Origin of the sequence: Hydrogenovibrio sp. 3SP14C1 (assembly GCF_029625905.1) — a bacterium.
Lineage (GTDB): Bacteria > Pseudomonadota > Gammaproteobacteria > Thiomicrospirales > Thiomicrospiraceae > Hydrogenovibrio.
The window spans coordinates 173015-215712 of sequence record NZ_JARTLM010000004.1 but is presented as its reverse complement, the minus strand read 5'-3'; the positions used below and the strand labels follow the sequence as shown (position 1 = coordinate 215712).

Annotated in this window: 41 protein-coding genes (1 of these 41 cut by a window edge); 21 read left to right on the top strand and 20 right to left on the bottom strand. The window is 42.0% G+C overall.

The genetic code is table 11. From position 1 onward, the window contains the following. Window positions 1-246: 246 nt before the first annotated feature. Window positions 247-1104 carry an HDOD domain-containing protein gene (locus P8629_RS04985; protein WP_278165017.1) on the bottom strand — a complete coding sequence of 286 codons (858 nt, stop codon included), beginning with the start codon at window positions 1102-1104 and terminating at the stop codon, window positions 247-249. Window positions 1105-1265: 161 nt separating this feature from the next. On the opposite strand from P8629_RS04985, the gene P8629_RS04980 reads away from it, so the two are divergent. Continuing rightward, window positions 1266-2024 (top strand): putative metalloprotease CJM1_0395 family protein, encoded by a 759-nt coding sequence (locus P8629_RS04980; RefSeq protein WP_278165016.1) that lies wholly within the window; start codon window positions 1266-1268, stop codon window positions 2022-2024. Between the two features lie 45 nt (window positions 2025-2069). On the opposite strand, the gene P8629_RS04975 is transcribed toward P8629_RS04980, so the two are convergent. Further along, window positions 2070-2378 carry an ArsR/SmtB family transcription factor gene (locus P8629_RS04975; RefSeq protein WP_278165015.1) on the bottom strand — a complete coding sequence of 103 codons (309 nt, stop codon included), beginning with the start codon at window positions 2376-2378 and terminating at the stop codon, window positions 2070-2072. Window positions 2379-2567: 189 nt separating this feature from the next. Here P8629_RS04975 and P8629_RS04970 point away from each other — a divergent pair, with 189 nt between their 5' ends. Together P8629_RS04970 and P8629_RS04965 are read left to right on the top strand one after the other, a co-directional pair. Beyond that, on the top strand, window positions 2568-3887 hold the full coding sequence (locus tag P8629_RS04970) for a S41 family peptidase (protein ID WP_278165021.1): 1320 nt from the start codon (window positions 2568-2570) through the stop codon (window positions 3885-3887). After that, window positions 3884-4441 (top strand): DJ-1 family glyoxalase III, encoded by a 558-nt coding sequence (locus P8629_RS04965; RefSeq protein ID WP_278165014.1) that lies wholly within the window; start codon window positions 3884-3886, stop codon window positions 4439-4441. Before P8629_RS04970 ends, P8629_RS04965 begins: the two co-directional genes overlap by 4 nt. Here P8629_RS04965 and P8629_RS04960 read toward each other — a convergent pair. Continuing rightward, window positions 4438-4617, bottom strand: coding sequence for a hypothetical protein (locus P8629_RS04960; protein WP_278165013.1), 180 nt, complete (start codon window positions 4615-4617; stop codon window positions 4438-4440). The two genes, P8629_RS04965 and P8629_RS04960, sit on opposite strands and share 4 nt — an antisense overlap. 138 nt (window positions 4618-4755) lie before the next feature. Between P8629_RS04960 and P8629_RS04955 the strand changes: the two genes are divergently transcribed. From P8629_RS04955 to P8629_RS04925, 7 genes are all read left to right on the top strand, one after another. Further along, window positions 4756-5139 carry a hypothetical protein gene (locus P8629_RS04955; protein ID WP_278165012.1) on the top strand — a complete coding sequence of 128 codons (384 nt, stop codon included), beginning with the start codon at window positions 4756-4758 and terminating at the stop codon, window positions 5137-5139. Between the two features lie 118 nt (window positions 5140-5257). After that, complete coding sequence (locus P8629_RS04950; RefSeq protein WP_278165011.1) at window positions 5258-6538, top strand: efflux RND transporter periplasmic adaptor subunit; 1281 nt, start codon at window positions 5258-5260, stop codon at window positions 6536-6538. A gap of 8 nt (window positions 6539-6546) precedes the next feature. Continuing rightward, window positions 6547-9711, top strand: a complete 3165-nt coding sequence (locus P8629_RS04945; RefSeq protein ID WP_278165010.1) for an efflux RND transporter permease subunit — start codon at window positions 6547-6549, stop codon at window positions 9709-9711. A gap of 1 nt (window position 9712) precedes the next feature. Then, window positions 9713-11044 carry a TolC family protein gene (locus P8629_RS04940; RefSeq protein WP_278165009.1) on the top strand — a complete coding sequence of 444 codons (1332 nt, stop codon included), beginning with the start codon at window positions 9713-9715 and terminating at the stop codon, window positions 11042-11044. Between the two features lie 107 nt (window positions 11045-11151). Next, the gene (locus P8629_RS04935) at window positions 11152-11514 is read left to right on the top strand and encodes an HvfA family oxazolone/thioamide-modified RiPP metallophore (RefSeq protein ID WP_011371197.1); all 363 of its coding nucleotides are present in this window, start codon (window positions 11152-11154) and stop codon (window positions 11512-11514) included. 113 nt (window positions 11515-11627) lie between these two features. Further along, window positions 11628-12473, top strand: coding sequence for an HvfB family MNIO-type RiPP peptide maturase (locus P8629_RS04930; RefSeq protein WP_278165008.1), 846 nt, complete (start codon window positions 11628-11630; stop codon window positions 12471-12473). Then, on the top strand, window positions 12463-13269 hold the full coding sequence (locus P8629_RS04925) for an HvfC family RiPP maturation protein (RefSeq protein WP_278165007.1): 807 nt from the start codon (window positions 12463-12465) through the stop codon (window positions 13267-13269). Before P8629_RS04930 ends, P8629_RS04925 begins: the two co-directional genes overlap by 11 nt. A 13-nt stretch (window positions 13270-13282) precedes the next feature. Here P8629_RS04925 and P8629_RS04920 read toward each other — a convergent pair whose 3' ends face one another. Next, window positions 13283-15649 (bottom strand): EAL domain-containing protein, encoded by a 2367-nt coding sequence (locus P8629_RS04920; RefSeq protein WP_278165006.1) that lies wholly within the window; start codon window positions 15647-15649, stop codon window positions 13283-13285. A 124-nt stretch (window positions 15650-15773) separates the two neighbouring features. On the opposite strand from P8629_RS04920, the gene P8629_RS04915 reads away from it, so the two are divergent. The 3 genes from P8629_RS04915 to P8629_RS04905 all read left to right on the top strand — a co-directional run bounded on the left by P8629_RS04915 (window position 15774) and on the right by P8629_RS04905 (window position 17966). Next, a complete protein-coding gene (locus P8629_RS04915) occupies window positions 15774-16616 on the top strand; it encodes a YihY family inner membrane protein (protein WP_278165005.1) in 843 nt (280 codons plus the stop codon). Window positions 16617-16690: 74 nt separating this feature from the next. Then, window positions 16691-17203, top strand: coding sequence for a sigma-70 family RNA polymerase sigma factor (locus P8629_RS04910; RefSeq protein ID WP_278165004.1), 513 nt, complete (start codon window positions 16691-16693; stop codon window positions 17201-17203). 7 nt (window positions 17204-17210) lie between these two features. After that, window positions 17211-17966 carry a DUF3379 family protein gene (locus P8629_RS04905; protein WP_278165003.1) on the top strand — a complete coding sequence of 252 codons (756 nt, stop codon included), beginning with the start codon at window positions 17211-17213 and terminating at the stop codon, window positions 17964-17966. Between the two features lie 3 nt (window positions 17967-17969). Here the strand turns inward: P8629_RS04905 and P8629_RS04900 are convergent, their stop codons facing one another. From P8629_RS04900 to nrdB, 7 genes are all read right to left on the bottom strand, one after another. Further along, a complete protein-coding gene (locus P8629_RS04900; RefSeq protein WP_278165002.1) occupies window positions 17970-19094 on the bottom strand; it encodes an HprK-related kinase B in 1125 nt (374 codons plus the stop codon). A 23-nt stretch (window positions 19095-19117) separates the two neighbouring features. After that, window positions 19118-20026, bottom strand: a complete 909-nt coding sequence (locus P8629_RS04895) for a GAK system ATP-grasp enzyme (RefSeq protein ID WP_278165001.1) — start codon at window positions 20024-20026, stop codon at window positions 19118-19120. Further along, a complete protein-coding gene (locus P8629_RS04890) occupies window positions 20019-21656 on the bottom strand; it encodes a phosphotransferase (protein ID WP_278165000.1) in 1638 nt (545 codons plus the stop codon). Before P8629_RS04890 ends, P8629_RS04895 begins: the two co-directional genes overlap by 8 nt. 21 nt (window positions 21657-21677) lie before the next feature. Then, on the bottom strand, window positions 21678-21965 hold the full coding sequence (locus P8629_RS04885; RefSeq protein ID WP_278164999.1) for an amphi-Trp domain-containing protein: 288 nt from the start codon (window positions 21963-21965) through the stop codon (window positions 21678-21680). A gap of 20 nt (window positions 21966-21985) precedes the next feature. Then, complete coding sequence (locus P8629_RS04880; RefSeq protein ID WP_278164998.1) at window positions 21986-23197, bottom strand: hypothetical protein; 1212 nt, start codon at window positions 23195-23197, stop codon at window positions 21986-21988. Window positions 23198-23207: 10 nt separating this feature from the next. Next, window positions 23208-23921 carry a histidine phosphatase family protein gene (locus P8629_RS04875; RefSeq protein WP_278164997.1) on the bottom strand — a complete coding sequence of 238 codons (714 nt, stop codon included), beginning with the start codon at window positions 23919-23921 and terminating at the stop codon, window positions 23208-23210. Window positions 23922-24029: 108 nt separating this feature from the next. Continuing rightward, the gene (nrdB, locus tag P8629_RS04870; protein WP_278164996.1) at window positions 24030-25163 is read right to left on the bottom strand and encodes a class Ia ribonucleoside-diphosphate reductase subunit beta; all 1134 of its coding nucleotides are present in this window, start codon (window positions 25161-25163) and stop codon (window positions 24030-24032) included. 246 nt (window positions 25164-25409) lie between these two features. Between nrdB and P8629_RS04865 the strand changes: the two genes are divergently transcribed. After that, window positions 25410-25886, top strand: a complete 477-nt coding sequence (locus P8629_RS04865; RefSeq protein ID WP_278164995.1) for a hypothetical protein — start codon at window positions 25410-25412, stop codon at window positions 25884-25886. Between the two features lie 18 nt (window positions 25887-25904). On the opposite strand, the gene P8629_RS04860 is transcribed toward P8629_RS04865, so the two are convergent. From P8629_RS04860 to P8629_RS04850, 3 genes are all read right to left on the bottom strand, one after another. After that, the gene (locus tag P8629_RS04860) at window positions 25905-27833 is read right to left on the bottom strand and encodes an ATP-binding cassette domain-containing protein (RefSeq protein ID WP_278164993.1); all 1929 of its coding nucleotides are present in this window, start codon (window positions 27831-27833) and stop codon (window positions 25905-25907) included. Window positions 27834-28077: 244 nt separating this feature from the next. Beyond that, entirely contained in the window at window positions 28078-28749 is a 672-nt protein-coding gene (locus tag P8629_RS04855; protein WP_278164991.1) for a spermidine synthase, read from the bottom strand. A gap of 12 nt (window positions 28750-28761) precedes the next feature. Further along, a complete protein-coding gene (locus P8629_RS04850) occupies window positions 28762-29328 on the bottom strand; it encodes a redoxin domain-containing protein (protein ID WP_278164989.1) in 567 nt (188 codons plus the stop codon). A 77-nt stretch (window positions 29329-29405) separates the two neighbouring features. Here P8629_RS04850 and tmpT point away from each other — a divergent pair, with 77 nt between their 5' ends. Continuing rightward, entirely contained in the window at window positions 29406-30041 is a 636-nt protein-coding gene (gene tmpT / locus P8629_RS04845) for a thiopurine S-methyltransferase (RefSeq protein ID WP_278164987.1), read from the top strand. Window positions 30042-30045: 4 nt separating this feature from the next. On the opposite strand, the gene yrfG is transcribed toward tmpT, so the two are convergent. Next, window positions 30046-30726, bottom strand: coding sequence for a GMP/IMP nucleotidase (yrfG, locus tag P8629_RS04840; protein WP_278164985.1), 681 nt, complete (start codon window positions 30724-30726; stop codon window positions 30046-30048). A 30-nt stretch (window positions 30727-30756) separates the two neighbouring features. Between yrfG and nudE the strand changes: the two genes are divergently transcribed. Beyond that, window positions 30757-31305, top strand: a complete 549-nt coding sequence (gene nudE, locus P8629_RS04835; RefSeq protein WP_278164983.1) for an ADP compounds hydrolase NudE — start codon at window positions 30757-30759, stop codon at window positions 31303-31305. A gap of 73 nt (window positions 31306-31378) precedes the next feature. On the opposite strand, the gene P8629_RS04830 is transcribed toward nudE, so the two are convergent. Further along, entirely contained in the window at window positions 31379-32563 is a 1185-nt protein-coding gene (locus tag P8629_RS04830; RefSeq protein WP_278164981.1) for a pyridoxal phosphate-dependent aminotransferase, read from the bottom strand. A 280-nt stretch (window positions 32564-32843) separates the two neighbouring features. Here P8629_RS04830 and uvrB point away from each other — a divergent pair, with 280 nt between their 5' ends. From uvrB to P8629_RS04815, 3 genes are all read left to right on the top strand, one after another. Further along, window positions 32844-34880: an excinuclease ABC subunit UvrB gene (gene uvrB / locus P8629_RS04825; protein ID WP_278164979.1), complete on the top strand. Its 2037-nt coding sequence runs from the start codon at window positions 32844-32846 to the stop codon at window positions 34878-34880. A 149-nt stretch (window positions 34881-35029) separates the two neighbouring features. Continuing rightward, window positions 35030-35845, top strand: a complete 816-nt coding sequence (locus P8629_RS04820) for a L,D-transpeptidase Cds6 family protein (protein ID WP_278164978.1) — start codon at window positions 35030-35032, stop codon at window positions 35843-35845. Continuing rightward, window positions 35838-36962, top strand: a complete 1125-nt coding sequence (locus P8629_RS04815; RefSeq protein WP_278164976.1) for a L,D-transpeptidase family protein — start codon at window positions 35838-35840, stop codon at window positions 36960-36962. Before P8629_RS04820 ends, P8629_RS04815 begins: the two co-directional genes overlap by 8 nt. 63 nt (window positions 36963-37025) lie before the next feature. On the opposite strand, the gene P8629_RS04810 is transcribed toward P8629_RS04815, so the two are convergent. From P8629_RS04810 to P8629_RS04795, 4 genes are all read right to left on the bottom strand, one after another. Then, window positions 37026-37940: a M14 family zinc carboxypeptidase gene (locus tag P8629_RS04810; protein ID WP_278164974.1), complete on the bottom strand. Its 915-nt coding sequence runs from the start codon at window positions 37938-37940 to the stop codon at window positions 37026-37028. 113 nt (window positions 37941-38053) lie between these two features. Next, window positions 38054-39091 (bottom strand): type IV pilus twitching motility protein PilT, encoded by a 1038-nt coding sequence (locus P8629_RS04805; protein WP_278164973.1) that lies wholly within the window; start codon window positions 39089-39091, stop codon window positions 38054-38056. Between the two features lie 55 nt (window positions 39092-39146). Continuing rightward, on the bottom strand, window positions 39147-39590 hold the full coding sequence (locus tag P8629_RS04800; protein WP_278164971.1) for a DNA polymerase III subunit chi: 444 nt from the start codon (window positions 39588-39590) through the stop codon (window positions 39147-39149). Beyond that, on the bottom strand, window positions 39590-41071 hold the full coding sequence (locus tag P8629_RS04795) for a leucyl aminopeptidase (RefSeq protein WP_278164969.1): 1482 nt from the start codon (window positions 41069-41071) through the stop codon (window positions 39590-39592). Before P8629_RS04795 ends, P8629_RS04800 begins: the two co-directional genes overlap by 1 nt. Before the next feature lie 147 nt (window positions 41072-41218). Between P8629_RS04795 and lptF the strand changes: the two genes are divergently transcribed. After that, window positions 41219-42328, top strand: a complete 1110-nt coding sequence (lptF, locus tag P8629_RS04790) for an LPS export ABC transporter permease LptF (protein WP_278164967.1) — start codon at window positions 41219-41221, stop codon at window positions 42326-42328. Further along, window positions 42325-42698 carry the 5' end (the start) of an LPS export ABC transporter permease LptG gene (gene lptG / locus P8629_RS04785; RefSeq protein ID WP_278164965.1) on the top strand. 739 nt of this gene lie beyond the right edge of the window, so 374 of the gene's 1113 nt are visible here — the first part of the coding sequence; it begins with the start codon at window positions 42325-42327; the stop codon falls past the right edge of the window. The genes lptF and lptG overlap by 4 nt, the downstream gene beginning before the upstream one ends.

The window sequence follows — 42698 nt, the reverse complement described above, 5'->3', positions numbered from 1 at the left end:
GCATGTGAGAGTAGGTCATCCCCAAGCTTATATTCCTAAAAGCCCGTATGTGTTCAATCACTACGGGCTTTTTTTTTTGTCTAAAATTCCTGTTCATTAGTCCATCAATATATTGTCAGAGTAATATAGGGATACCGAATGCTATGAGTATTGAGTGCGTGGCTGATTATGAGTGAAGAAAGTCTAGAGCGTCAAGTCAAGTTAAGACAAAGCAATGAAGGGCTGGGAACTAAAGGAAAGCCCCCGTTAATGGCTAGCGTTGATAAATCCCTGACTACCCCACTTATTGACCGCTGCGGTGGCTGCTTTGATGGCATTGTCGGGGAGATCTAAAACTTGTTTAGCGGCATCTCTATATTCTCGTAATTCTTGGTTGATGTAAAGTTCTGGGTCTGTTGAGCTGACGATATAATTTGAAAGTATGGTAAGCGCTGTTAAATGTTTAATGGTTTGATTGCCAACAGTTTTTATCGCGAAGTCCATATCATGATGAAAAAGAATCGCTTTATAAATTTCAGGCTGAATATGCCATTTTTTAACGAGAATACTGCCAATGTAAACATGGCTTGTTTGATAATGATTTAATTCATTTTGATAAGCCGAGATTGGATTGCTTAAGGATGCATTAAACATTTCTTCATATAAGTCAGGTTCCAATTTAGATAAGTAAATCGCACCGATATTTTGCATCAGTCCCGTCATATAAGCTTGTGATCTTGAAACATCATAAACCCAATAAGAGAGTTCAGCCGCTGCTAAGCCAGCTTTAGCTCCATGAGACAATATCGATTTTTCTAATTCATTTTGAGCTAATAGATTTGAAATAACTGTTGAGACAAACAGATTATATATTTCATCCAACCCCAGAAGATTGACAGCTGCTTTTGCATCCTGAATGTGAGTTCGCTCAGCCGTTACATTTGTGTTAACCAAATCAAGAAAATCTGCAAGTAATTGGGGGTCTTTGCTGATAAGGTTTGCGATGATGACGGTATTGGGATATTTTTTATTGAGCTCTTCTTTTAAAAGTAAAATGAGCTCTGGTAAGTCAGGTACCGCTATCGTCGATAATAATGTTCCTGCTTGTTTTATTAAACTTTGCATAAAATAGTACGTAATTATAGTTGGTGTCTGATTTTATCAAGCTCTAAGCGAAAAAAAATTGTTTTAAACAAAAAGTTGATTTCCTTCATGAAATAAATAATTAACATTTAAAAATCATAGTGTTATAATTTTATAATCTAGTCTTTACTGAGTGTCTTTTTATGAATGTTTCGCTCAACTTAATTTCTTCTCATGTATCCTCACATGAAATAGTCAGTCAAAACAAGTCCTGTAATCGCCTGAATACGACGGCTGCTAGTGAAGTTTTGGTTCCGTCTCATTCTCAATCATCGGCATTAGACAAACTTCATAAAGCACAAAATCTTGCAAGCCAACCTTCTGAATCAGATAAGAAAGTTGATGAAAAAAATAAAATAGCAGCTGATCAAAAAAAGAAAGAGCAAGAAGTACAGCAAGTTATTCAGCAACTTAAATCCCGTGATCTGGAAGTAAAAACTCATGAACAAGCACATTTAGCTGCTGGCGGACAGTATGTTACCAGTGGGGCAAACTATGTTTACCAGACAGGTCCTGATGGTAATCGATATGCGATAGGTGGTGACGTAGGAATTGATACCAGTCCTGTTCCTGGAAATCCAGAAGCAACCTTGTTAAAAGCGCAACAAATTCAATCTGCTGCGTTAGCGCCAGCACAGCCCTCTTCACAAGATCAGAGCGTGGCTCGAGCGGCTATGCAAATGGCAAATAACGCGAGAGTTGAATTAGCTCAGTCAGCCAGTGACGAACAGTCTGACTTTACTGTTAAAGAAAAACAAGGTGGGATGCGAGATGAAGCAACATCAGATGAAAATCAAAATGCACCATTGATACAAAGCATTATGCCGAAGGCTCTAGATGAATCGTCTTCTTTAATCAGCTCGGAAAGACAGCAATTTAATTTAAGGGTTGCGACCAGCTAAACTGACTTTAAAGTCAGTTTTAGAAGATGGTGTTTGAAGCTATATTTAAACAGGACAGAAAGTCTGCTGCATCGCTTCTAGTAAGTTCAAAATTTGTGGATCTCTTACGCGACATAAAATCTTACTGCCATCTCTTCTGGAGGTGATAATTTCTTTTTCTCTTAAAATATCAATATGCTGAGAAATATTACTTTGAGTCGTTCCAACTCTGGAAACAATATCCATAACAGGTAATTCACTGTCTCCTAATACGCAGAGAATCTTTAATCTTAGAGGATGTCCCATTGCTTTAAGTGCTTTCGATGCTTTTTCAATGTTTTCTTCTTTTATCGTCAATGGGTTTACTTCTTCCATTATTCTGTCACCATCTTATAGTTATATAAAAATATGCTTAAATGTTAATTCTAAATAAATAGTACACTAAAGTCACTTAAAGTTAACTTATAATGGACTAAATTAATTTTTACGGTGCTTTTAGAGTTAAAAAGCTATAAATCCTTGGAGTAAAGAGTGAAAGTAACTTGGGCGAAGAAAAGTTTTTGGATGTTTTTTGGCGCAATTCTTGGCGCGATGGCAGTTGTTGGAACGAGCGTTTGGGCTGAAGGAACGAGTGCCAAAACCGAAGCTGAGGCTACCAAAGAAGTGGCAGTGCCTTTAGAAGAGCTGCGTGCTTTTGTGGAAGTGTTTGATCGAATCTCGACAGATTATGTTGAACCGATTGAAGACAAGAAACTATTAGAAGGTGCTATTGATGGCATGCTATCGAGTCTGGACCCGCACTCAGCTTACCTTCCGCCTAAAAACTATAAACGAATGGAAGAACATACAACTGGCCAATTTGGTGGATTGGGTATGGAAGTGGGTATGGAAGATGGCTTTGTAAAGGTGGTCTCACCGATTGATGACACACCTGCTCAAAAAGCAGGTGTTAAAGCAGGTGATCTTATTATCAAACTGAACCAACATCCTGTTAAAGGTAAGTCTTTAGCTGAAGCTGTTAAAATTATGCGAGGCAAACCTGGTTCTAAAATTACTTTAACCATTGTCCGAGAAGGGGCTGATAAACCGATTGTGTTGGTTTTAACACGCGCTATTATTAAAGTCAAAAGTGTGAAGGAACAGCTTTTGAAAGATGGTATGGGCTATGTTCGAATCAGTCAATTCCAGCTAAGAACCGGTGAAGACTTAATTAACTCTATTAAGACGTTAGAGAAAGAGAATAAAAAACCGCTTAATGGGCTGGTGCTGGATTTAAGAAATAATCCGGGTGGGGTTTTACGAGCGGCAGTACAAGTTTCGGATGCTTTTTTGAACGATGGCTTAATTGTTTATACCAAAGGTCGTGTTAAGAATTCTGAAATGCGTTTTGAAGCTGAGAAAGGAGATATTCTTAAAGGCAAGCCAATTGTTGTCTTAATTAATGAAGGATCGGCCTCTGCTTCTGAAATCGTATCGGGTGCTTTACAGGATCAAAAGCGCGCCTTGATTGCAGGACGTACCAGTTTTGGTAAAGGATCGGTCCAAACATTGATTCCATTAAATAACGGTGGGGCGATTAAGGTAACCACAGCACGTTATTTCACACCGGCTGGTCGTTCTATTCAGGCTGAAGGGATTGTGCCGGATATTAAAATTGATCAAGTGAAAATTGAAAAATTGAAAGCAGCAGATTTTTCTCGCATTAAAGAAAAAGACTTGAGTGGGCACTTGGATAATGAAGATGACAAAAAACAAGCTGTCAAAAAAGTCCAAAAAGCCGATAAAGCACTTGAAGAGTTGTTAGCTAATGACTATGAGTTGCATGAAGCGTTGAGTTTATTAAAGGGCATGTATTTCACACAACAAATGCGAGGACATGAATGAGTCAAAAAAAAGTATTGATTCCACTGGCGCAAGGATGCGAAGAAATAGAAGCAGTTACTCTAATTGATTTATTAGTTCGAGCTGAAATAGACGTGGTCACGGCGAGTCTTGATGATAATAAAACCATTACAGCGAGCCGGGGCGTTCAATTACTCGCTCAGACCACTTTAGAGTCAGTGTTGCAAACACCTTTTGATTTAGTGGTGCTCCCAGGTGGATTACCTGGTGCAGACCACTTAAATAAAGATGTACGATTACATCAATTACTAAAGGACACCGTTATTTCAGGTGGGTATGTCGGTGCAATTTGTGCTGCACCTAAGGTACTGGTGTCAGCAGGTCTGTTAGAAGGGAAACAAGCGACTAGCTTTCCCGGCGTGATTGAACAGCATCCAGCAGAAGGGATGACTTTCCTAGATCAACCCGTGGTCGTTGATGGTCAAATTATTACATCACGCGGCCCAGGAACCGCCATTGCGTTTGCCCTGACACTAATTGAAATGTTAGTAGGGGCGCCAAAACGCGCTGAAGTACAGGCAAGTCTTCAAATTTAATTTAAGTGCTTTCTTAGAATATTTTTAATCTGCAGTGCCAGTTGCCTAGATTGTTCATCGGTTAATTCCAAAATAGGCCGTTTTTGTTGACTGGCTTCCTGCTGCGTTTTTTTTAAAAACTCCTTTAATTGTGCTCGTTCATTCAATAATTTGTTTGAATCTTTAGGTTGATTCATGGCATTTCCTTTTGAATGGGTGATCTTTCAAGGGGCTGGTCTGGTTAAAATATAGTGACCTTTTCCATCATATCGATTTCATTTAAAGCGCTCAAATTATTTTTATTTGTTTTTAAGTTTTATTTGTTTTAGACTTTAATGATGAAATTTTCATATATTGCACTCATTTTTGTTTTTCTGTTCAGTCAGTTGCAAATTACTTTTGCTTCAGAGACAGAAACCATATCAGCTTCTGAACAAGCTGTTCATGGGTGTTCTATGTCTAATATGTCTTATCATGACATGATTAAGTCTGCACATGATTGCTGTCAGCATGATTCTGCATCGAATATGGATTGTCCGTCATGTGGTGATGATTGTCATTGTGGGTCTTCTTGTCATTTTTCAATGCACTCGGTCGATATTTTTCCTTTAACAGGATTTTCTTTTCAACCTGTCGTGGCTTCTTTTGTTGAATCAGCTAACGCTACACTGGTTTCTGCTGAACTAACCCACGAAAAACGCCCTCCTAAATTTTCATAGATTCTTCTAGATTGATGCCTGCTTGTCCTAAATAAAGGGATATCAGGTCTGTTTCATTTCTTTTTACATTCAATCACAGTGTGTGTTGGCGTTAAAAGAAAACTAAAAGGATTATATGATGACTCGATTATTCTGGTTGTTTCTTTCACTTATTTTTATTTCCATGCCGGGGTTGCAAGTCTATGCGGCTCAAAAAGACTCCGACAGTTCTCCACCCTCATTTGGAGAAAATGAAGGGGTTTATAAATACGTTTGTCCAATGCACCCTCAAATTGTGCGGGATCACCCTGGCACTTGTCCGATTTGCGGCATGGACTTGGTTAAACAGCGCTTTTCTCAAATGGATAGCGCGCCTGAAATCCAAATAAACTCAAGTGCTTTAGCTGCAGACGGCTCTGCTGTCGGATTACAACAACAATTTTCCATTCGAACAGCTAAGGCGGAAAAACACACGTTGTGGAAATACATGCCTACTTTTGGAAAAGTGGTGGCCGACGAAACTAAAGTGGTGCACGTTCATCCACGAGCTTCCGGTTGGATCAGCGACTTAGCGGTTCGTAATAATGGGGATGCCATTGAAAAAGGACAGTTACTGTACCGAATTTATTCCCCAGAAATTGTGGCAGCACAGCAAGATTATTTACAGGTCATACAAAACCAGCGTCGTTTAGGACAACAAGCCAGTTCTCTGGTCGATTCGGCGAAGGTGCGTTTGCAGCTGTTAGGACTGGACAGTCGCACGATTAAAGCACTCGCTAAAAAAGGCACTCCTATCCATAAAGTTCCGGTTTATGCGCCTCAAACGGGGTTTGTGAATGACTTAAGTGTGCAAACCGGAATGTATGTCCAACCTCAAACGGAACTCATGAGTTTAATGGATTTATCAACTGTTTGGGTTGAAGCCGAAGTCTTGCCACTTCAGCAAGATTGGTTAAAAGAAGGGTTAACGGTCGACATTAAAACACCGGCTTACCCTGGAAAACACTGGGAAAGTCAAATTGATTATTTATACCCAACGGCCGATCCTGTGACCCAAGCATTCAAGGTCCGAATTCCTTTGAATAATGCTCAGCAGAAATTCAAACCTAACATGTTGGTGGAAACCATTATTTATGGCGGCCCGAAACGCGATGTCTTGGCAATTCCGTTAGAAGCGGTGATTGATGATGGTGAAAGTAAACGTGTGGTTGTTAAGACCGAAAGTGGAAGCTTCAAGGTGAAAAAAGTCGTTACTGGGATGCAGACTCAAGGCATCGTTGAAGTGATTTCAGGGATTCAACCGAATGAAGAAGTCGTCATTTCCGGCCAATTCTTGATCGACTCTGAAAGTCAGGTGCAATCAAATTTGCGTCGTTTAAGCGGACAGAAGCCTGCTCGTAACGCGCACGCAAACCATTAGGAGGCATTATGATTCGTTCAATTATTGCAGCTTCCATTGAAAACCGATTGTTGGTTCTTCTTATCAGTGTCATGATGGCTTTTTGGGGTTGGAAAGCGGTTCAAGAAACACCGCTGGATGCGATTCCTGATTTGTCAGATGTTCAAGTCATTGTCAAAACGCCTTTTGCAGGACAAAGCCCGCAGTTGGTAGAAGATCAGGTGACGTATCCTGTTTCTAACCTGATGATGTCGGTTCCGAAGGCGAAAACCGTTCGGGGCTATTCTTTCTTCGGCGACTCTTATGTGTATGTGTTGTTTGAAGAGGGAACCGATCCCTATTGGGCCCGTTCAAGGGTTTTAGAATACCTCAACCAAGTCAAAGCACAATTGCCTAGTGGGGTTCAGCCAAGTCTCGGACCAGATGCGTCCGGCGTTGGTTGGGTTTACCAATATGCATTGGTCGACAAGAGCCACAAACTGGATTTGTCTGAGCTTCGTACGCTACAAGACTGGTTTTTAAAGTTTGAATTGCAAGCGATCCCCGGAGTGTCGGAAGTGGCCGCAGTCGGTGGAATGATCAAGCAATATCAAGTGGAAGTGGATCCGAATAAGTTACGGGCGTATCACTTGCCGTTGAAAAAAGTACAAACCGCGATTCAGCAAAGTGCGGTTGAAATGGGGGCTTCTGTCATAGAGCTGGCCGAAGCTGAATATATGGTCGGTGTGAAAGGTTATATCACTACGTTGGAAGACTTGCAAAACGTGCCGGTCGGAAAAAATTCGGTGACGAACACGCCTTTGTTATTGAAAGATATTGCACGGGTTAAACTGGGTGCCAAACCACGACGTGGTATTGCAGATCTGAATGGTGAAGGTGAAGTTGTTGGCGGTATTGTGGTGATGCGTTCAGGTGAAAATGCTCAGAAAGTCATTGAAGCGGTGAAACAAAAAATCGACCAAATTCAACCAGGCCTGCCTGATGGTGTAGAACTGGTTGAAGTGTATAACCGTTCTGGTTTGATTCAACGTTCAGTTGAAACGTTAAGTCATAAACTCATTGAAGAGATGATTGTTGTGGCTCTGGTGTCGTTATTGTTTTTGTTACACCTACGTTCAGCATTGGTTGCGATTATTTCGTTGCCGTTAGGTGTTTTAGGCGCCTTTATCGTCATGCAGTCTATGGGTGTGACAGCGAATATCATGAGTCTAGGGGGGATTGCTATTGCTATCGGTACCATGGTGGATGCCGCCATCGTGATGATTGAAAACGCTCATAAACATTTAGAGGCGTATCGACACCGAACAGGTGAAATCGCCACAGGCAAAACGCACTGGCAATTGATTTTAAAGTCCTCCCAGGAAGTTGGCTTACCTTTGTTTTTATCGTTATTGATTATTGCATTGAGCTTTTTGCCGATTTTCGCTTTACAAGAACAGGCGGGTCGTCTCTTCACGCCTTTAGCGTTAACAAAAACACTCGCGATGGCAGTGGCCGCCGGGTTGGCGATTAGTTTGGTTCCAGTGTTAATGGGGTATTTCATTCGAGGAAAACTGCCTGATGAATCGAAAAACCCTTTAAATCGTGGTTTGATAAAGGTGTATAAACCTTTGTTAAAAGGGTTATTGAAGTTTCCTAAAACAACGATTTCCGTCGCGGCTTTGGCATTAGTCACCATTGTTTATCCTTGGCAACAAATTGGTTCAGAATTTATGCCGGAGTTGGAAGAAGGGGACTTGCTGTATATGCCGACTACCTTACCGGGGATCTCCATTGGTGCCGCGCAAGGGTTGCTGCAGGAAACCGATCGCATTATCAAGGGGTTTCCTGAAGTGAAAAGTGTCTTTGGTAAAATTGGTCGAGCGGATACCGCAACCGACCCAGCGCCATTGACGATGATCGAAACGACGATTCAGTTAAAAGACAAGTCTGAATGGCGAGAAGGCATGACACTGAAAAAACTGATTGATGAGTTAAATCATGCGGTGTCTATTCCCGGTTTAACCAATGCCTGGGTTCAACCGATTAAAACGCGGATTGATATGCTTTCCACCGGGATTAAAACCCCGATCGGAATCAAGGTCTCCGGGGATGATTTAGCTGAAATTCAAAAAGTTGGTAAGCAGGTTGAAGCGACGGTATCAAAAGTACCGGGCACACTCTCGGCATTTTCCGACCGTTCAGAAGGTGGGCGTTACATTGATGTTCTGCCAAAACGAACCGAAGCGGCACGATACGATTTGAGTATGGCGCAGTTGGCGAATATCGTGCAATCGTCTGTGGGTGGCAAGGTATTGCAAGAAACCATTGAGGGTCGTGAGCGCTATAGTATCAATTTACGTTACCCACAATCGTGGCGAAACTCGGTGGAAGCGCTTCGGCAATTACCGATTGTGACGGCTTCAGGTGCCCAAATTCAACTTGGCATGGTCGCTGACATCAAAGTGCGTTTAGGGCCACCGGTGATTAAGTCCGAAAATGCCCGCTTGAATGGCTGGACCTTTGTGGATTTAAAAGCTGGAACGGACTTGGCTGGCTATGTCCAAAAAGCGCAAGCAACCGTCGCGGACGAAGTGGCTTTACCTCCAGGATACAGTGTTCAGTGGTCGGGGCAGTATGAATACCTTCTGAAAGCCCAGAAAAAGCTCGCTGAAATCGTGCCCTTTACACTGCTGATTATTTTTATTCTGCTGTATTTTATTTTTAAAAATATCACAGAGGCTCTTATGATTTTAGGGGTGATCCCGTTTGCATTGCTCGGATCGGTTTGGTTTATCTGGGCGTTAGGATTTGATTATTCTATTGCCGTTGCAGTGGGGATGATTGCGTTGGCCGGTGTTGCCACCGAATTTGGTGTGGTGATGCTGATTTACCTGAAAAACGCCATTGAAACTGCTAAAGAGAATAACCAACTGAATAATGCCGCCGATCTTCGTGCCGCCATTATGGAGGGAGCCGTCAATCGGGTGCGACCTAAAGCGATGACTGTCAGTGTCATTGTGGTCGGTTTATTACCGATTATGTTTTCAGATGGTACCGGTGCCGAGGTGATGCAACGCATTGCAGCACCTATGGTGGGGGGTATGATTTCAGCACCGGTCGTATCGATGGTCTTGATTCCATTATTAACGTATTTGCTGTATTTGAAAAAAGGTTTTTCAGAATCAGCGGACTCTGAAAAAGGAGGGGCTTAATATGAAAGTGTTACATCCTATTGTTTTCATGTTGGTTAGCAGTGTTTTAGGGATGTCATCCGCTCAGGCGGTTGAACGCAATCATCTGGATTTATCAACATTGTTTGCATTAGCCGTTGAACATAATCCGAGCTTGAGTAAAGCGGCGGCCGATCAATCAGCGGCTCTGAGCGCATTGCATACCACGGAAGGGTTACAAAAACCGGAAGTACGTTTTAAAAGTGAGCTCAGTTACGCCTGGATGTCTAAGGCAGATTTCCCAAGAACAGCCAACCAGCTAGTGGCAACCTATCCACTTTACCAGCCGCAGCTGGATGATTTAAATCAAAAGTCACAATTTGCTTATCAAGGAAAGCGACTGGATCATGTGGCCGAAACGCAAAAAGTGTTTTTAAACATTTCTCAGTTGTACTTTATGTTGTGGCAACAGCAAGAAAACTATCGTTTTTTGGAAAAAGAACAGCGTTCAATTGAATCGATTATCAAGCAGGTCAAACAGCGTTTTCAGGTGGGGTATCAAGATTTAAATGATATTGCAGAAATTCAATCTCGTTTGGATTTTAACCGAGCCGAAATGCTGAAAGCCAAGCAAGACATTCGTCAAACGCAAGCCAACTTAATGGCGGCACTCGGCGGGATTCGTCAGTCTGAAGAACGATTGGATACGTTGACCTTTCCGTTTAAACGCCCTTTGGAAGTAGCCAAAATTGAACAGATGGTACGGCAAGCGAAAGAGGATAAAAATGACCAGGCCTGGTCAAATTTAGTTGAAACCAATCCGAAAGTGTTGGCTCTTCAGCAGCAATGGTTGGCCTCTCAAAAACAAGTGGCGTATGAAAAAAATAAAGATACCTTTCAGCTAGAGGCGTTTGGCGCTTATGTTTATAACGAATCGGATAATCATTTTTATGATGATATGCAAGGCGCTCGAGGCGGTATTCAGCTAAATGTACCGCTTTATTTAGGAGGGCGAACCGATGCGTCTGTTTCCATGCAGCGCAATCAAGCGCAAAAAGTTCAAGCAGCTAAGCGAGAACTCAGTTTGGCCTTACAGGCAAAAGCTGAAAATGCCTGGTTGGCCCTGAAAGCGGGAACCAGTCGTTTAAACGCTCTTAAAGCAGCTTTGGATTCGAGCAAACAAGCGGTTGAAGCCAATGAGCAAGCCTTGAGAACAGGTCGACGGAATATTCTCGATTTACTAGATGCACAGCGCCAGTTACACAAGATTGAACGTGATATTCCGGTACTTAAAGCGTCGATTTGGCAAAACGTTTACGCTTTCTATTGGGCTATAGGAAATTTGAATCAAGAAACCCCTAATCAATTGAAATAAAGTTCGATAAACTGGGTCTCATAAGATAAGGGAATTTAAACCAAGTTTTTGATTTGTATCAAAAAAAGAAGTAAATACAGTTGTTTTTAATTTAATGGAGAAACACAATGTCAAAGCAATCAAGAAGAGATTTTTTAAAGTTAGCCAGTGCAACAACGGCAGCCACTCTAACCGGCTCAGCCTTAGCCTCAGAAAACCCGTTTGGATTTAAAAAACTGGACGGTGGTTACCAGCAAGTTGCCGTAGAAGGAAAATGTGGTGAAGGTAAGTGCGGTGAAGGAAAATGTGGCGGTGACATGCGCAAAAACATCCCACAGGAAGGGAAGTGTGGTGAAGGTAAGTGTGGTGCTGGAATGGACATGACACCTGACAAAACCCAAGAAGGCAAATGTGGTGAAGGTAAGTGTGGTGCTGGAATGGACATGACACCTGATAAAACCGAAGAAGGTAAATGCGGCGGGCGAAGTTAAGCCTAGATTAAGTAATATTTTCTTTATGATCTGAATCAAAGCCGCGATTGTTGCGGCTTTTTTATTTATGATTACATTTGCCCGCTTAATCATTAATCAAAAGGACAACAGTGATGGAATCAAAGTTTTCGAATCAAGTCGAAGGCGTCGGCTTAGGCTTAAGGCGTGATTTTTTTGATGAATTATTGAATCGACCAGAACTTGATATTGATTTTTTGGAAATTGCGCCTGAAAACTGGCTCCGTTTTGGCGGTCGTCAGGGGCGTGCATTAAGAACGCTTTCAGAGCGATATCCTTTTGCGTGTCACGGGCTTTCGCTTGATCTGGGGGGGCCAAACCGTCTGGATGAAGCGTACATCAAAGATTTGAAAGACTTTTTCAAACTGCATGACGTGCGGGTGTATACCGAGCATTTAAGTTATTGTGGTGATATGGGTCATTTGTATGATTTAATGCCGATTCCTTTTACGGAAGAGGCGGTGCATTATGTGGCTGACCGTATCAGACGCGTGCAAGATATCTTGGAACAACCCATTGGGGTTGAAAATGTTTCATTTTATGCAATGCCTTCGAATGAATTGACTGAAGCTGAGTTTATTAATGCGGTGGTAGCAGAAGCAGATTGTGGTATTTTGTTTGATGTGAATAATACATTTGTGAATAGTATCAACCACCAGTATGATGCAACTGAATTTATGAAAAGCATGCCTACCGAACGTATTATGTACTGCCACATGGCTGGGCATTTTGATGAAGCGGATGATCTAAAGATTGACACGCATGGTCAGGATGTTAAACCACAGGTGTGGGCGTTACTGGATGAAACCTACGCATATCATGGGCTTCACCCCACCTTGTTGGAAAGAGATTTTAACATTCCACCTATGCAAGAATTAATGTTAGAAGTTAACCAGATTCGAGAAGCTCAAAACCAATGGAAAATAAATAATGAAGCCTGATAATTTTGAAACCTTACCTAAATTTCAACGTTTGCAGTATTTGTTTTCAAACCATATTCGCAATCCGGAAGACTCTCCCTACAGCATTGAAAACCAGCCAGGCCTGGCTGAAATTGCTCAAGAAGTCGATTCAAAGCGTTTAAAGGCGTATGAGTCTTTATTTTTTAATAATTTGTATGATTTTTTTTCAAACTTGTTTCCGATTTTAAAAGCCATTGTCGGCGACACACGTTGGCAAGAAATTATTCGTGAGTATTTGATAAAACACCGTGCTAAAAGCCCTTTGTTTCATGAGTTGGGGCAGGAATTTATTTTATTTTTACAAAATGAATTTGAATCAAAACCCGGTGATCCCGACTATATGCTAGAACTGGCGCATTATGAATGGGTTGAGCTTGCTTTATCGATTGAGGAACAAGAAGGGTTTTTGAATCCGTTAGATGTTGAGCCTGACTTAGATAGCGCTTACGAAGTCTCTCCCGTTGCTGCCCCGTTAGCGTACGAGTGGCCAGTCCATAAAATAATGGTTGATCAGGTTGTTGATACAAAACCTGACTGTATTACAACGCTGTTAGCTTTTCGTGATGAAGAGGATCAAGTTCAGTTTATCGAGTTATCTCCTGTACTGTATGAATTGGTTCAAGCAATGACTGAAAATTCTGAGCAGGCGACTGTTAGAGCTTTATTACACCGTCTTTGCAAGGATCTCGGGTTGGAAAAAGATAAGATCGAAGGATTTGCGGTATCAATTCTAGAAGATTTGATTGATATGCACTTGGTTCGTCCTATTTCTTGATTCATAAAAATGGTTACGATAAGCACTTCATTTCAAATTTTTCAGCCTCTAAAGGCTTACTGAATAAAAACCCTTGTCCTTCATCACAGTTAAGCGATTTCAAAATATCCAGCTGGTTCGGTGTTTCTATTCCTTCAGCCAGCACTTTTAATCCCAAACTATGACCCATATTAATAATAGCTTTGACGATAGAGCGAGCTTCGGATTTGAACTCGATATCGTCGATGAAACTTTTGTCAATTTTGATACGGTCCACATTCAAATGCTTAATGTAAGACAAAGAAGAGTAACCCGTTCCAAAGTCATCAATAGAGATTTCCAGTCCTTTTTCCTGCAAAATGCTTAAACAGCTTGTGTCATTTGCGTCCGCACCATTATGTTCAATATTTTTCATCATAACTGATTCGGTGACTTCAATGTCGATGCGGTCAGCGGACAGCTGATTTTCGGCAATGGTTTGTTCGACAAAGGCACCGAAGTTTCCAGTTAATAATTGGGTGGACGAGGTGTTAATGGCGACCCGTGGCAGAGCAATTTTACACTTACCCCATTGATTGATTTGTTTGACGGCTGTTTCAAATACAAATTCACCGATTTGATTGATCAAACCGAATTTTTCTGCCAGCGGAATAAATTCTCCCGGGGGAACCATCCGGTTTTTTCTTGGCCAGCGTACTAACGCTTCTGCCCCTACCAGCTCTAACGTATGCAAACTATATTGCGGTTGGTAATGTACTTGAAATTGTTTTTCGCGTACTGCGATATGAAGACTCTCTTCGATTTCATGCAGATAGAGTAACTGTTCATTCATCTCATGTGAAAACAAGTAATAAGGCGAGTCACCTTCTTTTTTGGCGCAGTACATTGCATAATCTGCATGCTTGAGTAAGGTTTCAGCGGTGTTGCCATGTTCTGGGTAGGAAGAAATTCCGATACTACACCCTACTTCATGTCCTGTCTTTTGTTTTTGGTTCACTTTTCTTAACTTTAACAATAACTGATTGGCCAGTTGCGTCAGTTCAATCGGTTGCATCGGTTGTTGGATAATGATCGCGAACTCATCTCCTCCAAGACGGGAAATGAAATGGCCGGGTGGTAGTACTTGTTTGAAGGCTACTCCAGCTTCCCATAGAAATTCATCTCCGGCAGCATGCCCTAAATGATCATTGACCCATTTAAAGTCATTGAGATCGAGATAAAAGAGGTGGAAAGGATCACTCGGTGATTTCTGGATTAAATTATAAATTTCATAATTAAAAGAATAGCGGTTCGGTAGCTGTGTGACCACATCATAATTGGCCGTGAATTCTAGCTGCTTTTGAATGCCTTTTAATTCGGTGATATCCGTTAAGATAATGGAATAATAAATACTCGGTAAGCTACTGTCTTGTACCTTGGCGATATCAATAATGAGGTATTGTTGAGTGTGGTTGGTCAACGCAGCCTCACCACGCCATGCTCCTTGGGTGGCAAGTTGTTGCTGTATGTCTAGAATATCTAGGTCAAGAAAGGCCTTGGATAATAATTCCCAAACGGAATGAGAGTTGTCCAGATTGTTCGAGAGCCGTAATTCGGTCAGTTTTTTATTGCTGATGTGCAGTTGGTCATTTTCATCAAAAACACCAATGGCTTCGTTTAGATTTTGCATTAAATTGCGATCCAGCAATAATTCATGTGTCCGTTTATTGACCCGATCTTCTAAGTTGTCTAATAATCCTTGTTGAGTGTTCGCAAAGCGTTTCAAGCGACGAATACTTAACATCGCAATGACAAAGATACTCAATAAAATAGGAATGGCGACCAATAAGATCAGGGTGCGCATTTCTGAGATGAGATACGCAAATCGTTTTTGCGAACGCTGTATTTCTGCTTCATAGCCTTTTTTAAGCTGGTTTAGGATACTGATAACTTGCTTTTGAAGGGGGAGCGTGACATCGACGAGTTGGTTCAGCGCTTCTTGCTTTTTGTTTTCCATCAAAAGACTGTAGACACTTTCTTGGAAGGTACGGTTTTTAGTCATTACTTGCCCTGCTTCAGCGAGTAACGCTTTTTGATCTTCACGAGTGGTGTTTTTTCTTAATGCAATTAAGTTTTGAATGACATTTTGCTCATAGCCAAACATTTGTAAATGCAAATCATCAATTTCAAAAATGTCTTCGGTATTGATCATCCGCACCATCAAGATGCTGCGCTGGGTGGCTGAATTGAAAAGTGCATCAATATTATTTTGAAAAGCGTTGTTTTCAGAGTAGGTTTGAAAGGCTTGAGAGATCTTTTGTTCATAGTTAAAAAAAATACTCGCCGAAATCGTCACTAAGATAATGACAAAGGAATAGCCGATGACCAGATAATTAATGAATGTATTTGAATTCTTATGCATAAAGCTATTTTGATAGAATCAATTGAGCGAAGCAATTTAAAAAAATTAATGATGGTATGTAGTTTTATTGAGCTGAAAGCTGAGATTTTTATGTACTATATAAACTCATCAAAGGCGTTTTTACATGAAAATTGAAAACCGGATTTATAAGTCACAATTTTGGATTCAGTCCAGCCAAAATTTCATCCAGAAGGAAGGGATGGATGCTGTTACCGTACTCGCTTATGCTTCACTAGTGGGACTGGTTCCTTTTTTAACGGTTATTTTCAGTGTTTTTTCGATGTCTTCCAGCTTTGACTCGATTCAAACCGATGCCATCGATAAAATCATGCACTATTTTCTGCCAGAGTCGACACCGAAAGTTGAGTTTTATCTACGGCAGTTCTCTGAAAAAGCCAGTGAACTTCAGGGAATCGGGATTATGATGATGCTAATTATTGCATTGATCCTGCTATGGACTGTGGATAAAAAAATCAACTTAATGTGGAGTAAACACTTACAACGAAGATGGTGGATAAGTTTGCTGCGCTACTTAGGCGTCAGTATTATTGGTCCTGTTTTATTGGGGATCAGCCTGGTGTTAAGTTCTATATTAGTCGCAGTCCCTATGTTTCCGATGTTACAAGAAGAAACTTGGTTTTTAACCAAGGCACCCATCCTTATTAATATTCTAGGATTTGCTTTTATTTACCACTTTGTGCCGATTCATTCCGTTAAGGTGTTGCATGCATTTATAGGCGCTTTGTTAGCGTCATTAGAATTGGAATTGCTTAAGTTTTTATTTGGTTTATATGTTGTTTGGTTTCCGACAGTCAGTGTTGTTTATGGTGCTTTTGCGGTGATTCCATTATTCTTGTTTTGGCTGTATCTTTTGTGGTTTGTCATTATCTTCAATGCCTCGGTCGTACACCAGCTGACTTTGGATAGGGGGATTGAACTTCCTTGGAATAAAAAAAGAGCCAGTTAGCATTTAACTAAATTAATTTGAAAGAAAATGGCAGCAGCACGGTCTTTTCAGTTAGACATATGGATGTGAATAGCATGAGCCCTTCAACCCCCTTTTTCGAACAATTGGTCAAAGCGTATGCGAGTGATTTGTTTCGTTATGCCTTCTGGCTTTCAAAAGACCGCGATATTGCAGAAGATTTGGTTCAGGAAACGTTTTCTCGCGCATGGAAGTCAATTGATAAGTTAAAAGATGAAAAGGCTGCAAAAGCTTGGCTGATTACTATTTTAAGGCGTGAAAATGCGAGGCGGTTTGAAAAATACCAGCCAGACCTGGTGGAAATAGAAGCAGAACTGATGGCGGATGATGTTCGGTATGAACCGGATGAAAAATTGGAAAAGCAGTTACTGTATCAAGCAATTTTATCATTGGATCCTCAGTTTAAAGAACCTTTAATGTTGCAAGTGCAATGGGGCTTTAGTGGGGAAGAAATCGCTGAGCAGTTAGGGTTGAAATTGGCGACAGTGAATACACGTTTGTTCAGAGCTCGGCAGCAACTGAAAAAAATTCTGACACAAGCTAAGTCAGCAAAAAGTTTGACAGGGTGACATGAAAATGAATGAGTTTGAGTTTCAACAAAAGGTTCAGCAGAATCCTAAGCAACTAGATGCTGACATGCTGGCATTTTTAAAAGAGCACCCCGAAAAAATGGAATGGGTGAAGGCGGCTCGTGTGTTTGATGATCAACTTTCAAGGGCATTGTCTGTTGAGGTGCCAGAAGGGCTTCATGACCGAATTTTACTGAAAAACTCTTTCGAATTGTCCGCGGCTAATGACCGACATTGGCTGAAAAACTTATCCCTTTTTGCAGCTTCTTTTGTAGGGGTGGTTTTTATTTTCAATCTTTGGGTAGCACCTTTAGACAATGATAAAGCTGCGACGTCAGTTCAACTGTCCGGCCAAGCACAGCAGATGGAAGCTGCAATCATTGAACATATTTTTGAGCATGCTAAAGATGCGCCAGAAATTATGCAAAAACACGCTCAAAACTTGCAAGAAACGGAACTTGAAGACATATTTTCAAAAGTGGGGGTGATTTTAAATAAGCCAGTGGAATTTATGAGTTATGCTGGTGAATGCGAGGTAGATGGACAAAAGGGCCTTCATTTAGTGCTGCAAGAAATCGAAGGCCCTGTCACTATTATCGTTTTACCTGGCAAGCGAATACAGTCGATGCAAGCATTTCGAAAAAGTGGCCTGGAGGGGCAAATGATTCCGGTTAATGGTGGGGTGGTTGCAGTTGTTGGTCAATCATTTAAACAACTGGCCAGTGCACAAAAGCATTTCTTTCAGTCGGTCACATTTGGCTGACGCTTATAATGTCTGAATGGCTTTTCGAACCAAGTCGGATGCTTTTTTAAAATCAATTTTACCCGTGAGTTCAAAACAAGGAATCTCTCCCAATAATTCTAGGTAGTCGGCAGGATCTGGTTGGGTTTGGTTGGCTAAAAACACTCTTTTTTCATCGGAATAAAAAGGTCCTGGACTTTTGAGAATGGCTTCCAGAAGTTCTGGAGACTGATTTAAAGAGGTGTGCCTCAATTGTGTGCTTTGTTGGCTGTCTGGTTGCCAATTGAGGATCACAAAAGCATCCAACGCAGCTTCTGCTTTGAAGCAAGCCGAGTGATAAATCTTATTGACGTCGGCGTCATATTTTTCTTCTAGTTGTCTTAGGGTTTCTGTTGGCATCGCCAGCAGTTCTTGCCGGCGCTCTGCAGAGATCAACGAATGTAGACGCTTATTGTGCACGATGGTTCCGGGATTGATTCTCGGTTGTTTAGGAATGCCTCGCATCCTAAAATGCCCAGGCCTGGTCGTTTTTTGCGCATTTAACAGCAGTCGGTCATTGCTGATAAAGTGTTCGCCATACTCCAGTAAATGCAGCATTAATGTGGATTTTCCACCGCCTGATAAGCCTGCAATCGCGATTCCTTTATGATTAATTTCCAGCCCCGCCGCATGTCCAAGTAACCAGCCTTGCCTGAGGTTTTCGTTTAAATACTGCGTTAAAATGAAATTGATGATTTGGTTGGGGTTTTCTTCAACAGGACCGACAGCGGTGGGAGTATCTTCTTTTTGCCAAAATAATACTCCGGTTTTCACTTTATAAATCAAACGTTGGGTTTCATTGGCTTCTTGTATATCAATGAAGCTATCTTTACGTCCGCTTTTACCCGCTTCTCTTTTCCAATCTTGCCATTGAATTCCTCGGTCTATAAATTGGTCGCTTTCATAGGCCTTTATTTTAAGAGAGGGGGCGGTTCTGCTGGGCTTTGAACAAAGAACTGGGTTGAAGTAGGTCTTTAATATTTCCAGTAAAGAGGCGGAGTTTGAACTTATTTCGATGCGAAAGTCTGGCAGTTCAATTGTGATTGAATTGGGAACTAACGCTTCCGAAGCGATGTAATGCTGAAGGTCAGAAATAAGAAAGGAAGGCAAAGTAACTCCTTGGTAAAAATCACTTAGGTTGGGTTTTTGAGGGTTTCAATAACGTAATGGGCATACTGCGTCGCCATATCTAGCCCCAATCCTTCATGGATTCCTTTGAAGCCGCCAAAAGCAGAGACTTCAAAACAGACGGGTCCTTCTTCTGTTTCTGCGATGTCAACCGTGGTATAACTCAAATCAAACTGAGATTGGGCTTTGTGTGCGATTTCAATGATTTCATCAGACGGGTGTGCTTCGGCATATTTCCCCCCGGAATGAATCGTGGTATTCCAACTGTTGCCGGAGGAGACTCGGGCATAAGCGCCTTGATATTCTCCGCCTAAAAAAACCAACCCCATATCTTTTCCAGGTAGTTTGAGCTTTTTTTGTAAATAGAAAAATCCTTGCTTTTCATAATATTGGTTCAATTGCGCTTTGAGTGTTTTTGCCGAGCTTTCACTGTTCAATACTTCCATGCCTCGCGCTTTTGTCGAAAATAAAGGCTTTAGAATCGCTTTGCCAAAAGAGAGGACGCCTTCATACGCCGCTTCAATGTCTTCGGTAATAATGGTGGGTGGCATGGGGATGTTTGCTTTGGCGAGTGAAACCGTACAGCTCATTCGATCAACCAAACGGATGATTTCCTGAGGATTTGAAAAAATTTTGACACCACATTTTTCGACAAAACGTAATATTTCCAAACGGTCAATCACTGCCGGACTGTAGGTCTGAGAGATTTTTTTGATGATGATGCCATCCAACCCGCATAGACAATCCCCTTTATAGCGGACAGACGGTTCGTCTAAGTAAGCGACGACTTTTTCGATATCAATGACCATTCGAAAGCCTGTTTTTGCTTCAATGGCATCGGCAAGCACTTCCGTTGACCATTTACCGGGAATGCCTACAACCCCAATCTTTAAAGATGATGTGTGTTTAATCATGAAATATCTCTTTCGGAATTCGATACGTTAACCGTTCTTCATCCGTTAATCGAATAACTTGTTCTATCAAATAACGACCCCGAAAGTGCATGGATTTCGCATGCTCTTTATCTAAAACAAAACGGGTCGAGCTTAAAAATGAACGACTTAATCCTAAAGCCATTCGTAAGTGGTATGAGGTGTCATCGATGCTTTCGGCATAATCCGATCCAAACTGATAGATGGCTTGCATCATTTGAGCAATGAGTTTTCGAACCTGAGAATCAAAGTTGGACAGTCGATAACAGGAGACCATTAAAACGGAAAGATCCTGTACAAAATCTAAGTATTCAGAGCGATGTAAATCAATGAAGTTGATTTCGTTTTCCAGAGGATCATAAATGATGTTGTCTAAGTTGAAATCGCCATGAATGTAAACAGCAGTGGGGCAACTGAGGGTTTCTTCTATGTGTTCTGCGGCGCTGATCAGTTGTTCTAGTGCTTGATTTTTAACCCCATTGATGCGGACGGTTTGCAGTTTAAAGTCAGGGTGTACATCATAAATGTCATTCAGTCGTTTTTTGAGTTGTCGCATATAGTGTGCCGGATGCACTTCGTTGGATTGTGTTTCTTGCCAGATTTTTTGCAAGGTATTAAATAAAGTGTTTAATGCTGCTTTCAAGGTTTTTCGATCTTTTTCAACCAGTAAGGTTTCAAAGGTATCACCAGTCAAATATTCAAACAGCAGGGCGGCTTTGTTGCCATTTTTATGATAAGAATAAACTTTGGGTGCAATGCCCGGAAAAATTTCGTGCCAGCTTTCAATGCCGGTTTTTTCTTCCTTGAGTTTGGCTTTATCACCTTCCTTAAACACCGCTAACATTTGACCTTCTGATTCTTCGGCATTCATCACACCAGAAATGGTGCAGCCAGACTTGGTTTCTCCCATGGCACGAATGCTTAAGGCATCTTGTTGCGGGCTAAGCTGCAATGCAGTTAAGGTGGCTTCCAGGGAATGGTAGCGATCAATTTGAATCATCTGTCCCATGTTGGCCGAAATAATTCCTTCACCAATTCGAAGCAGCGCTTCGCCCATTTCACTAATGTCTCTTAAGATGAAGCTGGCATTTAAAAGTGCTTCGGTTTGCTGTCCTTTTTTCAAACGTGCTTTATATTTTTCTAATTGTTGGTCACACCGTTTATCAATGTGGACTTTCAGCCGACAGATATCAATGGCCAGGGTTGAACTCTCGGATTCAATTGCGGGTTCAATCAGTTCCAGCCCAATTTGAAGGTCTTTAATGGCTTTAAAAACTGCCTTTTTTCGCAGGAGTTTTAACGCACTGGAAGAGTGTTTTGCTTGGAAGACAATGGCTTGTAATTGTCGAGAAAGTGCTTTGAGACTTTGATTTAAATGCTCATAGCTCTGGACGGTAATTTGGGTTTCTTCATCGTTATTATCTGTCAGATAGACCGATGCACGATTAAGCAGATTGACGTGAATATTGTCGATGTAATCGACTCGTTTTAAGCTGATTTCGGCTGCTTTATGCTCGCCCGTTTCAAAAAACAGATTTACGGCATCCAGTTGTTTCTGAACTTCAATGGTCAGAAAGCGTAAGGGTTCGTAAAGTTCAGAGAGTATCTGCATAAATCAGTATCAGTTCTCGGATTATTTTTTAGGTTTCTTGGGATCAATGAATAATGGTGACTCTTCAAAGTCAGTGCTTTGATCTGAAGACCAGCTGATTTTGATATTCAGTGTTTGACCCTTTTTGGTCTGGTTGGCTTTAATCTTCAAATTAGCCAATTTTTGAGGCGTCAGGATAAAGTCGTCGTCTTCATCACTGAACTCAATAGCGCCTTTTTTAAACCCTTGTGTAATCGCTTTCAGGTAACTGGTAATGGAGTCTTTATCCTGTAAGGATTCATGTTCAAAGTACTTATCTTTTTTTGCCATAGTCGTAACCTTTAGAACGCTTAGTGTTGCTTAAGCTGTTTGGGATGAAATTGTTTTGTTGCAGGAAAATCGCTGCTTAAAGCCGATACCATCCCATCTGAATAGAAAATTGTAACAGCTTCCCCCGGGATTTGTATGTTAGATTTTTTACGACAATTTGCATTTAATTGAGTATCGCATTCAAAATTCAACAACCCTTGACGGATAAAAAGTTGCTGTCCTTTCTTATGGCTTCGGTGTCCATTTACCATGGCGTAGATATTGTTTTGTTTTAAAATGCAGGCGCCTTTTTCGGTTAGCGGCCAGTCATTTTCACGATATTTAGTACGGAAGACATTGCCGAATTCACTGTAATACATTTCAAAAATCTTTCCAGAATGCATGTTGATGCGGAATTGTTGATTTAAGTCATCAATGCTGTGTTGTTTTATTTTTTCGGCAAATCGGTCATCCAGTCCTGCGTGGCTGAAACAATAACTTCCGGCAATATGAATAAGGTCGAGATTTTGGAAGAACCAAGCAAATTCGCCGTCCTTGTCGATAAATAAGCGTTTCGCCATTTGTGCGGCCTGGTAAATCTGTTGGAGTGTCAAGCCTTGCTCAAAACACGCCTGGATAAAATCGTTTTGTTTTTTTTCAATCTGGCGTATCTCTTTCTGAATTTTTTTGAAAGAAAGAACGTTTTTGACTGATTCAGGAAACGCGCTAAACCAACTTTTAGGCGGTAAAAGGGCGGCTTTTATTTCCGCGTCACTTAAAGAACAAGGCGTCATGTCTTGGCCGTATTCATGATAAATTTCGGCAAACAAACTGGCCGTTTTTCGGCCCATCCGAACAAAAAAGTGGGCTTGCCTTGGGTTGTCCATAAAGTCGATGGCCAGCAATCCAGCATAGATACGGATGTCGTGATTGCCCGCGAGTAGAACCAAATTGCAACGGGCCTGTTTGAGTAACCGAATCAATTTGAATAACGCTAGGTTACTGGGGCCTTTGTCAAAACAATCGCCTCCAATAATGATTTGACCATGCATACCTTTGGTGGTGAGCTGAATCGAATCAATCGTACTGTCGAGTGTCACTAGATAGCTCAGTTTCAGTGAGCGCAGAAAGGCTTCAGCATCGGCATGTAGATCACAGAAGAAATAGGTATCTTTATCAGGGGCAAGCCAATGATCCCCAGTCAAAGGTGTCGTGAATTCAGGTTGCCAAGTTATTGCACTGGAAGCATACATTATTTTATCCTCAATCAATTAATGGCGTGTTGATGGTGGTGCGTTTTTTCCATTCGCCAGCAATTTTTTTCCAATGACCGGAGGATGGAGAATATTCAAAAAACAAAGGCGTTGCATGATGCATCGAGAGCTGGGCGATGTCATCAAATTCCAGAATTCCCAACAGGTAAGCAGCGTGGCGAAAAGCAGCCCCATGCCCAACCACAACTTTGACCTGAGATTGGTTGTGCTGAACCCGTTGATTAAAGTGTTGATCAATAACGTTTTTGACTCTTTCCCCAGCTTGCATTAATGATTCTGCTCCTTCACAAGGAAGACAGTAATGACTGTCCGATTTCCAATTTTTGGGCGGAGAAGCAACGCGAGGATCCTGAGAAAGGTAATCTTCTATTTCCTTTATTGTGAGGTTGGTCATAATGCCGACAGATCGCTCATGCAAATCAGGTTCGATATGTACGGTTAATCTATTTAAATGCTCTGACTGTAAAGATGATTGGATAATGTCGGCTGTTTGCCAAGCCCTCAGAGCATTAGAGCATTCTATTTGAGGGCAGAGGGGCAATGTATTTTCAGTCAAGAAAGTCTGTAACTGATAAGCAGCCTTGAGAGATTGTTGTAGCCCAATAGAGGTCAGAGCGCCTGACTGAAGGGCGCTAGGGGTATTCGGTCGCTGATCGTATTCACCATGCCGGATAAAGGCTAATATGTGTCTTGGTAGCTTCATTCAAATAAGTATAAAGAGCCTATTTGAAAGCTAGGTGATAGCGGTGTGACAGTTTTATAACAAAAGAAGAGGGCTTGTTATGAGAACAAGCCCAAAAGTAGGAGGGAATTAAAGCGCAAAGTCGTTGAAATCGTCTTTATCAACGGTTGAGTCAACTTGTCCGACTAAGTAAGAGCTGATTTCGGATTCTTGCGGAGCCACCTGAACATTGTCAGAAACCAACCAGTTGTTCATCCACGGTAAAGGATTACTTTTGTTTTCAAAAATCGGGTTGAGCTTGATCGCTTTGATACGTGTGTTGGTGATGTATTCCACGTAATCTTTAAGAATGCTGGCGTTTAAACCAATCATGGAACCATCTTTAAACAGGTAGTCGGCCCATTCTTTTTCTTGTTCTGCGGCTTCACGGAAAATCTGGTAGGTCTTTTCTTCGTTTTCTTTGGCGATTTCCATCATTTCCGGGTCATCTTTCCCTTCTCGCATGATATTGATTAAATGTTGTGTGCCTGACAAGTGTAAGGCTTCATCACGTGCGATCAGTTTAATGATTTTGGCGTTCCCTTCCATGAGGGAGCGTTCGGCAAATGAGAAACTACAAGCAAAAGAAACATAAAAACGAATGGCTTCTAAAACATTGACTGACACAATGGTTAAGAATAAAGCGGTTTTAATCTCTTTTCTAAAAGCGTCATTTTTTTCGAGGTCAATTTCTTCCGCATACATACGATTTGTTAGGTTAATCAGTTTGTCATAATAAACCGTCACGCTAATAGCGCGTTTGACAATTTCATCATTGGCCACAATATCATCAAAGACCAAAGAGGGGTCTGACACGATGTTGCGGATAATATGTGTGTAGGAACGACTGTGAATGGTTTCTGAGAAAGACCAAGTTTCAATCCAAGTTTCAAGTTCAGGAATGGATACCAGTGGTAATAAGGCTACGTTTGGTGAACGCCCCTGAACAGAATCCAATAACGTTTGGTATTTAAGGTTACTGATGAAAACATGCTTTTCATGTTCGGGTAAATTAGCATATTCGCCGCGATCCGAAGATAAATCGATTTCTTCAGGTCGCCAGAAAAAACTGAGTTGTTTTTCAATCAACTTTTCAAAAATGGGATGTTTTTGTTGGTCATAGCGTGCGACATTAACGTTTTGGCCAAAGAACATAGGTTCTTTTAAAGCGTTATTAGAAGAACGGCAAAAAGTTGAATAGGTATGTTTTTCGTTACAGCTCATAGGACAATTTTCCTGAAAAATAGCAAATTTTAAGGTTACGTCAACCGTTGGTTCAGTTTCATAATAGGTGAAAATTGTATCTTATTTTTGAGCTCGTTGAGATACGTTTTCTAAGAGTTTTTTTATAGCATTATTATTGTTGGTATAAATCGATGGGGATTGTGTTTGGGTTTTGATAGCTTTTTAAGATGACTTTATCGATAATGAGATGAGGTTTGGAAATCCGCCTGTGAAAAGGTTGAATTTATGCAACAGAAACAAGCGTTAATGTGGTTAAAAGGTCGGCGTGTCATTGTCTGCGATACCGACCCAGTCCGGTTGAAACGAATGTGTACGTTTTTTGAAGGGTGTGGCGTCAATGTACTTGCGTTGAAAACGGCAGAAGAAGTGATTGCAGAGATTGAAAAACACCATTATTCAACCCATCGGATTTATTTAGCGGTGTTGATTGATCAGTCGCTCGCGAAAGCCGCCGCAAAGGTTTGGGGGCAGGTGACTCATGAAAATCCGACGATTTTAACCACGCCGGTGGTTTTAATGAGAAAAGAAAGTGACTTGCCAGAAGTTCAGTCTTTGATTGATAAAGGCTATTTTAAATACCAACTCGATCAGTCTCCGTCATCCAAAGCCTTATTACGATTGCTCATCAGTTTAAATCGATGGAAAAAATGGCAAAAAGAACTTTCGAGCCGGCCACACCCCAGCGTTTCTTTAAAACGCTGAGAGTATAGCGTTGGTGCCTTAATCGTTGAGTAGAGCTTCCAGTGTTTCCCAGCGTTCAAATGCCGATTCAAGCTCAGATTCACAAGTATTCAAGCGGTCTATGACCGCTTGGGTATTGTCTTGCTGATAAAATTCCGGCGCACTCATTTGTTCATTTAAGGCTTCCAACTCTTGTTCTAACGTTTCAATTTGTTGCGGAAGCGCATCATATTCACGTTGGTCTTTATAACTCAACTTTTTAGGTTTTTTAGGTGCACTTGCTGCCTCTCCAGTAGCTGAATTGTCGCCAGGCCTGGTTGTTTTTGACGCTGTCTTTTCTTGTTTTTCCAGCGTCGCGGCCTGGGCTAAATGATCAGGTCTCTGACGTAGCCAGTCATCATATCCACCAATATATTCATTCACGACACCTGGGGCATCGAACACGATGGAACTGGTTGCGACGCTGTTTAAGAATGCACGGTCATGGCTGACAATCAAAACAGTGCCTGGGTAATCGAGTAATAACTCTTCAAGTAACTCAAGTGTTTCGATATCCAAGTCGTTGGTCGGTTCATCCAAAATCAACAAATTAGACGGTTTAGAGAATACGCGAGCGAGCAATAATCGGTTACGTTCCCCTCCAGATAAGGCCTTGACTTGTTGTCTGGCTCGCTCCGGGCTAAATAGGAAGTCAGACAGGTAACTCATAATATGCTTACGGTGCCCATTGATTTCGACATAATCGGATTCTTCAAGCACGCTTTCGACCACCACTTTGTTTTCGTCCAACTGATCTCGGTGTTGATCAAAATAAGCGATTTGAATATTGGTACCCAGTTTGACCGAACCAGACTGGGGTTCAAGCTTGCCAAGTAGGAGTTTTAGCAGGGTTGATTTACCACACCCATTGGCACCAATAATCCCGACCTTGTCCCCTCGTAAAATCATGGTTGAGAAGTCTTCGATAACGGTTTGGTTCGGCCAAGCAAAAGTGAGGTCCTCAACTTCAATGACTTGTTTACCTGAATTACCACCTTGGTTGAATTGAAGATTGGCTTTACCTTGTTGTGAACGTCGTGCTTTATGTTCTTCTCGAAGCTTTTCTAATGCTCGGACGCGACCTTCATTGCGGGTGCGGCGTGCTTTGATGCCCTGTCGAATCCAAACCTCTTCTTGTGCGAGTTTTTTATCAAACTCGGCATTGGTTTTTGCTTCGGATTCCAGTTGAGCTTGTTTACGTTCTAAATACGTCTTGTAATCACACTCCCAATTATGTAACTGCCCACGGTCCACTTCAACAATGCGCGTCGCAAGTGCTTGCAAGAAAGAGCGGTCATGGGTGATAAAAATTAAGCTGCACTGCAAATTTTTGAGGAAATCTTCCAGCCACTGAATGGACGGAATGTCCAAATGGTTAGTTGGTTCGTCTAATAACAGAATGTCGGGGTTTTGGATCAATGCTTGTGCTAATAGAACTCGACGTTTCATCCCGCCGGAAAGTGCTGAGAATTCGGCATCGGCTGGTAAAGACAGTTTGGAGATAATGGTCTCTACTTTTTGATTGAGGTCCCACCCATCTTGTGCATCGATGGCCTGTTGCGCTTTGGTCATTTGCGACATCAGTTGGTCGGTGTAATTTTCTGAGATGGCGTGACTGAGGCGATGAAACTCTTCAATGTGATGACCGATATCACCCAGCCCTAAGGCAATAATGTGGAAAACACTGCCCGATAAATCGTTGGGGACTTCTTGTTGCAGTTTGGCGATTTTCACGCCATCTTGCACAATGCGGGTTCCGTCATCTGCATGAACACTTCCTTCAATGACTTTCAGCAGGGTCGACTTTCCTTCTCCATTTCGTCCTACGATACAGACGCGTTCATTGGGTTCGACTTTAAAGGAAACTTTATTGAAAAGGGTATGAGTTCCATAACTCAAGGACGTGTCGCGCAAGAAAAGCAAAGCCATAAAATTCGATATCTTTTGGTTGAGGGTTCATTTGGACTAAGCCGTTCAATTGACGGTTAGTGAGTGTCTGTTTGGGGCAGAATTTTATCTAGGGATTCGTCGGTTATTTTACCACGTAAGTATCCGAGACATCTTTTACCCTGGAGCAGGGTATTTTATCGTTATTTTCTGAGGTTGCAATATAACGAGTGAAATCAATTTAATCAGTTCGCTTTGAGAAAAGGCAGGATGGGTTTTTTAGTCTCTAACGTTTGACCATGTCTACACAAAGAATAATGTTTCCACTGGATTGGATTTCTCTGGTTTTGATGTTGGCATAAGAGCATTGGTCCCAAAATTCCAGGACGGCTAAGGTCTTTTCGGGAGAGCTTTTCCATAAATTAAATAAAATTCGGCCAGAGGGAGAGACTAGGCTGAGTAATTGGGATAGAAATGCCTCTTCAGTAAAGGCCCAAGGCATACTTTCGTTGTCATACAAATCTACAATAATCAGATTGTATTGTTGAGGGGAGTGTTGCACAAAGGCTTGGGCATCTGCTTGAATGGTCTCGATTTGAGGCGTCTCTGGCAAATAAAAATAACGATAGGCAATCTGAATGACCGCTTCACGTAGTTCAACTAATGTTTGTTGGCAGTTTGGTAGAACACTATGCAGTTGGCTTGCCAGGCTGCCGCCGCCTAACCCCAGCATTAAAATAGACTGAACGCGAGAGGAATGTGCCTTTTCTAACGCATCTTCCAGCAAGCAAGCCTGATACTCAAACGCCAATGTGAGAGGGGCGTTGAAATAGTAACGGCTTTGTTCTACCAGAGAATCAAAATAGAGACTTCGGGTGATGTCATTATCAACAACTTGGATTAAACCAAATTCATCACGTGCACTATACGTTATGGAACCGTTGGGATGTTTTGCCATAGAAAAACGAGACTACTGACTCAGCCACCAGAGACGGGCTTTTAACCCTAAGCTAGTGGAATAGCCGACTTCAACAAACTCAATCTTCCCTTCGGGGCCGATAATAAAGGTTGCGGGGACGGCTCGTGCGCCAAACTGTTTCATTAAGGTTCCGTCAAAATCATTAACGATGATGTCGGCATTCATATTATGAACATTGGCATACGTTAACAAACCTTCATCATCGTTGGATTGAGTGGCAATGTTAATGACTGCGTAATCTTTAGCGATGGCTTCGATGCCATCGCGCTCAAACTCACAAATCGGGCACCAGGTTGCCCAAAAGTGAACCATCACTGGTTTTCCTTGATAATCTTTTAAATGAATGGCCTTTCCAGTAATGGATTCGGTTTGCAGTGTCGGGGCGACACCTTCAGCGACATCTCCTTGCATAAAAGGGCGAATGGCAAGATACAGGGCGATAAAGAAAACGGCTGTGAGCAGGTTTTTGACCCAGTTGCGCTGTAAGTAAGGCAATGGTGCATTCGTTTCTGAATCCTCTTTTTGAGAAGGCGGCGGTGTTGAAGACGGTTTTTTCATGTAAATAAATAACTCATTTTTTGAATTTTGTACTGGGAAACAGTATCTTTAGCGCAAATCATAACAAAGGATGGGGTATGGAAGCAGATTTTTGGCATCAAATGTGGCGCAGTGGACGAGTTGGATTTCATCAGTCAAATGTGAATGCCTTTTTAGCAACGTATTGGGAAAAATTAAACTTAGAAGGTCACGAGCAAGTCTTAGTGCCTTTGTGTGGCAAATCGTTGGATATGCTCTGGTTATCACAACAAGGTCATGCCGTTTTGGGTGTGGAGTTAAACAAACCGGCGCTGCAAGCATTTTTATCTGAGCATAATCTGCAGGCAACTTCCATACAGCATCCCCTTTTTTCTGGTTATGAAGTAGAAGACATGACTTTGCTTTGCGGTGATTTCTTTGATTTATCGGCAGAAGATTGTGCGTCCGTTAAGGCGGTTTATGATCGAGCTGCTTTGGTTGCATTGCCTTTGAAAATGCGTCAGCAATATGCCATGCATTTGAAAACCATTTTGGCACCGGACGTGCCTATTTTTTTGATTGCGATGGATTATGATCAATCTTTGCAATCAGGACCGCCATTTGCGGTGTCTGAATCAGAGGTCAAAGACTTATTTGGAGACATGTTCGATATCGAAAAAATTGACTCGGAGATCTTTGAGCGAAAAGGAGTTCAAACGACGGAGAGTGTGTTTGTGTTGACCTCTAAATCATAACTTATTAAGGCATGATTTCGTTAAAGTTTTCAAAGCTCGGAAAGCCCTTAGGATCAATTTTTTCCATCTTGGGGCTGACATGCACGGCAGCCAATTGATAACGGATTCCATAATCCGAAGCGGATTGTAAAGCCTGTAAATTATCATCAATTAGCAACGTTGTGGTTGGGTTATATCCAAACTTATTTTCAATTTCTTGCCATAACGCTTCATTTTCTTTCGGCATACCAAAGTCATGTGAGGAAATCATTTCATCGAAATAATTACCAATTTCGGTCATTTCCAGCTTGATCGCCAAGCTGTCTCGGTGGGCATTCGTCACCATAACAACGTCTTTGCCTAAAGTTCGTAAACGTTGTAAAAACGTAATCACTTCAGGGTGTGCTTGGATCATGTGTTTCAATTCATGTTTAAGTTCGGTAATCGGTAAATCGAGTTGTTCTGTCCAGTAATCCAAACAGTACCAATTTAGAGTGCCTTGTTGCGAATGAATTTTAGCTCTGATGATTTTGTTGGCTTCTTCTAGCGCAATATGATTTTGTTTTGCGTACATTTGTGGAACGTATTCCATCCAAAAATGCCAGTCAAAATGCAGGTCTAGTAAGGTGCCGTCCATATCTAATAGCACTGTTTCAATGTCTTGCCATGGAATTTCTAGGCCTTGTGGGGTGGGATTAATTCGCATTTTGACTCCTATTTTCGTATTATTCTTTTTATGAAAAAGAAAAAAACGCCCGTTATTCTAACGAAAAAAGAACTGGCTAACACGCGTATTTTTACCGTGGAAGGCTTGGATATTGTCTATGGAAATGATACACAAGTTCAATTTGAACGATTAGTGAGCTCTGTCCATGGTGCTGTTTTAATTGTACCGATTATGGATGACTGCTTGGTGCTGATTCGAGAATATGCGGCAGGGGTTGAACGCTATGAACTAGGGTTTCCAAAGGGCAAGATTGATCCAGGGGAGACTTGGGAGCAAACTGTGCTTCGCGAAAGCCAAGAGGAAATTGGGTTGTTACCGGCCGAAATTGTTTTAATGGATTCCGTGACCCTCGCCGCAGGCTATATGTCTCATCAAACACATTTGGTTTTGGCGACAGATTTGTCTCCTAGCGAAGCAGAGGGCGATGAACCTGAACCTCTAGAAGTTGTGCACTGGCCGGTTAAAGATTGGCCAGCGTTGTTGGCGCATCCAGAGTTTTCAGAAGGTCGTGCTTATGCGGCTTTAATGTTGACATTGCAGCATTTAAAACACATTTGATAAATGCCTTTTGGGCATTTAGTTGACATAAAAAAACCGCCAGGCCTGGCGGTTTTTAAGGAAAAGTCGAAAATTAAGCGTCCTGCATGAAACTGTCAATGCGATCCAACGCATTAATTAAGTTGACCATGCTGGTTGCGAATGAAATACGCAAGTGACCTTCGGCACCAAAACCAGAACCTGGTACCGCCGCCACATCAACCTCTTCCAAAATCGCGGTCGCAAAATCAGCATCCGTTTTATAGCCTTTTTGCTTCATCGCGTCTTTTACATCCATAAAGGCATAGAAAGCGCCAGCGGCAGGAATGCATTTGAATCCCGGGATTTCGTTGATGCGTTCCACCACAAAGGCATGGCGTTTTTTAAATTCTGTCAACATGGTCTGGATGCATTCCTGTGGACCATTAAGGGCTTCAGTGGATGCCGCTTGTGAAATTGAACATGGATTTGACGTGCTTTGAGACTGAACTTTACGCATGGCAGCGATAAGGTCTTTAGGGCCGCCTGCATATCCAATGCGCCAGCCGGTCATAGAGTAGGCTTTAGAAACACCATTCATGACGACGGTTCTATCGGTTAGCTCTGGGCAGACTTCTAGAATATTAGTGAAAGGGATGTCGTTCAGCAGGATGTGTTCATACATGTCATCTGATGCAATAACGATTTCTGGGTATTGCTTTAAGACCTCGCCTAATGCTTTAAGCTCATCCGCAGTGTAAACTGCTCCAGTCGGGTTAGACGGACTGTTAATCACCACCATTTTGGTTTTAGGGGTGATGGCCGATTCTAATTGCTGTGGCGTGATTTTAAAGCCCTGCTGAATATCGGCTTCGATGATGATTGGCTCGCCGCCTGCCAAAAGTGCCATGTCAGGGTAAGAAACCCAGTACGGGGCAGGGATGACCACTTCATCACCTTCGTTTAATAGCCCTTGGCACAAGTTGTAGAAACTTTGTTTACCACCTGATGAGACCAATATTTGGTCCATACCGTAAGTGAGATTATTGTCGCGTTTGAATTTTGCAATAACCGCTTCTTTTAATTCGGGTGTCCCATCAACAGGTGTATAGCGCGTTTGACCATTTTGAATTGCGCTGATACCCGCCGCTTTAATGTGATCTGGAGTATCGAAATCAGGCTCGCCCGCACCTAAGCTGATGATATCTTTCCCGGCTCTTTTCAGCTCTGCCGCTTTGGCAGAGATGACTAAAGTCAGAGAGGGTTTTACTCGATTAACGCGATTAGACAATCTGGACATAATGTAAGGGTCTCATTCATGTTTTGGATTGCTTCACAGTTTAATTGTGTATGAACAGTGAAATAGAGTTATTACTTCACGAAATACACGGTTTTGTTCTGTTCAGCTCTCAGGTAAAATGTTTCAGTTATTTTACAACCAAATGGGCTTTTTTTTAAGAGAAAATTCGGTAACTTTGGCGCAAAACGTCAAATAAGTAGGCATAATTAGCACAAGTATTGATTTTCAAAGACAAATGTATGTTTTTCGCAGCATTTATAAGGGTTAGAAACACGTTACTATGGCAAAAAAATTTGAAATCGTCTCTCAGTATCAGCCCGCAGGTGACCAACCTGTTGCCATTGAGCAATTGGTAGAGGGCTTAGAAGACGGTGAAGCTTTTCAAACCTTACTCGGGGTGACTGGGTCTGGTAAGACCTTTACCATGGCAAACGTGATCGCCAGTGTGCAAAGACCTACCATTATCCTGGCGCATAACAAAACGTTGGCGGCACAGCTTTATGGCGAAATGAAAAGTTTCTTCCCGCATAACGCTGTGGAATATTTTGTCTCTTACTATGATTATTATCAGCCGGAAGCCTACGTTCCGGCTTCAGATACGTATATCTCCAAGGATTCATCTGTCAATGAACAGATCGAGCAATTGCGACTGTCTGCCACTAAAGCTTTGATGGAACGAAAGGATGTGGTCTTAATTGCAACGGTTTCTGCGATTTACGGACTGGGGGATCCCGATCAGTATTTGAAGATGATTTTGCAGTTACGTTTGGGTGATACGATTACACAGCGTGATGTTCTGCAGAAATTAACCACGATGCAATACACTCGTAATGATGTCGAGCTGTGGCGAGGCTGTTTTCGGGTGCGAGGGGATGTGATTGATGTTTTTCCTGCGGAAGCTGAGGAATATGCGATTCGTATTGAACTTTTTGATGATGAGGTTGACTCGTTAGCTTGGTTTGACCCGTTAACGGGAGAGGTGTTAACTCGCCCAACTCGAATTACGGTGTATCCAAAGTCGCATTATGTGACCCCGAAAGAACGCGTATTGCAAACGATTGAACAGGTAAAAGTTGAATTGGTCAGTCGTTTAGAAGAGTTGCGCAGCCAAAATAAATTGGTTGAAGCCCAACGCTTGGAAGAGCGGACGCGTTTGGATATTGAGATGATGTCTGAGCTAGGGTATTGTTCCGGGATAGAAAATTACTCTCGTTATCTTTCTGGTAGAGCTTCTGGCGAACCGCCTCCGACCTTACTGGATTATTTACCTAAAAACGCATTGATGTTTATTGATGAAAGTCACGTGACCATTCCTCAGATTGGCGGGATGTATAAAGGGGATCGTTCTCGTAAAGAAAATCTGGTCACTTTCGGCTTCCGGTTGCCTTCTGCAATGGATAACCGTCCAATGCGGTTTGACGAATTTGAAAAAATTATGCCGCAGACTATTTTTGTGTCAGCCACACCCGGAAATTATGAGGCAGAGCACCAGTCTAAAATTGTCGAGCAAGTGGTTCGTCCAACAGGATTGTTAGACCCCGTTTTAGAGGTTCGCCCAGCACTTACTCAAGTGGATGATCTACTCGGAGAGATCGGATTGCGCGCTGATAAGAAAGAACGTGTTTTGGTGACGACCTTAACCAAGCGGATGGCAGAGAATTTGACTGAGTATCTCGAAGAACACAATGTGCGAGTCCGTTATTTGCACTCCGATATTGATACTGTTGAGCGCATCGAAATCATCCGTGATCTGCGATTGGGCGAATTTGATGTGTTGGTGGGGATCAACTTGCTTAGAGAAGGGTTGGATATTCCAGAAGTGTCGTTAGTCGCAATTTTAGATGCTGATAAAGAAGGGTTTTTGCGCTCTGATCGTTCGTTGATTCAGACCATTGGCCGTGCCGCTAGAAACGTGGCAGGCAAAGCCATTCTGTATGCCGATAAAATTACCAAGTCAATGCAGAAAGCGATTGATGAGACAGAAAGACGCCGTGCAAAACAAATAGAGCACAATACAGAAAAAGGCATTACGCCGCAGAAATTGAATAAAAAAATAACGGATATTTTAGAAGATTCACCTTATGCGCCGAAGCCGGGTGCTTCAGCTGCAAAACTGAAAGCAGCAGAGACTGAAGGCGGCTATTCTCAGCGTGAGATGCAGCGTATGACACCGGCGCAATTAGCCTCTGAAATCAAGCGAATAGAAAAGCAAATGTATCAAGCCGCAAAGGATTTAGACTTTGAATTGGCCGCAAAATTGCGTGATGATCTAAAAGGGTTAAAAAGTTCTATGGTTGGTGTGGGTGATTTGCGTTAAAATAGATTGGTTTTTAGATTAAAGTGCATGCTGAACCTCTTATAATAAGTGGTTGATTTAAAAGGTGTGTTATTGTGAAAATGTATAAAGTTGTTCTAACACACTCGTCTGAAGCGGGTAAACGAAGAAACAGGATTGAAAAGAATTAAATGAGCGTGCAAAAAACATCGAGTTTAATCGTATTAGCAGTGACATTGCTACTACCGCTTACAGCAAGTACAAGTGTTTGGGCAGCAGACAACGATACTTATCAAGAACAATTTGAACAAGCCGCAAAAGCCTCTCAAACAGGGGATATGGATGAAGCTATTTCGATTTTAAAATCAATGTTGAAATCCTATCCACAAGATTTAGCGGTCAGTAATAACCTTGCGGTCGCCTATATCAAAAAACAACAGTATAGAAAAGCACAACAAGTGTTAGAGTCGGCGTTGGACGGCGATCCAAGAATTGCATCGTTACGCGAAAATTTAAATCAGATTTATGCTTATCAAGCTCAGCTGGCTTATCAATCGGTGTTTGATAAAACTGAGATTAATTTGCCGAAAGGGCAATGGGTTTTAAGCGCCAGTAGTGACTTGAAAACTCCAGAAAGGTCTCAATTAAAGTTAGTTGAACGTCATATGCAAACAGTGGCGGATTTGGTAGAGCGTTGGCGTGCAACGTGGGCAAGTCAAAATACGTCCGCTTATTTAGGGTTTTATGTTTCAACTTATACACCTGAAGGTTATAAAACGCATCAGTCGTGGGCCAACAGTCGAAAAGGCAGTTTGAAGCGCCCGAGTTATATTAAAATACAGTTAGATAAAGTACAGGTTGTTCCGTTAACGCCGAATACAATCCAAGTGACCTTTTGGCAGGCTTATGAATCGAATACCTTTAAAGATAAGGTTCGTAAGAAGCTGGTTTGGCAAAAACAAGATAACACTTGGAAAATTGTTCAGGAAGATGTGATTTATGAATAGACTATTGCAGCGATGCAGTAAGAAAAAAAATGACCAGGCCTGGTCGTTTTTAGCGTTGGTATTCTTTTGTCTGCCTTGGTCTGCAAGTTTGGCGGAAGACTTTGTTTCTCTGCCGGAAAAAAAATTGATTACTGGACTGAATGCGATTAAAAACTTAGCATTTAACGAAGCTTTTTATGATATGCAGGATTTGGCTAAAAATATGCCGAAGTATCAACTGGCTCAGTTGATGAAAGCCGATTTATACGCTATTAAAGCGGGCAAGTCGGAATGGGTTACGCAGAAAAGAACTGCGCATGCACGCAAGTCGGAAGCGTTGCTGTCAGAGGCTAAGGTGCGTTGGCAGCGTAAGACGGATCTTGAACGATCACGTGGCGATTGGGATGCGTTATTGGCGCAGTATGTTCTTAAGACCAGTCAAGAGCCCTTCCTTGTGATTGTTGATTCTGCAGCCCATCGGCTGTATCTGTATCAAAAAAATGAAAATGGGTATGAAGAAGTCGCGAACTATTATGTTTCAATCGGACAGAAAGGTGCAGGAAAACAAGTACGAGGGGATTTAAAAACACCCGTTGGTATTTATAAAATTGAAAAAGAACTTTCAGATTCGAAATTGCCTGAGCTATATGGGGTTGCCGCTTTAACCTTAAATTATCCAAACAGTTGGGATAAGCAAAAAGGTCGAACTGGGTCTGGGATCTGGTTGCATGGCACGCCTAGAAGTACTTATAGCCGTCCGCCTTTGGCAAGTCGAGGCTGCGTGGTGTTAAATAATCCCGCAATGCAAACTTTGATTTATCAATACCGTTTATCTCATGCCACGCCTGTGATTATTGCTCAGAGTGCACAACGTAGTTTGATTGATCGTAATTATGAAGATAAGCAACAAGTATTGTCCCAAATTAACCAATGGTTACGGTCACAGCAAAATTATCAAGTAGATTGGTCTCGAGTGAGTGTCTATGCTTACCCTGGAGAGCAGGGTGTTTATTATGTAAGTTTTCCGGTTGAAGGTGGCAAGCTTGTTGAGCAATATTGGCAGCGACAAGGTGCCAGTGGGTGGCAAATGGTGTATGAGGCCTTGCAGAAATCAAAAGTTGGCCCACATATATCCTAAATTAGCCTGTTTCGGAAGGATCGTTTTTAGATAATGGGGTCGAATGCTTTCTGGCCCAGTCTTTTATAAATCCCAATCATTTTGTTGAATCTTTTCAGCGACCCAATCTTCCAAATCTTGTAGCATATATTTAATCTCGGAATCTTTCGGCATTCTGCCAGCTGACTTCAGCTCAAGCGTTAACACGGGAATGTTTAAGTGTTCCCCAGCATAGCGCCCTAAAGAGCCTGGATATGTCCCCAAAGCACGATGTTTTAAATGCCCTATTTTATTAGGTTGTGCGTGTTCTGGCCCGTCATAATCTAATAATCCATAAGGGGCATGGATTGAAATAATCGCATTCGGTTTAAAACGTTCAATCAGCTCAACCAGCCACTGTGTTTCAGGTTCGCTATTAGCAAATGGTCCAGGGTAGCGGCGCTTGTTTTTATGGTAGTGGTTTTTCCAGGTTCGTAAAGCCAATTCATCCCAATCAGGCGAAGGAAAATTACGGTTTAAATCCACTGAATTAGCGTTTGGACGAGTGGCAGGGGTTTGAAATAAACCATCTGGGTTGGCTAAGGGTAAAAACAACCAGTGATATCCTGTTTCAGTGCCTTGATCTAGTAAGGTTTGTAACCAAAGATAGGTCAAGCTAATGGCGGCATATTCGTCTCCATGAATGCCGCCGATAAATAAAATGCGACCCTTTGGTGGCATGGAAGCAGAAGGTAACACTTCGCGATATGTTAAAGGACGACTTTCAGTGCTTTGATAGAGATGACTTTCATTTAACCCTAATGCTAAACATTTTTGATACTGAACGGTGCGGAGCTTTTTTGACAAGTCTTGACAAAACCCTTGAATCACTCCGTTCGGCTCTGTCGTTGGGACAGGAATGGAGGCGTATGCATTCGATACCGTTAACAGCAAGCCGATAAAGCTGACGAGCAAGGGTTTAATGGACAAGGTCAATAAGGTTTGCTGGTTGGTTATCATGTTGGAATCGATTCTTAAATTCTTAGGTGTTAGGCAATCTATTTTAAGGCTTAGTGGGTCGGTCGTGTTCAATTTTTTTATTATCCTCATTTATTTTTTATCAATATAAATGATTATATAAAGTCAGCTTTGTTGACAGCTTTGCTGCGAGCAACCTCTTTCGTTATGGTTTTATTTTTAACCAAACGTTGCAGGTCTTGATCTAACGTCTGCATTCCAAGTTTATTTGAGGTTTGGATCACTGAGTACATTTGAGGCACTTTGTCTTCTCGGATTAGGTTTCGAATAGCGGGAGATCCCAATAAAATTTCATGTGCGGCAATGCGACCACCATTTTGTTTTTTCAAAAGCGTTTGGGATATAACGGCATTTAAAGACTCTGAAAGCATTGAACGAACCATATTCTTCTCACCGGCTGGAAAGGCATCAATGATGCGGTCAATAGATTTTGCAGCTGAGTTTGTGTGGAGAGTTGCCAACACTAAATGGCCTGTTTCAGCGGCCGTTAATGCCAAACTAATGGTTTCTAAGTCTCGCATTTCTCCAACGAGGATGACATCGGGATCTTCTCTTAATGCAGATCGTAATGCACTACTAAAATGATGTGTGTCGCGGTGCACTTCTCGTTGGTTGATGAGCGCATTTTTAGGTTGGTGTATAAACTCGATAGGATCTTCAATGGTTAAAATATGTGCCGGTTGTGTCTCGTTGATAAAATCAATTATCGCTGTGAGCGTGGTTGATTTTCCCGACCCTGTTGGGCCTGTCACCAGTACGATGCCTCGAGGCGTTTGTGCAATTTCTTTCAATATTTCAGGTGCATTGAGTTCGCCTAACGTCATGATCTGGTTTGGAATCGTACGAAATACGGCACTTATGCCACGGTTTTGTTGAAAGATGTTAACTCGAAATCGTGCAATGTGGGGTAATTCATAAGAAAAGTCGATTTCCAGCGCGGCTTTAAACTGTTCCTGCTGGGCGGGAGACATAATGCCATAAAGCATACTTTGAAGGGTCTTTGCATTAAGCTCTGGCATGTCTACTCGACGAATATCCCCATCAGAACGAAGCATAGGCACAGTGCCGGCAGATAAATGTAAATCGGATGCTTTTTGCTGCACACTAAATTCTAATAACTGGGTGATGTCCATAAGTTTCCTTCAATTGCCTCATGAATCGAGTAAGTCTGAAACTGAGTGTTTCAGTTTATTTTATTTTGTGGATGGTGGGTTCCAATCCTTCTTTTTTATAAGCCTTCCAGCGTTCACGACCCATTTGAATCAGGTGCTCCGTTTGGTCTAACACTTCAATGGTTCTATTATATAGTTGGAAGTTTTGTGGGAAGTCAGGATGAACATTCAACAGGACATCTTGGCAAGAGGTCACCACCTGATCAGCCCAAAGTTGTATAGGGGCTTCAACCGTTCGCTTAACGCTGTGAGGGATAAATGCTTCCGGCTTATATTGCCAAAGAGATAAATCAAAGCGAGTCATCTCTTCTTCTTTTTCGAACCGAATGTCGCACAATCGTTTTTCCTGGTGAATTTTATTAACCAGTTTGGCAATAAAAGCTTCTCGTTGCTGGGCAGTATCGGTGCCCAACACGTAAAAAATGACATCTTTTTCGAGGGAAGAAGAAGGCATTGTCATCAAACTTGCTCAAGTAAGAAATCAACTAATGCAGGAACTGGGCGTCCGGTTGCCCCTTTGTCTTTTCCACTGACCCAAGCCGTACCGGCGATATCCAAATGTGCCCAGTCCACGTCTTTAGTGAATCGAGCTAGGAATTGTGCTGCGGTGATGGTACCGGCAGCACGGCCGCCAATGTTTGCCATATCGGCAAAGTTAGATTTAAGTTGTTCATCATATTCATCACTTAACGGCATTTGCCAGAAACGATCATAAGTCTTTTGGCCTGAGGCTATAAGCGCATCCACTAACGGTTGGTTGTTACCCAGTACAGCTGACATTTGATGGCCTAGTGCGATAATGCAAGCGCCAGTTAAGGTTGCCATATCGACAATCTTGCTGGGTTTATAGGTTTGTTGCGCGTAGGTTAATGCGTCACATAAAATCAAACGGCCTTCTGCATCAGTATTGAGGATTTCGATGGTTTGACCTGACAAAGATTTGACGACATCGCCCGGCTTGATAGCGTTGCCTGCAGGCATGTTTTCTGTGGCAGGGATAACGGCAACCACATTGAGTTTTGGTTTGATGCGGCCAAGTGCTTCAAATACGCCGAGAACCGTCGCAGCACCGCCCATATCATATTTCATTTCGTCCATCGCTTCACCTGGTTTCAATGAAATACCACCCGTATCAAACGTCACGCCTTTACCGACCAAGGCAATCGGGGCCTGAGAAGCGTCTGCGCCTTGATAGGAAAGACAAATCATTTTAGGTGGGGTGTGAGCGCCTTGTGCGACGGCCATAAATGAGCCCATGCCCATTTTAATCATTTCATCCTGTTCCAAGATGTTCGCCTCAAACCCATAAGTTTTTGCCATGGCTTCTGCGGTTTCCGCTAGGTAGGTTGGGGTGCAAAAGTTACTCGGCATATTGGCTAAGTCTTGTGTTAAAGCCATACCGAGCGCTGAAGCTTGTGCCTGATTCATGGCTGTTTCATTCGCCGCTGTGGTTTCCGCAGCATAGCTCATACTGGTTAGTTTTGGATCTTTTGGCGTTTTCTTGTTACGACTTTCATGCTCATAATCATAAACACTGCGTTGAAACGCTAACGTATTTTGATAAATTGCCCAGGCCTGGTCATTATTAGCAGGTTGGCATTCGATTAGGGTGTTGAGTACATTGGTCGCCCCAGTGTTATCGAGTGCTTTTGCAGCCGCATTTAAGCTTTCAAGGTAGCTTTTAACCGTCAGAGTTTCCAGTTCTCCCATTCCGACCAGTAGCAATCTTGAACAAGCAATGCTTGCGGGTTGAAAAAGCATTTGAGTTTGCCCGGGCTTGGCTAAAAAATCACCTTGTTTGAACAAAGTTTGAGTGAGATCCAAGAGATTGACGTCTTTCGCTAACTGAGTGCTTTGACCTTGATCGAATACCGGTAAAATAAGTGTGTCGAATGAGTGTAAATCGGTGGTTGCATTCAGCTTGAATTGGATTTGTTTCATCTCGTTGAATCCCTTCTTGTATAATCGTGGAAACAGGTGGCAAACTCTAGTTAACTAGAAGTTTACCGCTCGCTAATGTCGAATGAAAGATGACATTATTTGTGTTTATTCATTTAATTCTTATTTTAACGTTTTGGTGACCCTTTTTTGCGAATTCTTGATAAATATCTATACAAAGAACTTTTTGCAACTTTTTTTGCAGTCTTGTCGGTCTTACTGTTAATTACGTTTGGAACGGAAGCCACTAAGTTACTTGCCGTTGCGGTAGAAGGCACCATCCCTTCAACGGTGATTATGCAGGTGTTGCTGTATAAAATTCCGCCCGCTTTGGAAGTCATTCTGCCTTTAGTCGCGTTATTAAGTGTCATGTTAGCGATAGGTCGACTGTACCAAGACCAGGAAATGGTCGTGTTACAGAGTTGTGGTATTTCAACCCGTTTTTTTCAGAAACGTGTCTTTTGGTTTTTAGTGCCTTTGGCTTTATTAACGGCTTGGGTCTCTTTGGTGGTAACACCATGGAGTTACCAGCAAGAACGAAAATTGATTATGGAGGCTCAAACGACATCTCCTCTGGCGGCCTTGGTTCCGGGTAAATTTAATCCTTTGCCTAATGGTGAAGGCATCTTCTATACCCGTTCTATTGACAAAGAGGGTGTTCTGGAATCCGTTTGGGTGCAATTAAACAGTGATGACAGAGACATTCTGATGATAGCACCGAAAGGTAAATTCGAATGGATTAATGATAAGCTTGCTTTGGTTTTATTAAATGGCCAAAGCTATGAAGGATTGAAAAAAGGCGATGAAGTCACGGTCAGAGAATTTGACCGTTTTGAAGGGTTTTTACCGGAAATTCAAGCGACTTCCGAAGCGCAAAAAGTATTTGAGATTTCAACCCTGGCGTTATGGCAGTCTGATAAACCTGAGCATGAAGCTTTGTTGCAATGGCGGCTTATTACCCCATTTAGTATCTTAGTTTTAGGGTTACTTGGTTTGAAAATGAGTAAGTCCGGTCCAAGAGAGGGGCGGTTTGCTAAAGTATTCTTTGCGTTAGTGCTTTATGTTATTTATAACCAGTTATTGGTGACTTTAAGAGAAGCTATCAGTAATGATGGGTTATCTCCTTTGATAGGGTTGTGGCCAGTCCCGGCTGTTTTCTTGATATATGCCCTTTATCAGGGCAGCCTTCGACCGGCTTGGTTTAAATTACCCAGTCTGGCTATCACGCTTCCCTTTAAAAAAACAATAGAACGGAAATGATGAACTTAATTGAACGATATTTAGGTCGCGTTTTAATCGGCCATACCTTGTTGGTCTTGATGGTGTTGCTGATTATTTTAGGCTTCTCTGAATTCATGATTCAGCTTGGAAAGGTGTCTGAAGACTATACTGTTGCGAAAGGCGCATTGTATACCGTTTTGAAACTGCCGGTTTATGGTTACGAGATTTTTCCAGTTGCTTTGCTGATTGGAACTTTGATTGGGTTAGGAGGGTTGGCGAATCATGCAGAGTTAACGATTCTGCGCGTGACTGGTTGGTCTATTGGTCGAATTTTTATCGCGGTCATGAAGTCTGCTTTTATATTATGGATTTGCGCTGCGGTTGTTGGGGAATGGGTTGCGCCAGCCAG

Bases quoted from the DNA above. Each gene is read 5' to 3' on its own strand.
- uvrB (WP_278164979.1), top strand. From the start codon at position 32,844: ATGGCAAAAAAATTTGAAATCGTCTCTCAGTATCAGCCCGCAGGTGAC.
- P8629_RS04800 (WP_278164971.1), bottom strand. From the start codon at position 39,590: ATGACAATGCCTTCTTCTTCCCTCGAAAAAGATGTCATTTTTTACGTG.
- P8629_RS04830 (WP_278164981.1), bottom strand. From the start codon at position 32,563: ATGTCCAGATTGTCTAATCGCGTTAATCGAGTAAAACCCTCTCTGACT.
- P8629_RS04850 (WP_278164989.1), bottom strand. From the start codon at position 29,328: ATGAAAAAACCGTCTTCAACACCGCCGCCTTCTCAAAAAGAGGATTCA.
- P8629_RS04930 (WP_278165008.1), top strand. From the start codon at position 11,628: ATGGAATCAAAGTTTTCGAATCAAGTCGAAGGCGTCGGCTTAGGCTTA.
- P8629_RS04875 (WP_278164997.1), bottom strand. From the start codon at position 23,921: ATGAAGCTACCAAGACACATATTAGCCTTTATCCGGCATGGTGAATAC.
- P8629_RS04955 (WP_278165012.1), top strand. From the start codon at position 4,756: ATGATGAAATTTTCATATATTGCACTCATTTTTGTTTTTCTGTTCAGT.
- P8629_RS04805 (WP_278164973.1), bottom strand. From the start codon at position 39,091: ATGGACATCACCCAGTTATTAGAATTTAGTGTGCAGCAAAAAGCATCC.
- P8629_RS04965 (WP_278165014.1), top strand. From the start codon at position 3,884: ATGAGTCAAAAAAAAGTATTGATTCCACTGGCGCAAGGATGCGAAGAA.
- P8629_RS04975 (WP_278165015.1), bottom strand. From the start codon at position 2,378: ATGGAAGAAGTAAACCCATTGACGATAAAAGAAGAAAACATTGAAAAA.
- tmpT (WP_278164987.1), top strand. From the start codon at position 29,406: ATGGAAGCAGATTTTTGGCATCAAATGTGGCGCAGTGGACGAGTTGGA.
- P8629_RS04980 (WP_278165016.1), top strand. From the start codon at position 1,266: ATGAATGTTTCGCTCAACTTAATTTCTTCTCATGTATCCTCACATGAA.
- P8629_RS04795 (WP_278164969.1), bottom strand. From the start codon at position 41,071: ATGAAACAAATCCAATTCAAGCTGAATGCAACCACCGATTTACACTCA.
- P8629_RS04865 (WP_278164995.1), top strand. From the start codon at position 25,410: ATGCAACAGAAACAAGCGTTAATGTGGTTAAAAGGTCGGCGTGTCATT.
- P8629_RS04910 (WP_278165004.1), top strand. From the start codon at position 16,691: ATGAGCCCTTCAACCCCCTTTTTCGAACAATTGGTCAAAGCGTATGCG.
- P8629_RS04860 (WP_278164993.1), bottom strand. From the start codon at position 27,833: ATGGCTTTGCTTTTCTTGCGCGACACGTCCTTGAGTTATGGAACTCAT.
- P8629_RS04810 (WP_278164974.1), bottom strand. From the start codon at position 37,940: ATGATAACCAACCAGCAAACCTTATTGACCTTGTCCATTAAACCCTTG.
- P8629_RS04920 (WP_278165006.1), bottom strand. From the start codon at position 15,649: ATGCATAAGAATTCAAATACATTCATTAATTATCTGGTCATCGGCTAT.
- P8629_RS04940 (WP_278165009.1), top strand. From the start codon at position 9,713: ATGAAAGTGTTACATCCTATTGTTTTCATGTTGGTTAGCAGTGTTTTA.
- P8629_RS04880 (WP_278164998.1), bottom strand. From the start codon at position 23,197: ATGTATGCTTCCAGTGCAATAACTTGGCAACCTGAATTCACGACACCT.
- P8629_RS04915 (WP_278165005.1), top strand. From the start codon at position 15,774: ATGAAAATTGAAAACCGGATTTATAAGTCACAATTTTGGATTCAGTCC.
- yrfG (WP_278164985.1), bottom strand. From the start codon at position 30,726: ATGCGAATTAATCCCACCCCACAAGGCCTAGAAATTCCATGGCAAGAC.
- P8629_RS04905 (WP_278165003.1), top strand. From the start codon at position 17,211: ATGAATGAGTTTGAGTTTCAACAAAAGGTTCAGCAGAATCCTAAGCAA.
- P8629_RS04960 (WP_278165013.1), bottom strand. From the start codon at position 4,617: ATGAATCAACCTAAAGATTCAAACAAATTATTGAATGAACGAGCACAA.
- P8629_RS04890 (WP_278165000.1), bottom strand. From the start codon at position 21,656: ATGCAGATACTCTCTGAACTTTACGAACCCTTACGCTTTCTGACCATT.
- P8629_RS04985 (WP_278165017.1), bottom strand. From the start codon at position 1,104: ATGCAAAGTTTAATAAAACAAGCAGGAACATTATTATCGACGATAGCG.
- P8629_RS04945 (WP_278165010.1), top strand. From the start codon at position 6,547: ATGATTCGTTCAATTATTGCAGCTTCCATTGAAAACCGATTGTTGGTT.
- P8629_RS04895 (WP_278165001.1), bottom strand. From the start codon at position 20,026: ATGATTAAACACACATCATCTTTAAAGATTGGGGTTGTAGGCATTCCC.
- nudE (WP_278164983.1), top strand. From the start codon at position 30,757: ATGAAAAAGAAAAAAACGCCCGTTATTCTAACGAAAAAAGAACTGGCT.
- nrdB (WP_278164996.1), bottom strand. From the start codon at position 25,163: ATGAGCTGTAACGAAAAACATACCTATTCAACTTTTTGCCGTTCTTCT.
- P8629_RS04815 (WP_278164976.1), top strand. From the start codon at position 35,838: ATGAATAGACTATTGCAGCGATGCAGTAAGAAAAAAAATGACCAGGCC.
- P8629_RS04885 (WP_278164999.1), bottom strand. From the start codon at position 21,965: ATGGCAAAAAAAGATAAGTACTTTGAACATGAATCCTTACAGGATAAA.
- P8629_RS04970 (WP_278165021.1), top strand. From the start codon at position 2,568: ATGTTTTTTGGCGCAATTCTTGGCGCGATGGCAGTTGTTGGAACGAGC.
- P8629_RS04950 (WP_278165011.1), top strand. From the start codon at position 5,258: ATGACTCGATTATTCTGGTTGTTTCTTTCACTTATTTTTATTTCCATG.
- P8629_RS04935 (WP_011371197.1), top strand. From the start codon at position 11,152: ATGTCAAAGCAATCAAGAAGAGATTTTTTAAAGTTAGCCAGTGCAACA.
- P8629_RS04855 (WP_278164991.1), bottom strand. From the start codon at position 28,749: ATGGCAAAACATCCCAACGGTTCCATAACGTATAGTGCACGTGATGAA.
- P8629_RS04925 (WP_278165007.1), top strand. From the start codon at position 12,463: ATGAAGCCTGATAATTTTGAAACCTTACCTAAATTTCAACGTTTGCAG.
- P8629_RS04820 (WP_278164978.1), top strand. From the start codon at position 35,030: ATGAGCGTGCAAAAAACATCGAGTTTAATCGTATTAGCAGTGACATTG.